The following is a 56,274-nucleotide window of genomic DNA, read 5'->3' as shown; positions in this document are numbered from 1 at the left end:
CGGCAGCCGAACCCGGTGGCGCAGGTGGTGGTAGCCGGCCGGCAGGCGTCCGTCGCGGGTCGCCCCCACCTCGGCGTACGTCAGCTCGGGCACGGCCACCTCCTCGCGCGGGACACCGCCAGGTTACGGCCGCGAGCGGTGGCCCGCCCGACGCCGGCGCGGCGGGTTGTGGTGGGCTTGCCGGGTGACCGATCAGGTGACCATCGCTTCGGCCGGGGTCGCGGACGCCGGCGAGATCCTCACCGTGCAGCGTGCCGCGTACCTGGTGGAGGCGCAGCGCTACGCCGATCCGTTCCTGCCCCCGCTGACCGAGACCCTGGACGAGGTCCGCGCCGCCCTGGCCGGCCCGACCGTGGTGCTGGCCGCCCGGCTCGGGTCCCGCCTCGTCGGCTCGGTACGCGCCCGGATCGACGGCGACACCGCGCACGTCGGCCGGCTCGCCGTGGCCCCCGACCAGCAGGGCCGGGGCGTCGGCGGCCAGCTGCTCACCGCGATCGAGACGGCCTGCGCCGGCCGGGTGACCCGGTTCGCGCTGTTCACCGGTGCGCAGAGCGCGGCGAACCTGGGCCTGTACGCGCGGCGTGGCTACCGGGTGGTGGCGCACCGGCCGGACGAGAACGGCAACGGCCTGGCGGTGCTGGAGAAGACGCTCGACACGCCGGCCCGCCCGCACGCCTGACCGCCCCGACGCCCGGCTCCCGGCTCGAAACGGATCTCGTCGCCCGACCGGCGCTCCGGCGGTCAGCCCTGCTCGCAGCGGCGCTTGAGCCCGTCGGCCTCCTGCCGCAGGTAGCCGCGAATGGTCCGGCCGATGAGCAGCCCGACCAGCCAGGCGAGCGGGCCGGTCTGCGCCATCACCAGCTCGGCGCGGACCCGGCCGTCGGGCAGCGGGACCACCCGGTGCTCGCCCCGGCTGTGCACGCCCGGACTGTCGGACGCCCAGACGAAGACACGCGGCGGGTCGATCTCGGTGACCCGCCAGATCGCGGGTCGCAGCCGGGGCTGCTCCAGCCGGGCGGACGAACCGAGAGTGAACGGCCCGGGTTCCAGCCGGCGCGCGGCGGTCACCGAGGGGGTCCACTCCGGCCAGCTCTCCACATCGGTCTGCACCGCCCAGACCCGGTCGGCGTCGGCGGTGATCTCGACGGACTCGACGAACCGCATCGGAACTCCCTCCCCCGTGCTCCAGGGTCAGGCTACGCCCGGGATCGACGCCCGGTGATCCCGCGGCGGGTCGGGTTGGCGTCGCGTCAGGCGGCCTCGCGGAGGTCGGCCAGGCCGACCGGGGCGTGCCGGCGGAGCAGCTCCTCCAGCTCGGCCACGGAGCCGACCTCGCCGATGACGTTGGCGCCACCGCCGTGCTCCGGGCGGTAGCGGTGCACCAGCCGGTAGCGGTACCGCCCCCGGATCAGCTGCACGCTGACCCGCCAGCGTCCGCAACACCCGCAGATCCACTCCGGCACGCCGCGAACGGTAACGCTGAGCTGGGGTTTCACCATCCGGGCGGCGAGGACGAACGGGCCGGTGCGGGGACACGCCGCCCGGCACCGGCGGTGATCTGCCTCACGACTGTCGGTGGCGTCTGATTGACTGGTCGCCGTGGACCTGCCGATCAATCCGCCGGTCGAGCCGATGCTGGCCAAGAGCGTGCCCCAGCTTCCCACCGCGCCCGGCATGACGTACGAGCCGAAGTGGGACGGCTTCCGCTGCATCGTCTTCCGGAACGGGGACGAGGTCGAGCTGGCCAGCCGGGGCGGCAAGACGATGACCCGCTACTTCCCCGAGGTCGTCGCGCAGGCGCGCCGCCAGCTCCCGCCGCGCTGCGCGGTCGACGGCGAGCTGATCGTGATCCGCCGCGACGGCCCGGGCGGCCAGCCCCGGCTCGACTTCGAGCTGCTCGCCCAGCGCATCCATCCGGCCGCTTCGCGGGTGAAGCTGCTCGCCGAGACCACCCCGGCCGACTTCGTCGCCTTCGACCTGCTCGCCCTCGACGACGAGCTGCTCACCGACCGGCCCTATCCGGAGCGCCGGGCCGCGCTGGAGAAGGCGCTGGCCAACGTCCGTCCGCCGGTGCACGTCACCCAGATCACCACCGACCCGGAGACGGCCCGGCGCTGGTTCGACGTCTTCGAGGGCGCCGGGCTGGACGGCCTCATCGTCAAGCCGGCCGACCTGCCGTACGAGCCGGGCAAGCGACTGATGTTCAAGGTCAAGCACGCCCGCACCGCCGACGTGGTGGTGGCCGGCTTCCGCTGGCACAAGTCCGGTCCGGTGGTCGGCTCGCTGCTGCTCGGCCTCTACGACGACGCCGGGGTGCTGCACCACATCGGGGTCAGCTCCTCGTTCACCGCCGCCCGCCGCAAGGAGCTGCTGGACGAGCTGGCGCCGTACCGCGACGTCGACGGCGACCACCCGTGGGTGCACGGCGACCACGAGCGCGGGCAGCGCATCCCCGGCGGGGTGAGCCGGTGGACCGGCACGAAGAACCTCGAATGGGAGCCGCTGCGCCCCGAGCTGGTGGCCGAGGTCGGCTACGACGCGATGGAGGGCGACCGGCTGCGGCACACCGCCCAGTTCGTCCGCTGGCGTCCCGACCGCGATCCGCGCTCCTGCCGCTACGACCAGCTCGAGCGCCCGATCCGGTACGACGTGGACCAGGTGCTGCGCGGGGACCCGGCGGCGACCGTCGGCGGCGGGGAGGGCCGGGCGTAGCCTGGCCGTCGACACGATCATGGAAGGCGCCCACGTGACCCGCTTCTCCGACCGGATCCGCCGGGCCCGGCCCGCGCTGGCCGGGTTCGCCGCGGCGGTGGTGCTCACCGCCGGCTGCACCCTGCCGGTGATCGCCCCGCGCACCGCGGGCCAGGGCGAGGCCGCTCCGCCGGGCACCGCCCCGAGCTGGCGCGCCTGCCCGGAGGTCCCCGACGAGCTGGTCGGCCGGGGCGCGCAGGGCATGCGCTACGAGTGCGCCCGGATCGCCGTACCCCGGAACTGGGGCAACGGCGCGGCGACCGGCGCGACGGCCGGGCCCGGCAGCGGGGAGACCTTCGAGATCGCGCTGATCCGGATCCGGTCGGAGCGGCAGCACGACCGGATCGGATCGCTGGTGGTCAACCCCGGCGGTCCCGGCGCCTCCGGCGTGGACACCGCCGTCTACCTCTCCTTCGGCTCCGGGTTCGGCGGCCTGCCGGCCGCGGTGACCGACCGGTTCGACATCATCGGCTTCGATCCGCGCGGGGTGGCCCGGTCCAGCCCGGTGAAGTGCATCTCCGACGCCGACCTGGACGCCAGCTTCGGCTACGACCCGGATCCGCAGAGCCAGGCGTCGTTCGACGGCTTCGCCGACCTCAACCAGCGGATCGGCCGGCGGTGCGGCGACAAGTACGGCGACCAGCTCCCGCTCTACGGCACCGAGCAGGCGGCCCGGGACATGGACGCGGTACGCGCGGCGGTGGGCGACGAGAAGCTGACCTACCTCGGCTACTCGTACGGCACCCTGCTCGGCGCCACCTACGCCCAGCTCTACCCGCAGCGGGTCCGGGCGCTGGTGCTGGACGGCGCGGTGGACCCGCAGCAGAAGCTGATCGCCGGGTCCGAGAGCCAGGCGAAGGGCTTCGAGCGGGCGTTCGACAACTTCGCCCGCTGGTGCGGGGCGAACGCCGGCCGGTGCCCGATCGCGCCGGACGCCCGGGGCGCGGTCGTCTCCGCCATCGACAAGGCCAACGTCTCCCCGGTGCGCGGCAAGGACGGCCGGGAGGCCACCGCGGGCTGGGTGTTCTACGCGGTGATCTCCTCCCTCTACACGGAGACGGGCTGGCAGGATCTGGCCCGGTCGATCGACTCGTTGCAGGGCGGCGACCCGACCGGGGTGTTCAAGCTCGCCGACGCGTACGCGGGCCGCGAGGAGAACGGGCACTACTCGAACCTGTTCGACGCCAACATGGCGGTGAACTGCGCGGACGAGACGGAGAAGCCGTCGATGACGCAGATCCGCCAGCTCCAGTCGCAGTGGCGGGCGAAGTACCCGCTCTTCGGTCCGGCCCTGGCCGTCGGGATGCTCGGCTGCGTGCAGTGGCCCGGCGGGCGCGACCCGTACCCGACCGGCAAGGCGGCCGGCGCGCCACCGATCGTGGTGGTCGGCACCACCGGCGACCCGGCGACACCGTACGAGCAGACCGCCGCGCTCGCCTCGATGCTGGGCGTCGGCCGGGTGCTCACCTGGGAGGGCGAGGGGCACACCGCGTACCCCCAGACCGCCTGCGTGACGAACGCGGTCGACGCGTACCTGATCTCGCTCGCCGTCCCCCGGGAGGGGCTGCGCTGCCCCGCCCGGTGACGGTGCGCGGGCCGGTCAGCCGGCCGGCGGTTGCGTTCGAGCCGACCGGCGGCTCACCGTCGCCGTCGGCGGCGACGCCGGTCCCAGAGCGGTTCGCCGCTGCCCGGCCCGCGCAGCGGCTGGCGGCGCTCCGGCTCGGGCACCTCGATGCCCTGCCGGGCCGCCATCTCCTCCACCAGCGCTCGCAGCAGCCGCACGTCGGCCTTCAGCTCCTCCTGCTCGTCGTGCTCGAAGGCGTCGTCGTCGACGATGAGCCGGCTCGCGAAGTGCGCGGTGATCAGCGGGATCACCAGCAGCACCATGGTGGAGATGAGCAGCGCGGCGAGGAACCGGCCGGCGAAGGTGGTCGGCGAGATGTCGCCGTAGCCGACCGTGGAGGCGGTCACCACCGCCCACCAGACGGAGTCGGCGGCGCTCTTGTGCTCGGCGTGGCTGTAGAGGATGCCCGCCACCACGATCATCAGCAGGTACGAGACGATCAGGGTCCGCGGCGAGTTGGCGAACCAGACCAGCCCCCGGTAGATCCAGCGGAACGGCAGCAGCAGACGTCCATGGCGACATGCTGCCGGGTGCGGGCAAGTGCCGCCCGGACATCGCCGGCCGCCACTGTGTCAGGCTGCCGGCATGACCGACGTGTTCTTCCGGGAGGCGGTCCGCGCGGACCTGCCCGCCGTCATCGCCCTGCTCGCCGACGACGTGCTGGGCAAGGCCCGCGACTTCGCCGAGGTGGACGAGGCGTACGAGAAGGCGTTCGCGGACATCACCGCCGACCCGCGCAACCACCTGGTGGTCGCCGACCGGGGCGGTGAGCTGGTCGGGTGCATGCAGATCACCGACATCCCGGGGCTCGGCCGGCACGGCGCCGAGCGGTCCCTGATCGAGTCGGTCCGGGTCCGCTCGGACCTGCGCGGGCAGGGGCTGGGCCGGGAGATGATGACGTGGGCGATCGACCGGGCCCGCGCGCGAGGCTGCGCGCTGGTGCAGCTCACCACCGACAAGAGCCGCGCCGACGCGCATCGCTTCTATCGCAACCTCGGCTTCGTGGCCAGCCACGAGGGGATGAAGCTGGCCCTCTGAGGCGGCGCTCCCCCGCGGCGGGGAGCCGGTTCCCCGCCGGGCGGGAGGGCCGGGACCGGCCACCGGGCCAGGCTGGACGGGCAGCCGAGGAGGATCATCATGCCCGTCACCGCCGTACCCACCGGCCGGCCCGCCCCCGCCTGGGCGGTCCGCGTCGCCCACCTGGTCCCGCTGGTCGTGCTCCCCTCCGGCCTGTGGCGGATCGCCCTCGTCGCCGGCGTGCCGATCGGGGCGTCGGCGCACGGCGCGCCGTTCCGCCCCGGGCTCGGGGAGAGCGCCTACATCGTCTCGCTGAGTCTGGTGTCGGAGGGGCTGGCGCTGCTCTCGCTGGGCCTGGTCCGCCCGTGGGGCGAGGTGTTCCCCCGGTGGCTGCCGCTGCTCGGTGGCCGGCGGGTGCCGCCGCCGTTCGCGGTCACCGTCGCCACCGCCGGCGCCGTCGCGGTCACCCTGATCTGGGGGTACGCGGCCTGGGGCGTCGTCGTGCGCGGCAACGACCTGGGCTTCACCGCGCCCGGCTTCGCCCTCCTGGTGGCCTGCTACCTCCCCCTGCTCCTCTGGGGCCCCCTCCTGCTCACCCTGACGACCGCCTACCACCACCGCCACTCCCGCCCCCGGCGCCGTGACGCCGGGGCGGGGCGGGGGGTCAGTCCGTGAGGAGACGGCCGTCACGGAGGGTGAGGGTGCGGTCGGCCATCTCGATCAGGGCCGGGTCGTGCGTGGCCACCAGGGCGGTCATGCCCTTCGCGTGCACCACGGCCCGGAGCAGATCCATGATGGAGCGGCCGGTCTCCGAGTCGAGCTGGCCGGTCGGCTCGTCGGCGATGAGCAGGTCCGGCTCGTTCGCCAGGGCCCGGGCCACGGCGACCCGCTGCTGCTGCCCGCCGGAGAGCTCGTACGGGCGTTGCAGGGCGTGCCCGCCCAGCCCGACCAGTTCCAGCAGCACGGCGACCCGCTGCTCCCGCTCCCCGGCCGGCACCTTGGCCAGCCGCAGCGGCACCCCGACGTTCTCCGCCGCCGACAGGATCGGCACCAGGCCGAAGGTCTGGAAGACGAAGCCCACGGTCCCCCGGCGCAGCGCCAGCAGCTCCCGCTCGCTCGCCGCGGTCACCTCGTGCCCGGCCACCCGGATCCGGCCGGTGTCCGGCCGGTCCAGCCCGCCGACCAGGTTCAGCAGGGTGGTCTTGCCGGCACCGGAGCGGCCCCGGACGGCGACCAGCTCGCCCCGACCGGCCGAGAAGGAGACGTCCCGGACCGCGTGCACGGCGTGCTCGCCCCTGCCGAAGGTCCGGCTCACCCCCTCCACGCGGACCACCTCGTCGGTGGTGGCGACCCGGACCGGTGCCACGGAAAGCTGCTCGCTCATGACTGGTTCTCCTCGGCGTGCGCCCGGTCGCCGGGCCGCACCTCGACGTGGTCGGGTTCCAGGTTGAGCCGGACCCGGTCGCGCAGCGACAGCGAGTCCACGAAGGACGCCGGCAGCTGCATCCGGCCGGTCCGGTCGAGCACCGCGTACTCCTCCGAGACCAGCTCGGTGCTGCCGTCGGCGGTGATCCGGGCGGTCCGGCGTACCTCCGAGGAGGTCCGGCCGTCGCGGATGGCGACGGTCCGGCGGACCTGGCCGGCGACGGCGTGGTCGTGGGTGACCACCACGATGGTGACGCCCAGCTCGGCGTTGATGGTCCGCAGCGCCGCGAACACCTCGGCCCCGGTCGCCTCGTCCAGTTCGCCGGTCGGCTCGTCGGCGAAGAGCACCTCCGGATCGTTGGCCACCGCCACGGCGACCGCGCAGCGCTGCTGCTCGCCGCCGCTCATCTGGCTCGGCTTCCGGTCCGCGCAGTAGCCGACGCCGATCAGGTCGAGCAGCTCGCGCGCCCGGTCCCGGCGGGCCCGCCGGGACCGCCGGCCGGCGAGCTTCATCGGCAGCTCCACGTTCTCCACCGCGGTCAGGTACGGCAGCAGGTTGCGGCCGGTCTGCTGCCAGACGAAGCCGACCACCTGCCGCCGGTAGCTCAGGCGCCGCGCGGCGGAGAGGTTGAGCAGGTCGTACTCCGCCACCCGGGCGATGCCTGCGGTCGGAGTGTCGAGCCCGGAGAGGATGTTCAGCAGGGTGGACTTCCCGGACCCGGAGGCGCCGACGATCGCCAACAGCTCGCCCCGGTCGATGACCAGGTCGAGCCCTTGCAGGGCGACCACCTCCACCCCCTCGGTCTTGAAGATGCGGACCAGGCCGTCGCACACGATGTGCCCACGCAGCCGGTCCTGGCCTCCGGCCCGCTCAGCGGCGCGCTGGGCAGCCCGGCGCTGCAGGGCGGCGAGATCCGGCACGACGGGGGTCTCTGCGGTTGCGGTCATCAGCTCTCCTCTCCGAGCCGGAGCACCTCGCCGAGGCGCAGCCGGCGGTTGTTCAGGGCCTCGACGGCGACGGCGAAGCCGAGGGCGACCGCCCCGAGCGCGACGACCCCGGCGACCAGGCGGGGCTCGAACGCCACCCGGACGGGGGCGCCGCTGGTGAAGGTCGACAGGCCGAGCACGGGGGTGAGCAGCAGCGGCAGCAGCGCCCCGACCAGCGCGCCGGTGAGCACCGACACGCTGACCACCGGGCCGAGCTCCACGAGCAACAGTCCCCGCCACTGCCGGCGGGACAGGCCGAGGGTGCGCAGCCGGGACAACACCTGACCCCGGGCCCGGGCCCCGGCCAGCACCACGAACGCGATCGCCAGCAGGCCCAGTGCCGTCCCCGCGGCGGCCCCGGCGGCGAAGCCGAAGACCAGAACCGCGTTCGCGCTGCCTTCGCCCAGCTGCCGCCGGGTCTCCGCCCAGGTGAGGACCTCCACCTCGCGAGACCGCTCCTGGCCCGCGACCGTCCCGTCCTTCTGGAATCGGGACTGACCGGCGTTACCCGCTTGGCGCAACTGCTCGACGTCGAGGTCGTCGCCGGCGACCAGGAAACCGGTCGGCACGGCCTCGTATGCGTGCCGGGGCACGGACTGCCAGGGCAGGATGACGAACCGGGTGCTCTCCGCGCGAAGCATCGGGAAGCTCTCCGCCCGCTCGGCCACCCGGAACTCGTACCGCTGACCCTGCACCGTGACGAAGGCCGAGCGCTCCAGGCCGGCGGCGGCCAGGTCGCCGGCCACCGCTGGGGAGACCACCGCGGGCAGCGGGCCTGGCTGCGCGCCGGAGCTGAGCAGCGCCGTGGGCACGCTCATGCCGATCCCGGCCTCGCGGAGCACCCGGGCCATGGCTGGCCCGTCGACCAGCACAACGCTGACCTCGCCGAGTCGGGGATCCGTGCCGATCGCATCCTTGGACAGGCGCTGGCCCGCCTCCGTCAGCACTGGAGCGGCTGCGCGTACCCCGGGCAGCCGTTCCAGCTCGGCGCCGGTGTCCGGCGCGATCCGTTCGCCCTGGATCAGTGCGTCGGCGGGCACCCGCCGGCTGGCTACCTCGTCCCGGCTCGTTTCGATGCCGACGGCGACGACTGCGCAGAATGCCGCGGTCGCGACGGCCAGCACGACGACCACGAGCGGGGTGGTGAACACAGCCCGACCGGCACGCGCGGTGCCCAGGAAGGCGACACTGCCCCGCGTCCGGGCGGCGAGCCGGCTGACCAGCCGCAGCGGCCACGGGTAGAGCCGTACGGCCAGCACCGCTGCGCCGACGGAGAGCAGCACCGGGACCGAGACCAGCAGCGGATCGATCTCACCGGGGACGAGGCCGCGGCGGCGCAGCAACACGACCGCGAGCACGGCGAGCAGCAACAGGGCCGCCTCCCCGGTGATCCGACGCGCGGAGGGGCGCAACCTGATCAGGTCGCGCCGCCCGGCGACACCGATCGGTGCGGCGAGCGTCGCCACCGGCAGCACCAGCGTGACCAGGATGGCCGCGACCACGCCGATCGCCGCGGTATCGCCGGGCGACCCGGGCGCCAGGTTTCCGAGGAGCCAACCGAACGCGCCGGCGGGCACCATCACCAGCAGCGACTCGGCGAGGCTACGGCGGGCTCCGGCGGTGGCCGTGCCGCCCCGGGCACGCAGCAGGGTGAGCTCGGTCCGGCGCCGGCGGACGGTCAGGCCGGCGGCCAGCACGACCAGCCCGGCCAGGGCCGCCAGCACGCCGGCCGCGATCACCGCGAGGACCGTACGGGCGGCGGCTACCGCCCCCATGAACTGCCGCAACGGAATGTCGAGGCCCTGGACAAAAGTGAAGCCCTGCGCACGCTGACTCATCCGCTGAAAGCTGTCGATGAGCCCGGGCACGTCGCGAGCATCGATGCCGTCGGCGACCAACCGGTAGCGCCAACCGAACCGCAGGCCCCAGCCGTTGTCGGAAAGGCGGTCCAGCGCCCCGCGGTCGACGACCCCGAGGGCGATGAACGGCTGAGCGTCCCCCTCCGGCTCGACCACGTGCAGGATCGAGGGCAGGCCCTGCCAGATGCCGTCCGCGCGCTCACGGGGTTCGAAAACGCCCACCACGGAGATCGGTGCGGGATCCGGAACGGCCTCCGCCATCTCCGACGAATAGGCCGCGCCGCCCTCACCCGGTGGTTTCCTGGCGAGCGTCAGCTGGCTGCCGACCCGCAGATTCAGCTTGCGGGCAACCTCGGCGGCCAGTGCCACCTGCACCGGCTGATCGGCCCGCGCCCCCGGGTCGGGCCAGCGCCCCTCGGTCAGGGTGCCGGCCTCCGCGATCCCCGGCATGCTTCGGAGTCCGAGGTCGACCAGGAGGTTCTTCGCCGCCAGATCCCGGCCCTGGACCCGGCCGGGGTCGGTCTCCGCGGTGAACCACCGCTCGTCGACCAGCCGCCGCACGTCCGGCGGCATCTCGTTCTGCTTCCTCGGCAGGTCGGCCTCGAACGCGTGCATCAACGAGGTGCCGTTTCCGGCGCTGAAGACCGGATCGGCGGTCGTGTACGTCAGGTCCCGCTTCTCGGCCGGCTGGCTGGCCAGCAACGTCCGCAGGCCCTGATCGGTGCGCCAGTTCACCAGCCGAGGCACCGCGCTGATCAACAGCATGACGACCATCGCCAGCGCCGCGAGCAGCAGGAACTGTCCGCCGTACGCCCGAACCCGGCGGGCGGCCGCGCCGATGCTCACCTCGCTGCCTCCCCGCTCGTGCCCATCGCTCCGCTCCACCCGGTCACTGGTCTCCCCCGATTCGCAGCTGTGCCGCCGCCACCCGCTGCCGGATGCCGAGGGCGATGAACGCGCTGAAGGCCAACGCCGCCAGCAACAGGCCGACCGCGGTCAGCCCGATCGGCGCCCAGGGCAGCACGAAGGCCGCCTCCGGCACCGGTCGACTGGCCGCGGGGGTGAGGATGACCAGCGGGGCCATCGTCATGCCCACCACCGCGCCCAACAGCAACCCGACCCCGACCCCGATCCCGGCGAGGAAGGTCTGCTCGGCCAGCAGCGCCCGCGCCAACAGCAAGGGGTTGGCGCCGAGTGTGTGCAGCACGGCGAACTCCCCCAACCGGTGCCGGGCCGTCGCCCAGACGTCGACGATCAACCCGACGAGGGCCAGCAGCACCGAACCGAGCGCGGCGGCGAGGAGACCGGTCCGGGCGCCCTGCCAGTACGGGTCGAGCTCGGCGTGCTCGGCCACCTCCCACCGGTTCAGCACGGTGACGCCGGCCAGGTCGGCCGCCGCGCGGGTCGCCGCCGTCCGGCCACCGTCGTCGGCGCTCAGCCACCACTCCTGCACCGGCCGGACCGTGCCCTGGTCCCGGATCAGCCAGTCCGTCGCCGCGGGCAGGTCCAGCAGCACGCCCTCTCCGGTGGTGGACGGCACCGCGGCCACCTCGCCGACCAGCGTGACCGGCAGGGACACGCCGGAGAGTGAGAGGGTGACGGTGTCCCCGGTGTGCAGGCTCAACGCCTCGCGTACATGGGGGGTCATCAACGCGGGCACCGAGGGGTTGTCGCCGGCCGGAACCACGGCGAAGCGGGACGGGGCCTGGTACGCGAACTGGCCGCCCGGCAGGAGATCCACATTGTTCACGGCCGACAAGCCGTCGGCCTCAGCCGTGACGGTCAGTCTGCCGTTCGGCTGGCCGTTGGTCGCCGTCCACGCATCGCCGAGCTGCGCCGGTCGGGCCGTCCCGTCGGCGCCGACCAGTCGCAGGTCCGCCACCTCCAACTGGTACGCCCGCCCGGCCGCGTCACCCCCGTCGGCCTCGAATCCGGCCAGCCGAAGGCTGCCGACGTCGGGCAGCGCCACAGTGAACCGCGCCGGCCGGCCGTCGCTAGCCGTGCTCGCCACCGGCAACCGATAGGCCAGCCCGTCGGCCCGGGTCAGCAGCATCGACACGGCGATCTGATGCCTGGACACGGCCTCGCGCACCGGGGTGCGGACGGTGCCGGTGATCGACCGGGTACCGGCGGGCAGCTCGACCCCGATTGGTGCCTGCCGCGCCCGAACGAGCCGGTCGAACAGGGCCCGCGCCGGCTCGTCGGTCAGCCGCTTGTCGAGTTGCACAACCGTTGCCCCGGCCGCCGCGTCGAGGGTCACCACGGTGGCTGGCAGATCGGCGCGGCCGACCCGGATCTGGTCCCGCCAGGCCGGCAACGCTTGCCGCACGCCGGCCAGGGTCCCGAGCTCCCCCGCTCGGCCGACGGGGGCGATTCCATCGCGCTCGGTGAGCCGCAGGTCGGCACCGACGGTGTGGTTGGCCTGATCGACCAGGGACCGCTCGCCGGTGGCGATCAGCGACCAGGCCAAGGTGCTGCCACCGACGGCGAGGGCGAGCAGTAGCACCGGCCCGGCGTGTGGGCGGCGACCCGCCTGCCACATGCCGAGGATGGTCGCCGACCATAGCCTGCGGTCGATGAAGCGTTCAGCGATCCGGGTCACGGGTGGGAGCAGCCGCAAGGCCACCACCGCGCCGGCGAGCACGCCCAGCGTCGGCGCCGCGACCAGCAGTGGGTCCACTCCGAGCCGCGCGGCGACGCCGGTCACCGGCGACGAGTACTGCCGCAGCTGGGACCAGGCCAGCACCGCGAACCCGACCAGCACCAGGTCCACGCTGGCCCGCTGCACGGTGGCGGACCGGTTGGGCCGCGACCGGGCCGCCATGTCGGCGACGTACGTCCCGGCCCCGCGCAACGTCGGGGCGACCATCGCGACCAGGCAGCCGGCGGCGGTGGCCGCGGCCACCGCCCAGAGCAGGGTGGGGCTGCCGGCGGTGAGCGCCAGGCCGCTCGGACCGCCGCTGCTCACGCGCCGCAGTGCCTCCCCGGCGAGCAGCGGCCCGAGCACGGTAGCTGGCAGGACGACGAGGGTCGCCTCCCGGGCGGTGAGGCCCGCCAACTGCCGCCGTGCGGCCCCCCGAGCCCGCAACAGGGCGGTCTGGTTCCGCCGGTCCTCGTGAAGCAGCGCGGCGACCAGCACCAGCGCGTACCCGCCGAGGACGACGATCAGCAGCACAGGGGTGGTCAGCGAGGACCGCCCCACCAGGTCGGCCCGGGCAATGCGGTTGAGCAACCGGTCCATCGTGGTCACGACCTGCACGGAGGAGCCGAGCCCGGCCGCTTCGGGCACCTTGGTGACGGCATCGGTGAGCGCTTGCCGTACGTCGAGCAGTCGTCCCTTCCGGGCCGCCGCCGCAAGATCCGGCTCAACCACCCACCAGGCGGAGACCGAGCCGGGGAAGGTCGCGGCGAAGTCCGCCGGGTCGAGGACGAAGGGTCCGTAGGAGCTGTCGGAGTCCGCGGCGCTGCCCACCCCGACCCCGGGTGCCAACTGCCAGTACGGCTGCGTCGGGTCACGCGGTCGCCACGTCCCGACGAGCACCACCTCGCTGGCCCGTTCGGTGCTGCGGTCGAGCACGGGCACCCGTTCGCCGATGGTCATCCCCAGCGCGCCGGCGACCTTTTCGGGCAGCGTCACCTGCAACGGGCTCGATCCGGCGGAGGGCCAGGTGCCGGTGGCCAGCTCAGCGTGGGCGGACAGGTCGTCCAGGGTCGCGAGGTTGGCGAAGATGGGGTCGTCGTCGACTCGGACCCGCGGCCCGAGGTCGCCGGTAAGTTCTCGGCCGCCCCCGTACCGGGCGCCGGTGACGGTCACGGGAGTGCCGCCAAGGCCGGCAGCGAATCCCCGGCGGATGGCCCGATCCCGGGCGGCCAACTCGGCGGCGTCCCGACCCCCGGAACCACCGACCAGCAGGCTGCGCTCCTCGAGGGAGGCTCCGGCGAGCAGCGCCCGCTGGCCGGCCTCTACCGCTCGGCGGTTGTAATCGGAGAGCCCGGTGACCAACGCGACCGCGGCCAGGGCCGCGACCGCGGCGGCGAGCAGCAGCCCGCGTGCCTCGACGGCCCGCCTCCACACCAGCTTCATCCGACGTCCTTCCCTGCCCCCGGTGGGGCGATGCCCCAGGGAGACCTCCCGGCGGGCGGGAAAGGTTCGCACGCGTTACGTGATCGTTATCTGACACACGACCGCGGCCACCGGTCAGGCGCGGGGGCGGTCCCGGTCCTTGGAGGGCTGCACCCGCTTCGGCTCGCCCGGCATCTTCGGATATTCCGGCGGGTACGGCAGGTCGCCCTGCCCGGCGGCGGCGTCCCGCTCGGCCCACTCCAGCAGCGGGCTGATGTCCCACGGGGTGTCGTCGATGCCGGCGTGCGGGTCGCCCCGCTCGGCCAGCCGGGCCGGCACGCTGCCCAGGTGGAAGTCGTCCGGGTCGACCCGCGTCAGCTCGTCCCAGTCGACCGGGGTGGAGACGGTGGCCCGGGCGTTGGCCCGCAACGAGTACGCGCAGGCGATGGTCCGGTCCCGGGCCATCTGGTTGAAGTCGACGAAGACCCGGCTGCCCCGCTCCTCCTTCCACCAGGCGGTGGTGACCAGCTCGGGGCGGCGGCGTTCCAGCTCCCGGGCCAGCGCGATGGTGGCCCGGCGCACCTCGACGAACGTCCAGCGGGGGTGGATGCGCAGATAGACGTGGACCCCTCGGCCGCCGGAGGTCTTCGGCCAGCCGGTCGCGCCCAGCTCGTCGAGGAGGGCCCGCAGCTCGCCGGCGGCGGTCACCGCGTGGGTGAAGTCGGTGCCGGGCTGCGGGTCCAGGTCGATCCGCAGCTCGTCGGGGCGGTCGACGTCGGCGGCGCGGACCGGCCACGGGTGGAACACCACCGTGCCCATCTGCGCCGCCCAGGCCACGTGCGCGAGGTCGGCCGGGCAGAGCTCGGCGGCCTTGCGTCCGCTCGGGAAGGCGATCTCCGCGGTCCGGATCCACGGGGGTACGCCCCGGGCCGGCACCCGCTTCTGGAAGAACATCTCCCCCTCGATGCCCTCGGGGAAGCGCTGCAGGGTGGTGGGCCGGTCCCGCAGGGCGCGCGTGATCCCCTCGCCCACGGAGAGGTAGTAGTGGAAGACGTCCGCCTTGGTGAAGCCGCGCTGCGGGAAGATCACCCGGTCCGGGCTGCTGAGCCGTACGGTGTGCCCGGCGACCTCGATCTCCTCGGCCGCGGCCTTGCTGCCAGCCATTGGGCGACCATATGCGATGCCACCGACGCTCGGCGTACCGTTGACCGGTGAGTCTTTCCGAGAGCGAACTGCCCCGTACCGAGGAAGAGTGGCGGGTCCGGCTGAGCCCCGAGGAGTTCCGGGTGCTCCGCGAGGCCGGCACCGAACGGCCGTGGACCGGCGAGTACGTCGACACCAAGACCTCCGGCGTCTACCACTGCCGGGCCTGCGGGGCGGAACTGTTCCGCAGCGAGGACAAGTTCGACTCGCACTGCGGCTGGCCGAGCTTCGACGACGCCATCCCGGGCGCGGTGAAGGAGATTCCCGACAACACCCTGGGCATGCGGCGTACGGAGATCCGGTGCGCCCGCTGCGACAGCCACCTGGGGCACGTCTTCGAGGGTGAGAGCTTCACCCCGAAGGACACCCGGCACTGCGTAAACTCGATCTCCATCCGGCTGGAGCCGAAGCCGGGCTGACCGGCGGTCAGAGGCGCAGGCGGCTGCCCTGCTCGTCGATCGCGTCCGCGGAGTCGTCGTCCAGCCACACCCCGCCGGTCGCCAGGTAGCGGAACCGGTACTCACCCGGGGCCAGCCGGACGGTCACCGTACGGGTGCCGTCCCGGCGGGTCACCAGCTCGTGCCGGCCGGGCTCCCAGTCGTTGAAGCAGCCGACCACGCTCACCGTGCCGGGCGGGGTGTCCCGGGGCAGGCAGAAGGTGACCCGGGTCTGGTTGCCAAAAAGCTTGCTGCGCTTGATCACGGGGGTCCTCCGGGGTTCGAGGGCGGTCACCAGGCCTAACGCGCGACACGCCGGGGGCGACTCGCCGTCGAGCCGGATCAGGTTCGCCGGTTTCGGTTGCCCCGATGTGCCCGGTCCTCGACGCTGGGATCACAGATCCGTTTTCGGGGGGTTTCGTATGGCAACGTGTGAGGTCTGCGGCAACGACTACTGGATGGCGTTCGAGGTGCGCACGGTCAGCGGTGACACGCACACCTTCGACTCCTTCGAGTGCGCCATCAACCGGATGGCGCCGATCTGCGAACACTGCCAGACGAAGATCGTCGGCCACGGGGTCGAGGTCTCCGGCCGCTTCTTCTGCTGCGCGCACTGCGCCCGCGCCGTCGAGGGCGACCAGGGCGCCGAGGTCCGCGACGCCGTCGGCGCCCGCCCGGCCTGAGGCCGCCACGGCTCCGGCCCGGTGCGACCAGGCCACATAGGCCCGCGCCCTGGCGTCACCGCCCGGCCGCACCGCGCTGACCGGCCCAGCGAAGCCGGCGCTCCCGCCACAGCGACGCGCGCGTCCCGCGCCGACCTCCGGCGTGTCCCCGTCCGGACCGCCGGGCGAGCACGGTGGTCCAGCGAGCGAGCGAGCGGTAAGTGATCGGTAAGGGTCGGGACCGCTCAGCCTGGTTAGCATCCGGCCATGCCCGCCACCAGACCGACGCTGCTGCCGCTCACCCTGACCGCCGTCCTGGCCCTCGCCGGCTGCGCCGGGAACGACCGGCCGACCGACGAGGCCGCCCCCGCCACCTCGGCTCCGGCGGCCACCGCCCCCGCCGGGACGGCCGCGGCCACGCCGACCCGGACAGCCCGCTCCGGTGCGACCGTTCCGGACACCTTGGACTTCACCACGCGCACCATCGACGGCGGGTCGTTCCAGGGCGCCAGTCTCGCCGGTCGGCCGACCGTGCTGTGGTTCTGGGCGGCCTGGTGCACCCGCTGCCGCGCGGTGGCCGGCGACGTGGCCGCGCTGCGCCGCGACAACGCGGACCGGGTCAACCTGGTCGGCGTGGCCGGGCTGGGCAGCGGCGCGGACGCCATGCGGCGCTTCGCCACCGACACCGGCATCGCCGCCTTCCCCAACCTGGCCGACGACGAGGGCGCCGTGTGGCGCCGGTTCGGCGTCACCAGCCAGGAGTGGTACGTGCTGCTCGACTCCGCCGGGAAGGTGGTGCACTCCGGGGCGCTGTCCCAGGCGGAACTGCGCCGGCGGGTCGCCGGACTGGCCTGACATGTCCGACGCACCCTACGGCCTCGCCCTCGCCGCCGGCCTGCTCGCCGCGGTGAACCCGTGCGGGTTCGCGCTGCTGCCCGCGTACCTGTCGGTGCTGGTGCTGGGCGAGGGCCCGGCGCCCGCCCGCGGACCGCTCGCGCCGGTGGGCCGGGCGCTGGCCCTGACCGCCGCGATGACCGCCGGCTTCGTCGCGGTCTTCGGCACCTTCGGCCTGCTCGCCGGGCCGGTCGCGGACGCCGTGGCGCAGCGCCTGCCGTGGGTGTCGGTGCTGATCGGGGCGGCGCTGGTGGTGGCCGGCGGGTGGCTGCTCGCCGGCCGGCACCTGCCGACCCTCATCCCGCGCCCGGCGGCCGGCCCGGCGGTCCGGGCCCGGTTCGGCTCGATGACGCTCTTCGGCGCCGGGTACGCGGTCGCCTCGCTCGGCTGCACGATCGGCCCGTTCCTGGCCGTGGTGGTGGCCGGCTTCCGGGCGGGCAGCCCGGCCGCCGGGGTCGGCCTCTTCGTGACGTACGCCCTCGGCATGGGGCTGGCGGTCGGCGCGGCGGCCCTCGCCGTGGCGCTGGCCCGGGAGTCGCTGATCCGGCGCACCCGGCGGACCGCGCCGCTGCTCGGCCGGCTGGCCGGGCTGCTGCTGGTGGTCACCGGCGGCTACGTGGCCTGGTACGGCTGGTACGAGGTGCGGCTGTTCGCCGGCGGCGACGCCGACGACCCGGTGATCGACAGCGCCGGCCGGGTGCAGGCGGCGCTGAGCGACGGGCTGGCCCGGCTCGGCCCGTGGGGCGTCGCCGGCGCCACCGCCGCGCTGGTCGGGATCGCCGCCCTCGGCACGCTGGCCCGCCGGCGGGCGGCCGTCGCCCGGGCCACCCGGGGCGGCGAGCCGGACGCGACCTAACCTTGCGGGATGCCGATCGAGTCGCACGTCGCCGCCTTCGCCGAGCTGGACGCCCGCACCTTCCACGACCTGCTCCGGCTGCGCATCGACGTGTTCGTCGTCGAGCAGGCCTGCCCGTACCCCGAGCTGGACGGCCGGGACACCGAGGCCGGCACCCGGCACCTGTGGCTGACGCGGGACGGTGCGGTGGTCGCGTACCTGCGGATCCTGGCCGACCCGGACGGGGTGGACCGGATCGGCCGGGTGGCGGTCGCGCCGGCGGCCCGTGGCACCGGCCTGGCCGGCCGGCTGATGGCCGAGGCCCTGACCCTGGTCGGTGACGGACCGTGCGTGCTGGAGGCGCAGACCCACCTGGTCGACTTCTACGCCGGCCACGGCTTCTCGGTCAGCGGCCCCGGCTACGTCGAGGACGGTATCCCGCACACCCCGATGCGCCGGCCGGGGCCGCCGGCCTGAGCTCAGACCAGGCAGGTGACGATGTCGGCGATCGACCGGCGGCGGCCGGTGTAGAAGGGGATCTCCTCGCGGACGTGCCGGCGGGCCCCGGCGGCCCGCAGGTCCCGCATCAGGTCGACGATCCGGTGCAGCTCGTCGGCCTCGAAGGCGAGCATCCACTCGTAGTCGCCGAGGGCGAACGAGGCCACCGTGTTGGCCCGCACGTCCGGGTAGCCCCGGGCCATCTTGCCGTGCTCGGCCAGCATCTCGCGCCGCTCGGCGTCCGGCAGCAGGTACCACTCGTACGAGCGGACGAACGGGTAGACGCAGAGGTAGGCCCGCGCCTCCTCGCCGGCCAGGAACGCCGGGATGTGGCTCTTGTTGAACTCGGCCGGCCGGTGCAGCGCCATCTGCGACCAGACCGGGGTGAGCGCCCGGCCCAGCGTGGTCCGGCGGAACCGCAGGTATGCGTCCTGCAGGGCGTCGCTGGAGGAGGAGTGCCACCAGATCATCAGGTCGGCGTCGGCGCGCAGCCCGGCCACGTCGTACGTGCCCCGGATGGTGACGTCCTTGCCGGCCAGCTCGGCGAAAAGGGACTCGACCTCGTCCACGACGTTCTCGCGCAGCGACGGGAGGGGGCTGGTGGCCCGGTACACCGACCACATGGTGTAGCGGATGGTCTCGTTGAGCTCCCGCAGCCGCGCCGCGTTGGTCTGCTCGGTCATGCTGCCGATCCTCCCAGTGCTGTGATGATCTCTTCGGCCGCCGTCTCGCCGGAGCGGACGCAGACCGGGATGCCCACCCCGTCGTAACCGGCCCCGGCCAGGGCCAGCGTGGGGTGGGCGGCGCGCAGGGCCGCCCGTACCGCCGCCACCCGGGCGAGATGCCCGGGGGTGTACTGCGGCAGGGCCCCGCCCCACCGCTGCACGTGCCGGGCCACCGGGTTGGGCAGTGGCGCGCCCAGCACCTTCGACAACTCCCGGTGCACGGTGGCGACCAGGTCGTCGTCGGTGAGCTGGAGGGATGCCTCGTCGCCGTACCGGCCGACCGAGGCGCGGACCAGGGCCAGTCCGTCCGGGCGGCTCAGGTGCCCCCACTTGGTGGTGAAGAAGGTGGACGCCTTGATCAGCAGCCCCTCGGTGGCCGGCACCAGGAAGCCGGACAGTTCCGGCAGCTCCGGCTCGGGCAGGGCCATGGTGATCAGGGCGACGCTGGCGTAGTCCAGCCCGCCGACGGTGTCGGCCACCTCGGGCGCCGGGGCGGCGAGCAGCCGGGCCGCCGGCCGGGCCGGCACCGCGAGCAGCACCGCGTCCACCTCGACGTGCTCCGGGTCGCGGGTCGCGCCGACGGTGAGCCGCCAGCCGGTCGCTGTCCGGTGCAGCTCGCGGACCGCGGCGTCCCGGCGTACCGTCGCGCCGCTCGCTTGCGCCGCCGCGTCGACCAGGGTGCTCAGGCCGCCGGCCAGGGTGCCGAAGACCGGCGCGCCGGGGGCACGGGGGGCGGCGGCCTGCGCGGCGCGGACCGCGCCGACCAGGGTGTGCTCGCTCCGGGCCGCCCGGGCCAGCGCCGGCATGGTGGTGACCAGGGAGAGGTCGTCGGCCCGGCCCGCGTAGACGCCGCCGAGCATCGGGTCGACCAGCCGGTCCGCCACCTGGTCGCCGAGCCGCGTCCGGACCAGCCGGCCGACCGAGGTGTCGTCGTCCGGGCCGAGCAGCGGCCGGCCGGCGTCCCGGTCGGCGTCCGCGGCCGGCTGCGCCACCGCCGCCACCTTCTCCAGATCCCCGGGTACGCCGACCAGGGTGCCGCCCGGGACCGGGCGCAACCCGCCGTCGACCACCAGCGCCGCCTGCCCGACCGTCGGGTGCACGATCCGCTCGGCCAGGCCGAGCCGGCGGACCAGGGACACCGCGGCCGACTCCGCACCGGTCGGGTCCCGCATCAGGAACGACTCGGCGCCGAACTCGACGGGGCCGCCGGCCAGTTCGCCGGTGCGCAGCTTGCCGCCGAGGCGGCCGGACTGCTCGTACACGGTGATCTCGGTGCCGGCGGGGGCGCGGTCGCGCAACCGGACGGCGGCGGCCAGCCCGGTGATCCCGCCACCGACGATCGCCACCCGCCACGGTCGCGCCACGATCAACTCCTCGCGTCGGCCGGCCGCGCGCTGAGCTCGTGCACCAGCGCGACCACCCGGGTCAGCACATCGGGGTCGGTCTCCGGCAGCACGCCGTGACCGAGGTTGAACACGTGTCCGGGGGCGGCCCGCCCCTGGTCGAGGATCCGGCGCACCTCGGCCTCCACCACCGGCCAGGGGGCGAACAGCACGCACGGGTCGAGGTTGCCCTGCACGGCCCGGTCCGGGCCGATCCGGCGGGTCGCCACGTCCAGCGGCGTACGCCAGTCCACGCCGACCACGTCGGCACCGGCCTCGCCCATCGCGCCGAGCAGCTCGGCGGTGCCCACGCCGAAGTGGATCCGGGGCACGCCCGCGTCGGCCAGGCCGGCGAGCACGTGCGCCGAGTGCGGCAGCACGTAGCGGCGGTAGTCGGCCTCGGAGAGCGCGCCGGCCCACGAATCGAACAGCTGCACCGCGGAGACCCCGGCGTCGACCTGCACCCGCAGGAAGGCGAGCGTCACCTCGGCCAGCCGGGCGCAGAGCGCGTGCCACAGCTCCGGCTCGCCGTACATCAACGCCTTGGTCTTCGCGTGGGTACGCGACGGTCCGCCCTCGACCAGGTAGCTGGCCAGGGTGAACGGGGCGCCGGCGAAGCCGATCAGCGGGGTGTCACCCAGCTCGGCGACGAGCTGCCGGACCGCCTCGTCCACGTAGGACACGTCGTCCCGGGTGATCGGGCGGATCCGCTCGACGTCGTCGGCGCTGCGCACCGGCTCGGCCACCACCGGCCCGGTGCCGGCCACGATGTCCAGGTCGACGCCGGCGGCGGCCACCGGGACCACGATGTCGCTGAACAGGATCGCGGCGTCCACCCCGTGCCGGCGGACCGGCTGGAGGGTGATCTCGGTGACCAGCTCGGGACGGCGGCACGACTCCAGCATCGGCACGTTGGCCCGGATCTCCCGGTATTCCGGCAGGGACCGGCCGGCCTGGCGCATGAACCAGACCGGGGTGTACGGGCCCGGCTCGCGCCGGCAGGCGCGGACGAAGGTCGAGTCGGCCGGCCCGCCGCTGCGGGGTTCTCCGTCTCGGGCGGCAGTGCCCGTGGTGTCGGTGGTCATCGCGGCCATCGTGCCACGCGCCCGGGCGGCGCCCGCGCTCACCGTCACCTTTTGTGACCGGCCACCCTCCGGTCCGCGGCCGGGCGGTCCCGAACATGATCGGGACCGCCCGCCCGGCGCGCCGTCACCCGGTGCGGGCGGGCGGCGGCATAGGCTGCCGGCATGGCCCCCCCGATCGCGCTCCCGGAAACCTTCGCTCGCGCGGTCGCGGGTCTGCGCTCGGCGACCTGCCGGCCCGAGATCGTGCTGGAGGAGGTCGGCGCGCCGCAGCGGCTGGCCCCGTACGCGTTCGCGCTCTCCGCCGCGGTCCCGCGGGACGAGGACGAGGTGGCCACCGGGCGGCTGATCCTGCTGCACGACCCGGCCGGCCACGAGGCCTGGCAGGGCACCCTCCGGCTGGTCACCTACGTGACCGCCGAGCTGGAGGTGGACCTGGCCAGCGACCCGCTGCTGCCCGGGGTGGGCTGGACCTGGCTGACCGACGCGCTGGACGCGCAGGACGCCCGGTACCGGGCGATCGGCGGCACGGTCACCCAGACCCTCTCCACCCGGTTCGGTGAGCTGGCCGGGCCGCCCGCCGCCGGGGACATCGAGATCCGCGCCTCGTGGACCCCGCTCGGGGTCGACCTGGCACCGCACCTGCTCGGTTGGTGCACCCTGCTGGCCTCGACGGCCGGCCTGCCGCCACCCGGCGTGACCGCCCTCTCCACCCGCCGCCCCGCCGGCGCCGCCTGACTGCCTCCCCGCCCGCGCGCCGTGCGCCACCCGCGCGCACCTTCCGGGAAACTGCTGTTTCCGGGCGCGCGAAAGCAGCACTTTCCGGGAAAGCGTGCGGATCGTGACGGGGGCCCGCCGGGTGGGTAGAGACGGACGGGCCGCCCCGGGTGAGCGGGACGGCCCGTGCCGGGCGGGTGCTCAGAGGTAGTTGTCGGCCTCGTCGCAGACCTTGTCCATGCCCTTGCTGGCCGCGTCGAAGGCGGCCTTGTCGCCGCGCGACGCCGCCCGCAGGGCGGTGGTCAGCTTGTCCAGGCAGCTGGCGATGACCTTCTTCTGCCGGGCCTGCTCGTCCCGGTCGTTCTTGGTGCCGGTCAGATCCTGCTCGGTGTCGGCCAGCTTGTCCCGGACCGACTGGAGGTCGGCCTTCAGCTTGTCGATCTCCTGCTGGTTGGCCGTGATGGTGCCGCTCTGCTGGCTGACCTGCTTCTCGGCCTTGTCCAACTTGCCGTTGGTGGTGACGTAGAGGCCGGTCATCACGCCGCCGAGGATGAAGAGCAGGCCGGCGACGAGGGCGAGGATCAGGGTGGTGCGCCCCTTGCCGGCGCCCGCCGCGGGCGCCCCGTACGGCGGCACCGGACCAGGCGGGGCCGACATCGGCTGGGGACCGAAGCCGGGGCCGGAGACCGGCGGGGCGGACATCGGCGGGGCCGACAGCGGCTGGGGACCGAAGCCGGGGCCGGAGACCGGCGGGGCGGACATCGGCGGGGCCGACAGCGGCTGCGGGTACCCGGGCGACGAGACCGGGGCGGCGCCGGACCCGGAGACCGGGGCGGCACCTGGCGCGTACCGGCCCGGAGCCGGGGTTCCGGCCGGCGGGTACTGGCCGGGGACCGGCGGCGCGGCCTGCGGCATGGTGGGCTGGGGCAGGGTCGGCTCCGGCTGGGCCGGCCCGTACTGCTGGGGTGCCGGCTGGCCGCCCCCGTACGGGCTGCCGTACACGGTGCCGCCCGGCGGCTGGGGCGGGTAACCGCCCGCGCCGGTCGGTGGCTGGGACATGTCTCTTCCTCCAGGTTTTGCTGGTCCCCACGGGGTGGCCCCGACGGGGCCGAGGTCGACGACTCGGGCGTGGTCGGGGCCACGCGCGGACGGTGGTGCGGTGCGGTCGAGGGCCGGCCGGCGGCGGTGCCGGTCAGCAGAGCGAGAAGGTGTCGCAGGCGGTCTTGATGGGCACCGCGAGGCCGATGCCCTCGGCGTCGCGGGCCTTGGCGGTGGCGATGCCGACGACCTCCTTGGACCCGTTGATCACCGGCCCGCCCGAGTTGCCGGGGTTGATCGGCGCGTCGAACTGGATGACCGGGCCGGAGTCCTCCTTGCGGAACGCGCTCACCACCCCCGTGGTGACGGTGTCCTGCAGGCCGAGCGGGGCGCCGACCACCACGATCTGCTGCCCGGACTTGACCGGCGTGCCGGCCGCGACCAGTGCCTTGAACCGGGCGGTGGTGCTCAACTGGGCGATGTCCTTGTCCTTGTCGACCCGGACGATGGTGGCCGGGAAACGCTGGTCGGACCGCTCCAGGAAGACCTTCCGGCCGCCGCCGTCGTAGACCGACTCCACCACGTGGAAGTTGGTCAGCAGCGTGGTGCCGCCGCCGGCCGGCGGCTTGCCGATCGCGAAGGCCGTGCCGGTGAAGTCGCCGGCCCGGACCCGGAACACGCTGGGCAGCACGGCGCTCGCCACGGCCTCCGGGTTGAAGGCCGCCCCGGCCTGCTTCTCCAGGGCGCCCGTCCGCTGCTCCAGGCCGTCGAACCGGGTGCCGGCCGCGCCCTGGACCTCGGCCAGCCGCCGGTCGGTGGCGGCGAGCCGGTCGCCCATCCGGTGGATCTGGTACGCCTGCACGCCGGCGACCACCACGAGCACCCCGACGAGGACCAGCGCCACCACCGTCAGCCGGCGCCGCGGGGCGGCCGGGGCGACCGGGTACGCGGGCTGCCCCGGCACGACCGGACCGGCGGCCGGCGGCCCGGGGTAGGCCGGCCCGGAGGTCGGCGGCCCGGGGTAGGCCGGCCCGGAGGTCGGCTGCGTGGACGCCGGAGCGAGGCCGGTCGGCGGGCCGTAGGCCGGAGCGGCGCCGGCCGGCTGCCCGAAGGTAGGGGCCGCGTTCGTCGGCTGGCCGGACGTCGGTGCCGCGCCGGCCGGCTGCCCGGGGGCGAAGCCGGTGGCCTGCCCGGGGGCGGTGGCCGTCGGCCAGCCGACCTGGGCGCGGGGTGCGGCGGGCGGGGCGCCGGGGCCGCCCCACTGCCCGCTGTTCGGCGTGGGCGACCAGGTGGTTCGCGGTGCCGGCACGGCCGACTGGCCGGGGGTGCCGGGCAGCTCGGGAGCCGCCGGACCACCGGCTGCCGTCGGGTTCTGCAGGCCGTGCCCGTAGCCGGCCGGAGTCGGGTAGCTGGCGCCCGCGGCGGCCGGCGGTGCGGGGAAACCGTCGGGCGGAAGGGGTGCAACGCCACCGCCGGCCGGGGCGGGGAAAGCGCCGCCGGACGCCGGGAAGCCGGTCTGTCCGGGCACCGGGGCGTGGCCGGCCGGGCGGGCGATACGCGGCGGCAGCGGCCCCGGGCGGCCGCCCGGCGACGGCTCGCCACGCCCCTGGTCGGCCGTCTCGTCCGCGCCCTGCCCGGGCACTCCGTCGCCGGCTCCGTAACCAGCCGTCATGGTCGCTTGTCCTCCCCCGTGCACACCCCGCCGCGACACCGCTGCCGGAGCCCTTCGGGCCCGACGCGGCCCGAAGGACCGTACCGGCGCGAACGGGGTTTGTCTCCCCCGTTGTCCGACCCTGCCACATCGACGCAAGCCGACTCTGCCACGACATCTGCCGGCCATCCCGCCGACACGCGCCCGACCGGCTGCGCACACCGGATCTCCCGGCGCACTAGGGTTGTCAGGTGACCGACGAACCACCCCTGCACCGTCGGGCCGCCGAAAGCCGTACGGGAGAGGTCTCTCCGCACCCGTCGCCGGTCGTTCCGGAGCCGACGGACGCGGGGAGCGAACCGACCGCCGGCGGGGCCGTCCCGCTGACCGCCCCGCGCGAGGGCACACCCGCCCCGGTGGCCGCTCCGGCCGAGCTCGACGAGGTCGTGGCCCGTTTCGCGGCCGGCAGCGGCCCGGTGGCCCTGGACGCCGAGCGCGCCTCGGGATACCGCTACAGCCAGCGGGCGTACCTGGTGCAACTGCGCCGGGACGGCGCCGGCACCGCGCTGATCGACCCGCTGCCGCTGCCCGACCTCTCCGCCCTGGACGCGGCGATCGCCGAGGCCGAGTGGGTGCTGCACGCCGCCAGCCAGGACCTGGCCTGCCTGGCCGAGGTGGGGCTGCGGCCCCGCCGGCTCTTCGACACCGAGCTCGCCGCCCGGCTGGCCGGCTTCGAGCGGGTCGGCCTGGCCGCGCTGACCGAGCAGCTCCTGGGCTACACGCTGGAGAAGCACCACTCGGCGGCGGACTGGTCCAGCCGGCCGTTGCCGGAGTCCTGGCTGACGTACGCGGCGCTGGACGTGGAGATGCTGGTGGACCTGCGCGACGCGCTCGACGAGGAGCTGCGCCGGCAGGGCAAGTCGGAGTGGGCGGCGGAGGAGTTCGCCGCGCTGGTCCGCAACGGCGTCCGGCCGCCGCGGCTGCGCGCCGAGCCGTGGCGGCGCACCTCGGGCATCCACCGGGTACGCGGGGCGCGGGCCCAGGCCCGGGTGCGCTCGCTCTGGTACGCCCGGGACCAGATCGCCGCACGGCGGGACGCCGCACCGGGGCGGGTGCTGCCGGACTCGGCCATCGTGGCCGCCGCCGAACTGGACCCGAAGGACGAGAAGACCCTGCTGACCCTCCCCGGCTTCGGCGGTCGCTCGGTGCGCCGGCTGGCGCGTACCTGGCTGGCGGCCCTGGACGACGCCCGCCAGCTCCCGGACGACGCGCTGCCCGTCACCCCGGTCGTGGAGGGGCCGCCCCCGCCGCACCGGTGGGCGGAGCGGGACCCGGTGGCGGCGGGCCGGCTGGCCCGCTGTCGGGAGGTGGTGGTCGGCACGGCCGGCGCGCACAACCTCCCGCCGGAGAACCTCGTCGCGCCGGACTACATCCGCCGCCTCGCCTGGCAGCCCCCCGAGGAGATCACCGACGCCACGGTGGCGGAGACCCTCCGCACCTTCGGCGCCCGCGAGTGGCAGATCACCCTCCTCCTCCCCGCCCTCACCGAGGCCCTCCACCTCCCCGGGTTCTGACCGCCCCCGCCGACGGGGCGCGTGTGGAGTGTGGGATGGGCCACATGGGGGGTGGTGTCGGGGTTGGTTACTGGCGAGTAGCATCCGGGGAAATGCCAGTGCCGAGGAGGCTCCAAGTGCCCCGTGAAGTTCGGGATGTCGTCTTCGTCGACGGCGTCCGCACCCCGTTCGGCAAGGCGGGTGGCATGTACGCCAACACCCGCGCCGACGACCTGGTGATCCGCTGCATCCGCGAGCTGATGCGGCGCAACCCGCAGCTGCCGCCGGAGCGGGTCGAGGAGGTCGCCATCGCGGCCACCACCCAGATCGGCGACCAGGGCCTGACCATCGGCCGCACCGCCGCCCTGCTGGCCGGCCTGCCCAAGACGGTGCCCGGCTTCGCCATCGACCGGATGTGCGCCGGCGCGATGACCGCGGTCACCACGGTGGCCAGCGGCATCGCCGTGGGCGCGTACGACGTGGCCATCGCCGGCGGCGTCGAGCACATGGGCCGCCACCCGATGGGTGAGGGCGTCGACCCCAACCCGCGAATCATCGCGGAGAAGCTGGTCGACCCGTCCGCCCTGGTCATGGGGGCCACCGCGGAGAACCTGCACGACCGGGTCCCGCACATCACCAAGGAGCGCACCGACGCGTTCGCGCTCGCCTCGCAGCAGAAGACCGCCAAGGCGTACGCCAACGGCAAGCTCCAGGGCGACCTGGTGCCGGTCGCCATCCGCGACGACGAGAACGGCTGGGGCCTGGCCACGGTGGACGAGGCTCCCCGGGACACCTCGATGGAGAAGCTCGCCAGCCTGAAGACCCCGTTCCGCCCGCACGGCAAGGTCACCGCGGGCAACGCGGCCGGCCTGAACGACGGCGCCACCGCGGCCCTGCTGGTCGCCGAGGACACCGCCCGCGAGCTGGGCCTGCCGGTCGGCATGCGGCTGGTGTCGTACGGCTTCGTCGGCGTGGAGCCCGAGGTGATGGGCGTCGGCCCGATCCCGTCGACCGAGAAGGCGCTGCGCATCGCCGGCCTGACCATCGACGACATCGGCCTGTTCGAGCTGAACGAGGCGTTCGCCGTGCAGGTGCTCGCCTTCCTCGACCACTTCGGCATCGCCGACGACGACCCGCGGGTCAACCCGTGGGGCGGCGCGATCGCCATCGGGCACCCGCTCGCCTCCTCGGGTGTCCGGCTGATGACCCAGCTGGCCCGGCAGTTCGCCGAGCACCCCGAGGTCCGCTACGGCCTCACCGCCATGTGCATCGGCATCGGCATGGGCGGCACCGTGATCTGGGAGAACCCGCACTGGGAGGGCAACAAGTGAGCGCGCTCGCCGCACCGAACGAGGTCGTCACCAAGGCGCTGCTGCGGCAGGTGAACGTACCGGGGCTGGACCGTCCCGCCGCCCTGATCACCCTGGACAACGGCTTCGACCACACCAAGCCGAACACCTTCGGCCCCGGCGGGTTGACCAGCCTGGACGAGGCGATCACCGCCGCCCTGGCGGCGAACCCGGCGTTCATCGCGGTCACCGGCAAGCCGTACATCTTCTGCGTGGGCGCGGACATCACCGGCCTGCCGCTGCTCGCGGACCGCGAGCAGGCGCTGGAGATCGGCCGGCTCGGCCACCGGGTCTTCGCCCGGCTCAAGGACAGCGCGGTGCCCACCTTCGCCTTCGTCAACGGCGCGGCGATGGGCGGCGGCCTGGAGCTGGCCCTGCACTGCCACTACCGGACCCTGTCGGCGGGCGCGGCGGCCCTCGCGCTGCCCGAGGTCTCGCTCGGCCTGGTCCCCGGCTGGGGCGGCACCCAGCTGCTGCCGAACCTGATCGGCATCCCGGCCGCGACCCAGGTGATCCTGCAGAACCCGCTGATGCAGAACAAGATGCTCAAGCCGAAGCAGGCGGCCGAGATGGGCATCGCGGACGTGCTGCTGGAGCCGGCCGACTTCCTGGAGCGGTCCCTGGAGTGGGCCGCCGGCGTGGTCCGGGGCGAGGTCACGGTGACCCGGCCCGAGGTCGACAAGGACATGTGGGCGGGCGTGCTCTACTTCGCCCGGCAGACCCTCGACCAGCGGCTGCACGGCGCGGTCCCGGCCGCGTACAAGGCGCTGGACCTGCTGGAGACCGCGAAGGACGGCGACTTCGCCACCGGCACCGCCGCCGAGGACGAGGCCCTGGCCGACCTGGTCTTCTCCGAGGAACTGCGCAGCGGCCTGTACGCCTTCGACCTGGTGCAGCGGCGGGCCAAGCGGCCGGCCGGCGCGCCGGACAAGGGCCTGGCCCGGCCGGTCACCAAGGTCGGCATCGTCGGCGCCGGCCTGATGGCCAGCCAGCTCGCCCTGCTCTTCGCCCGTCGCCTCCAGGTGCCGGTCGTGATGACCGACCTGGACCAGTCCCGGGTGGACAAGGGCGTCGGCTACGTGCACACCCAGATCGAGAAGGCCGTCAGCAAGGGCCGGATGGACAAGGGCACCGCCGCCAAGCTGTACGGCCTGGTCAGCGGCGCGGTCGACAAGGCCGCCTTCGCCGACGCCGACTTCGTCATCGAGGCGGTCTTCGAGGACCTGAACGTCAAGAAGCAGGTCTGGGCCGAGCTGGAGAAGATCGTCAAGCCGGAGGCGGTGCTCGCCACCAACACCAGCTCGCTCTCGGTCACCGAGATGGCGGCGGACCTGGAGCACCCCGAGCGGGTGGTGGGCTTCCACTTCTTCAACCCGGTCGCGATGATGCCGCTGCTGGAGATCGTCCGCGGCGAGCTGACCGACGACGTCACCCTGGCCACCGCGTTCGCCGTCGGCAAGCAGCTGAAGAAGTCGTCGGTGCTGGTCAAGGACGCCCCGGCGTTCGTGGTCAACCGGCTGCTCACCCGCTTCCTCGGCACCGTCTTCGCCGCCGTCGACCAGGGCACCCCGCTGGACGTGGCGAACAGCGCGCTGGACCCGCTGGGCCTGCCGATGCGCCCGCTCGCCCTGCTCCAGCTGGTCGGGCCGGCCGTGGCGTACCACGTGGGCGGCACCCTGCACGCCGCCTTCCCGGACCGGTTCGGGGTCAGCGAGAACCTCAAGCGGATCGCCGACTCCGGCCAGCCGATCGTGGTCGACGACCAGGTCAACGAGGAGGTCGCCAAGCTGCTCGTGGTCGGCGACCAGCCGCTCACCGCCGAGCAGGTGCGCCAGAACGCGCTGGACGCGCTGGCGCAGGAGATCCGGCTCATGCTCGACGAGGGCGTCGTCGCCGAGGCGCAGGACATCGACCTGTGCATGATCCTCGGCGCCGGCTGGCCGTTCCACCTGGGCGGCGTCACGCCGTACCTGGACCGGACCGGCACCGCCGAGCGGGTCGCCGGCCGGCGGTTCCTGCCGCGCGGCGTGGCCAGCCTGCGCTGACGAGGCCGGTCTGACGCCGCCCACCGACGTGGACCCGTCAGCCTGATCGACCGCCGCTCCCCCGCGATCGCGGTGGCCGGCCGTCCCCTCCGGACGGTCCGGCCGCCGCGATCGTCGTTTTCGTCCCGGACGTCCCAGCCCGCCCCGAAGGACCCCGGAAGGTCACCACCCGACCACCCACCGGGCACGGTCGCGCCGCCGAACCGGCTCCCTGGTCACGACCCGGTCCCGGTTTCGTCACTCCCGCCCCACGCGTGCAGCGCGGTGTCGGTCCGGCTGGCTACCATCACGCGTCCGGACTTCCCACAGGAGCTGCCACAGACATGTCCCAGCCGCCGTACAACCCTCAGCCCGGTTCCTACCCCCCGCCCTCCCAGCAGCCCGGCGGATACCCGCCCCAGCAGCCGCAGTACGGCGGCGGGTACCCGCCGCAGCAGCCCGGCCAGCCGTACGGCGCGGAGGCGGGCCAGCCCGGCTACGGCCAGCACGGCTACGGCCAGCCTGGCTACGGCCAGCCCGCCGAGCCGCCGAAGAAGAAGTCCAGCGTCGGCAAGATCCTGCTGATCGTCCTGGCCGTCGTGGTGCTGCTCTGCGTGGGCGGCGGCGTCGCGGCCTACTTCGCCACCAAGGACAAGGTGACCGAGGTCGTCGACGCCACGAAGACCCGGGTGGAGGCCCCGGCCACCCTCGCCGGCAAGCCGAAGGTGACCGACCCGAAGCTGGTGGCCGCCGCCGACCAGATGAAGACGCAGATCCAGGGGGACGTGCCGGGGGCGACCAGCACCGTCGGCGCCTTCTACGGCGACCCGGCGAAGCAGGACCTGGTGATGATCGCCGGCGCGTCCGGCCTGATCGCCGACCCGAAGAAGGAGCTGGACGACGCCACCAAGGGCATCTCCACCGACATGGGCGTGGCCACCTTCAAGACGGTCGAGCCGGGTCCGCTGGGCGGCGACGCCAAGTGCGGCGACGGCGAGACCTCGGGCGTGAAGGTCGGCGTGTGCGTCTGGGCCGACAAGGGCAGCCTCGGGCTGATCCTCGTCTACGACAAGTCCGCCGCCGAGCTGGAGAAGCAGTTCGTCACCATGCGGGGCCAGATCGAGAAGCGGAGCTGACCGCTTCCACGAGCCCGGAGACCGGCCCCCGCCGTACGGCGGGGGCCGGTCCGCGTATCCGGGTCAGGCCGGCGCGGCGGCCCGCTCCGCGGGGCTGCGGCAGACGCAGAACTCGTTCCCCTCGGGATCAGCCAGCACCACCCAGCCGGTGCCGTCGGGCCGCCGCCGGTCGGCGACCAGGGTGGCGCCGAGGCCGCGCAGCCGCTCGACCTCGGCGTCCCGGGACCCCTCGGCGGCGTGCACGTCGAGGTGGAACGCGCCCTTGCCGTGCCGCTCCCCCACCCGCACGAAGAGCAGGTCGGGGCCGTGGCCGTCGGGCGCGACCAGGACCGCCTCCGGGTCGCCGGGGTGGTCGTCGTCGTGCAGCTTCCGGTCGAGCACCGCCGCCCACCAGCTGGCCAGGGCGTACGGGTCGTCGCTCTCGACGGTGACGCAGTGGATCTGTGCACTCACGGTGCTTCCTCCTGATCGGAGTGCGCCCCGCGGAACTGGATGACGTCAGCGGTGACCGGTGCGGGGCGCGGGACTGTTCACGGTGGACATCGACCACACCCCCTTCCGCAGCTCGGGCTGACCGGTTGATCATGTCAGCTGACCGGCCCCGGACGCAAGACCGCGCCTCAGGTGGCGGCCGGGGCGTCCGCCGACGGCAGCGTGACGGTCACCTCCAGGCCACCGCCCGGCTGCGCCACCACCTTCACCGTGCCGCCGTGCGCGTCGCTGACCGCCCGGACGATGGAGAGCCCGAGACCCGAGCCGCGCGCCCCGGTCCGCTCCTGGCCGCCCCGGCGGAACGGCTCGAACAGCCCCGGCACGTCGGCCTGGGCGACCTCGAAGCCGGTGTTCCCGACCACCAGCCAGGAGCGCTTGCCGTCGGTGCCGGTCCGCACCCAGAGCCGACCCTGCAGGTGGTTGTAGCGGACCGCGTTCTCCACCAGGTTGCCGGCGAGCCGGTCGAGCAGGCCCGGGTCGCCGACCACCGGCGCCGGGCGCAGCGAGGTGTGCACCCGCAGGCCGATCCGCTCCACCTCGCGGGCCATCGCCGACAGCGCGTTGGCGGTGCCCACCGCGAGGTCGCACTCGGCCCGGCGGGCCAGCCGGCGGCCGGTCTGAGCCTCGCTGCGGGCCAGCACCAGCAGCGCGTCGACCAGGCCGTTGGCCCGCTCCGAGGCCTCCCGCACCACGGTGGCCATCCGGCGGTACTCGGCGATGTCCGCCTCGTCGTCGCTGAGCGTCACGTCGATCTCGGTCCGCATCACCGCGAGTGGGGTACGCAGCTCGTGCGAGGCGTTGGCGACGAAGCGCTTCTGCGCCTCGAACGCGGCCGCGATCCGGTCCAGCATGGCGTCGAAGGTCTCGGCCAGCTCGGCCACCTCGTCGTCCGCGCCGGACCAGCGAATCCGCTGGTCGAGGGTGGCCTCGCCGAGCCGCCGGGCGGTCGCGGTGACCTGGTGCAGCGGGCGCAGCGCCCGGCCGGCCACCGCGTACGCGCCGGCGACGCCGACCACGCTGATCGCCAGCAGCGCCACCAGGCCCTTGACCAGCAGCTCCCGGGAGGCTGCGTCGACGAGCTGCCGCTGCCACTGCCCGGCGTCCAGGGTGCGGCCGTCGGCGAGCACCACCGTGGTGCCGGGCAGCAGCTCGTCGGTGGGGCGCAGCGCGCCCCGGACCAGCAGCCAGGCCAGCAGCACCAGGATCGCCCCGGCGCCGACCAGCAGCACCCCGTTGAGCAGGGTGAGCCGCAGCCGCAGGGTGGGCCGGGGGCGCAGGCTCGACCGGCCTGGCGCCCGGGAGCCGGCCGCCGCGGTCGACGTCGCCGTCATGCCGACGCCTCCGCCAGCATCCGGTAGCCGGCGCCGACCACCGTCTCGATCAGCGGCGGGTCGCCCAGCTTCTTGCGCAACGTCATGACGGTGACCCGGACGATGGTGGTGAACGGGTCGGTGTTCGCGTCCCAGACCCGTTCCAGCAGCTCCTCGCTGGAGACCACCGCGCCGCGCGCCTTGAGCAGCTCGGCCAGCACGCCGAACTCCTTGTTGGTCAGGTCCACCGGGGTCCCGCCCCGGGTGACCACCCGGCGGGCCGGGTCGAGCACCAGGCCGGCGACCTCGAACACCGGCGGGGCGGCCGGGGTGGCCCGCCGGCCCAGCGCCTGCACCCGGGCCACCAGCTCGTCGAAGGCGAACGGCTTGGGCAGGTAGTCGTCGGCGCCGAGCTGGAGGCCCTCGACCCGGTCGGCGACCGTGCCGCTGGCGGTGAGCATCAGCACCCGGGTCAGCGTCCCGGAGGCGGCCAGGTCGGCGCAGATCCGGTCGCCGTGCACGCCGGGCAGGTCCCGATCGAGGACCACCACGTCGTACCGGGTGACGAAGGCCGCCTCGTGCCCCGCGTCGCCGTCGTAGGCGACGTCCACGGCCATGCCGCGCTTGCGCAGCCCGCGCGCGATCGCGTCGGCGAGGTTCCGCTCGTCCTCGACCACCAGTACCCGCATCCCGGCCTCCCACCTCGTGACCTCCCGACAACCTAGTGCCGGCCACCAAACCAGCGTCCCTCGCCGTCGTTGCAAATATCCTTCGGGTACGCGATGCTTCCCGGCACCTGTTGACATCCGCCCGGCCGCCGTACCGGGCACCGAACGGACGGAGCAGGCCGTGACCGTGGTCGACCCCGGGCGGGACATCGCCTACCGACGCTTCCGGTTGCCGGCGGACCTGGATCTGGGCGCGGCCGACGGGGTGACCGCCGGACCGGACGGGCTGGTCATCGGCGTCCCGGCCGGCCGGACCGCGCACACCGACCCGCATTCCGGGGTCACCGCGACCTACGAGCTGGCGACCTGGACCTCACCGGTGGTCGAGGTCGGCTTCCCGGTCGGCGAGGTGGTGCCGTCCTGGACCGGGGACACCCCGGAGGGTTGCTGGCTGCGGGTGGAGCTGCGCGGCCGGGCCGGGAACGGGCCGACCACCGACTGGTACGACCTGGGGCACTGGGCCGCCGACGAGACGACGATCCACCGCAGCTCGGTCCCGGGGCAGGCGCAGGCGAAGGTGGACACCTTCGGCCCGCTGCGCTCGGCGGCCACCGGCTGGCAGGTCCGGGTCACCTTCCACCGGCGGGCCGGCCTGGCGGTGAGCCCGGTGCTGCGAACCGTCGGCGCGGTCGCCACGGCAGAGGCCCCGGACCCGGCCGGCGACCCGACCGCCGAGCCGACCGGCCCGGGCGGGCGGGCGACGGACCCGGTCACCCCGAGCGGTGACGCGGCCGACGTCCGGGGGCGGGTGCTCGACGTGCCCCGGTACTCGCAGCGCCTGCACGCCGGCGGGGAGACCCGATGGGGCGGCGGCGGGGACTCCTGGTGCAGCCCCACCTGCGTCTCGATGGTGCTGGACTTCTGGGGCGCCGGCCCCACCCCCGACCGCTACGCCTGGGTGGATCCGCCCGGCCATCGGCCGGTGGTGGTGCACGCCGCCCGACACTGCTACGACCACGCGTACGCGGGGGCCGGGAACTGGCCGTTCAACACCGCGTACGCCGCCCGGCACGGGGTGGACGCCTTCGTCACCCGGCTGCGCGGCCTCGCCGAGGCGGAACGGTTCGTCGCGGCTGGCATCCCGCTGATCGTGTCTGCGGCCTTCACGAAGGGCCAGGTGCCGGGGCTGGACTACGACACCCGGGGGCACCTGATGGTGCTGGTCGGCTTCACCGCCGACGGCGACCCGGTGCTCAACGACCCGTACGCGCCGGACGACGAGGCGGTCCGCCGGACCGTGCCCCGGGGGCCGTTCGAGGCGGCCTGGCAGGGCGGCAGCGGGGGCGTCACGTACGTGCTCCGGCCGGAGTCGGTGCCGTTGCCCCCGCCGCCCGCGCAGGCCAACTGGTGACTCACCGGTCCACCGGCCAGACCACCAGCCCGCCGGCCGGCCGCAGGCAGACCAGCGCCGTGGTGGCGTCGGCGCACTCGTCCCAGGTGCCGGGCAGCACCGCCCGGATCCGGGCCTGACCGGCCGGGATGTCCAGGGTCCCGACGAGCGTGCGGTCGTCGGGGAGCCGGCGGAACCCGAGCTGCCGGGGCGCCGACCGGTCGCCGCCGGCCAGCCGCCACCGGCCGAACCGCGCGAGGGTACGGCCGGTTTCCGGATCCAGGGCCGCCAGGTCGACCTCCAGCCCGATCGCCGGGGCGGCGGCGAGCAACCGGTCCCCGAAGGGGCTCACCCCGAGCCAGTGGTCGTCGGTCCAGAGCTGGCGGCCGGTGGCCGGGTCGAACACGCGTACCCCGGGGACCTGGCCCTGCAGGCAGACCACCCCCGCGCAGTCGGCGAACCAGGCGGCGGCCCGCGCCGGCACCGGGACGGTCCAGCGGCGGTCCAACCGGTCCAGCCCGTACGCGGTGACCATGTCCGGGGCCCCGTCGACCAGCAGCAGGTCCGCCACCACCTGGGTGAACCGGTACGACACCCGGTCGGTGGCGGGCGGCACCCGGCCGGCCCGGCGCAGCGCGCCCGAGCCGGCGTCGTGCACCGCCACCCGACCGTCGGCCGAGACCAGCACGATCTCCGTCACACCGCGGTCGCCGGACCGGTACGCCACCCCGTTGCCGGGCAGCGGCAGGGACCAGCGGGCCCGGCCGGTCGCCGGGTCCACCGAGCGGATGGTGCCCGAGCCGTCGGCCCGCGGCGTCTCGAAGAGGAGCCCGCCGGGGTGGGTCGGCACCGGGTAGCCGGACTCCCGCCAGCGCACCACCCCGGACGCCGGGTCCAGCACGGTGGTGACGGTGTCGCCGGCCCCGGCCGGGCTGCTGGTGACCAGCAGCAGCCCGGCCACCGTGCTCAGGCCCAGCACGTGGTCGCCGGTCGGCAGGACGAAGCGCCACCGCTGCTGCCCGTCGGGCAACCGGTGCCCGGTGACCACGCGGCCCCACCCGCCCACCGTGCCCGGCCCGTCGGCCACCACCAGCCGGCCGGCGACGATCAGGAAGCTGGCGCCCTGCGGTGCGGGCACCGGGATGCCCGCCGGCCGGCCGGCGGCCGGCGCCGCGCCGGCCAGGGTCAGCAGCGCGACGAGGCAGAGCGCCACCACCCGGACGGCGGGGGCCGGGGGCCGGCGGGGTTCCCGCGGCGGCTCGGCCTGCTCGCCGTGCGGCATCTCCCCCAGCTCGATCATGCGGCTCATCCGATCCGCCACACCCCGAAGGCACCGTCCCCCCGGCGGCAGACCAGCAGTGCCCCGCCGGCCTGGCAGTCCCCGGTCACCCCGGGAACGGCGTCGCGTACCAGGGCGTGGTCGGCCGCCGGATCCAGCTCCGCGACGAGCAACCGGCCGTCACCGGCCCGCCGTACGCCGAACAGCGGGGTGTCGAGGTCGTCCCGCCGGACCGGCTCCCAGTCGCCCAGGTCGGCGACGACCCGGCCGGTGGCCTCCGCGACCACCGTCTGCGCCAGCCCGTCCGCGCCCATCCCGGTGACCAGCAGCCGACCGCCGGCGGCCGCGAGCACCGCCTGCCAGGTCGGGTTGGTCCAGACGGTCCGCCCGGTGGCCGGGTCGAGGGCCCACATCCCGCCGGTCTGCCGGGTGGCGCAGAGCAGCCGGCCGCAGCGTTCCACGAACCCGACCAGGGGCAGCGACGCGGTCCAGCGCCGGCCCAGGGTGTCCAGGTCGTACGCGGTGACGCTGGCCCCGGCGTCGCCCACCAGCAGCAGCAGGCCGGCGGCCACCAGCGTCCGCCGCCGGGCGGGCAGCTCACCGGAGTGCAGGTCGCGGGCGACCAGCCGGACGCCGGAGGTGGCGTCGTGGACCTCGACCGGCCCGGCGGCGGGCACCAGCACCAGCCGCTCGACGCCGGCCGGCCCGACGCTCCAGTTCACGCCGTCGGCCGGGGTGGTCACCGTCCACAGGGTTCGTCCGGTCGCGACGTCCACCCGGCGGATCTCGTCCGCGCCGTCGCCCGCGACGGTCCGCAGCAGCACCGCGTCGCCCGCCGGGAGGACCACGCCGGGCAGCCGCCAGTCGACCCGCCCGGTCGTCAGGTCGACCGCCATGCTCTCCCACCGGGCGTCGTCGGCGGATCGCCCGTAGACGAGCAGTCGGCCGTCCCGCTCCATCCCGCCGATGAAGACCCCGCCGCCGGGGAGCAGGGTCCGCCAGCGGGCGCGCAGCCCGTCCGCCGTCATCCGGTACGCGGCGAGCTGCCGGCCCACGCCCCGCCCCGGGTCGGGCGGCTCCACCACGTACACCCGGTCGTCGACGACAACCGCGTCGGCGGCCGGGCCCCCGGGCACGGTGGCCGCGACCCGCGCGGGCACGGGCGCCGCGGCGGCGAGGGTGACCAACGCCACCACCAGCACGGCGAGGAAGCGGTACGGGCGGCCGCCGGCCGGTCGCCGCCGGACCGGCGGATCCGGCCTGACGTCGTCGCGGAGTTCACCCAGATCGATGATGGTCAAGGCCACCCCTCTCCGCGCCGCCGCCCCGGCGGGCCCCCACCGGGCCACCGGCCGGCCGGGTCGGGACCGTGCCGTCTGTACGATGGCCCGTCGTGGCTGTGCCGGTGGTAGACCCTTCGCTGAACTCCTCGCCCGTCGCGGCCGAGCCCGTCGTGGCGGACCCGCCGCGCCGGCCCCGACGCCGGCCGGCCCGTGGCGACGTGCTGGCGCTCGCAGCCTATGCGGTGCTCGGTGTCGTCGTCTGCCTCAACTACTGGGGCGATGTCGAGCACCGGGTCTCCTCGCACCTGCCGACCGACCACAGCTGGTTCGAGTGGCTCTTCGCGCACGGCGCCTATTCGGTCCGCCACCTGGAGAACCCGCTCTTCACGGCCCGGCAGAACGCCCCGGACGGGGTGAACATGATGGCGAACACCTCACTGCTCGGCGTGACCCTGCCGCTGGCGCCGCTCACCCTGCTCCTCGGCCCGCAGGTGATGTACGCGCTCTACCTCGGCGCGGCGCTGTCGGCCACGGCGGCCACGTCGTACTGGATGCTTTCCCGGCACCTGGTCCGGTCCCGCGCGGCGGCCTTCGTCGGCGGCGCGTTCCTCGGCTTCGCGCCCGGCGTCGTGCACCACGCCAACGGGCAGCCGAACTTCGTCTCCAACTTCCTGCTCCCGCTGATCGTGGTCCGGGTGCTGCGGCTCGGCGAGCCGGGCCGCCGGCTGCGCAACGGGATCGCGCTGGGCCTGCTGGTGGCCTACCAGATCTTCATCAACGAGGAGATGCTGCTGCTCACCGCGCTGGCCTGCCTGGTCGTGATGCTCGCGTACGTGGTGCAGCGGCCACGCGCGGCGTGGCGGCAGGCGGCCACCTTCCTGGCCGCCGGCGGCATCGGCGCGGGACTGGCCCTGCTGCTGGCCGCGTACCCGATCTGGTACCAGTTCAACGGGCCGCAGTCCTACCGGGGCCTGCAGGGCGGGATCTTCCACAGTTGGGGCGAGGACCTGATGGCCTTCGTCACCTTCGCCCGGGACACCGTCGCCGGCGACGAGGCGGTCGAGAAGACCATCGGGCTGACCGAGCAGAACAGCTGGTTCGGCTGGCCGCTGGTGCTGGTCGCCCTGGTCGCTCTGGTGCTGCTGGTGCGCCGCTCGCTGCCGGCCCGGATCGTCGCCGTGCTGGTGGTGGTCTTCACCGTCGCCGCGATCGGGCCCAAGGTGCGCCTCGACGGGGTGGAGACCACCGTCGACGGCCCCTGGGCGTACGTGCCGGACAACCTGCCGCTGGTCGAGATGATGATGCCGACCCGGCTCACCCTGGTGGTGGCCGGCGCGGTCGGCGTGCTGCTCGCGCTGGCCTGGAACGCCCTCGCCGGGGACGGTCGCCCGCCGGTGCCGGCCCCGCGCGCCGGGGCCACCTCGGCGCCGTCGCCCGCCGCCGGGCCGCGTCGCCGCTGGCTGCGCGGCGTCGGGTACGCCGCGATCGTGGCCGCCCTGCTGCCGCTCCTCCCCCGCCCGCTGCCGGCCCAGCAGATCGACCCGCCGCCGCACTTCATCACCGCGGGCACCTGGCGGCCGTACGTGCCGGACGGCCGGACCCTCGTGCCGGTGCCGATCCCGAGCAACGTGCACGGCCTGCCCACGCTGCGCTGGAGCGCGCTGACCGGGCTGCAGTTCCCCATCCCGGCCGGCTACTTCATCGGCCCGAACGAGAACGGCGAGGGCGTCTTCGGCGCGCCGAACCGGCCGACCAGCACGCTGATCTACTCCACCATGGACGCCGGCAAGGTTCCGGCGATCACCGACGAGAACCGCCGCCAGGCCCTCGATGACCTGCGCTTCTGGAAGGCGTCGGTGGTGGTGCTCGGGGCGAACCCGAGCGAGGGGGTGCTGCGCGAGCTGATGACCGCGCTGCTCGGCCCGCCGCAGCGGGTCGACGACGTCTGGCTCTGGGACGTCCGCGACCGAGTCTGACCCCGGCTAGCGTCGCCGATCACCCATCGCTGCGGTCCTGAATCGTCTACGCCGTCAAGTTCGTAGCGTCCCACCGGTCACCAGCTGCGGAGGACGAGGGCGGCGTGGTTCAGCCGAGCAGCGGGCGGACGTCCCAGATGTGCGCGCCGGACACGTCCCGGCCGGGGCCGACCAGGGCGTCCACGGTGGCCCGGACCGGGTCGCCGGGGAGCGAGCCGGCCTGCACCAGCACCGCCGCCCGCCAGTGCCGCAGGTCCTCGACCGCCTGGCGGCGTTCCGCCTCGCCGACCGGTGGCACCTGGCCGGTCTCGGCGGCCTGGCGCAGCAGCACCGAGGTGGGGCGGTCCGGCGCGCCCCAGCGCGCGGTCGGGTCGTCCGCGCCCCGGGGACCGATGAAGTAGCCGCCCGGCGCGGTGAAGGCCAGCCCGCTGCGGGCCGACCAGAGGGTGCCCGGGCTCACCGCCGCCCCGGTCACCGGGGGCACCGGCACCAGCGTCCGGCCCGGCGGGACGTACGCCCGCCAGTCGCCGTCGACGACGAAGGCCGGCACCGGCACGGCCGGCACGGTCCGGATCGGCGTCGGGACCAGCGGCAGCAGCGCGGCGGCGACCGCGCCGGCCCACGGCGCCCAGGTCCGGGCCGAGCGCAGGCGGACCCGGTCCAGGGCGAGGGCCAGGAGCACCCCGAGCACCGGCACGCAGACCAGCGCGAACCGGGCCGGCACCACCAGGTCCAGCAGCGGCACCCCGGCGACCAGCCGGTACGGCCCGGGCAGCCCGGTGTCGTGCTGGTTCACCACGATCGTGGTGCCGAGCGAGAGCAGGGCGAAGAGCAGCCCGCAGGCGGCCAGCGCGCGGACCAGGGGCCGCCGCCACAGCCGGACCACCACCAGCACGGCCAGCAGCGGCAGGAACGGCCCGAAGTAGGAGTTCTGCTCAGTCGGATTGGGCGACAGCAGCCCGGCCCGGTAACCGTCCCCGGCGACGCTCTGCCGGGCGGCGGCGGTGAACGAGGCCGCGTCGAGCCGGAATCCCCGGGCGTAGAAGGGCATCCCGCTGTAGTGGCCCGGGCCGTGGAACTGGAACCACAGCGGGTACGCCAGCAGCACCCCGGCGACCAGCGCCCCGATGGCGAGCCGGCGGGCCACCACGGGTGCCAGCCGGCGCGCGGCGGCCCGGTCGGCCAGCGCGTACGTCCCGGCGAACACCCCGGCGGCGAGGGCGAGGAAGATCAGGACCTCCTCGCCGAGGAAGACCTGGTAGGCGACGGCCAGCCCGAGCAGCACCCCGTCCCGGCGGATCCGGTCGGCGCGGGGCCGGAACACCAGGGCGAGGATCACCGGCACCAGGAACTGGGCGGCCATGTGCAGGTGCGCCCCGGCCTGCGCGACCATGCCGGGGGCGAAGCCGCAGAACAGCCCGCCGACCGCCGCGGCGGGCCGGGACCGGACCAGGCGGCGGGCCAGCAGCGCGTACCAGGCGGTGGCGGTGCCGGCGAGGCAGGCCACCACGGCGATGAGGAAGGTCACCTGGGGTCCGCCGAGCAGGGTGACCGGGGTGAGCGGCACGCCCAGCCCGAGCACCGAGGTGTTGGCCATCAGGTTCACCCCGTCCGGGGCGTTCAGGGCGGTGCTGTAGAGCGGGTTCTCCCCGCCGCTGACCGCCCGGGCCGCGTGGGCGAGCATCCACTCGAAGAGGATCTGGTCGCCGGCCTGATGGAACAGCCGTCCCGGGCGACCCCACTGGCCGGCGGTGAGCAGCACGGCCAGGCCGAGGTAGCCGGCGACGACCAGCGCGTCGACCGGCCGGGGCCACCGGCGACGGTCCGGCCGGGCCGGGGCGGACCCGGCCGGCGGCACGAGGCCGGGCGGCGGTTCCGGGGCGGCCGGGGTCAGACCGACTGGCTGGTCAGTGTCCGGACGTCCCACAACCACACGTCCAGCTCCTGCCGGGCCGGGCCGAGCAGCTGCTCGACGGTCCGGCGCAGCGGCTCGGCGTTCGGCTCGTTCAGCGGCAGCACGACGATGGCGGCCCGCCAGTGGCGCAGCTCGTCGAGGAAGCGGCGGCGCTGCCGGTCGTCCAGCTTCGGCGTACGCCCGGTGGCCGCCACCTCCTCCAGCAGGTCGCCGATGCCGCTCGGGCGCCCGCCGAACCGGCCCGGGTCGCCGGTGACCCCGTTGCGCGGGGCGAGGAAGTAGCCGCCGGGGATCTTGAAGGCCAGATCGGTGCTGGCCGCCCAGCGCATCGGGTTGGTGTTGCCCATGCTCGGCACCGGCACCGAGACCAGGGTCTGGTCCGGCCCGACGTACTGCCGCCAGCGGTCGGCGGTGATGAACCTCGGCACCCCGGGACGGGTGGTGACCTGCAACGGCATCGGCGCGATCGGGAGCAGGGCGAGCACCAGGCCGGCGACGGTCAGGATCCGCACGGTCCGCCGGTCGGGGACCCGCAGCGCCGCGGCCCGCTCGACGGCGAACGCCAGCAGCACCCCGATGACCACGCCGGTGATCATGCCGAACCGGGTGGGCACCACCGCGTCCAGCAGCGGCAGGCGGACCAGCAGCTCCCACGGCCCGGTGAACAGGTCCCGGTCCCACCAGGACACCCGCTCGCCGAGCGAGAGCACCGCGAAGAACGCCCCGGTCACGGCGAGCGCCCGGACCGCCACCTCGCGGCGCAGCCAGACCACGATGCCGACGGCCAGCAGGGACAGGCTCCAGCCGAAGAAGGCGTTCTCCTCGGAGTAGTTCGGGGCGAGGTTGACGTTGGCCCGCTCGTTGCCGCCCAGCGTCGTCGAGCCGGGGGCGAAGAACGCGGCGATGTCGTTGCCGTAGTCGCGCACGGCGTCGCTGAGCCCGTGGTACGCCATCGGCCCGGCGAACTGCACGTAGAGCGGGTACGCCAGCAGCGCCCCGGCGAGCACCCCGCAGACGGCCAGCCCGACGCCGAGCGGGCGCCACGCGGCGGCCCACAGCCCGCGCCGCTGGGCGACCACGGCGAGCAGGAACACGCCGCAGGCCAGCGCGGTGAAGAGCAGGATCTCCTCGTTGATGAACGCCTGCCCGGTGACCAGCAGGGCGAGCAGCGCGCCGTCGCGGACCGGGTGGGTGGAGCGGGTCAGCACCAGCACCCGCCAGACGATGAACGGCAGCAGGAACTGGGAAATGATGTTGGGGTGCCAGTTGGCGTGCGAGAGCATCGCCGGCGAGAACCCGCAGAACCAGGCGCCCACCGCGGCGGCCAGCCGGAGCCGGACCACGTGCCGGGAGAGCACCCGGTACCAGGCGGCGGCCGTGCCGGCCAGGCCGAGGGTGACCAGCGTGACGAAGGAGACCGCCGGTCCGAACAGGAGGGTGACCGGCACCATCGGGATGCCGAGGGCCAGGATGGCGGTGTTCGCCATCAGGTTGACCCCGTCCGGATAGTTGAACTGGTCGGTGTAGAACGGGAACTCGCCGTGCAGCACCACGCGGACCGAGTGGGCGAGGAAGAACTGCACCTGGGCCGGGTCGCCGCTGTAGAGGGCGGCCACCCGGCCTGCGGGATCGACCCAGATCCGGCTGGTCACCCAGAGCGCGGCGAGCAGGAAGACCGCGTGCACCGCGAGATCGATCCGGCGCAGCGTCCAGCGCCGGCGCCGCCGGGCCGCCGGTACGGCGTCCGACCTGGCCGGCGCGGCGGCGGGCGCCGGGTTGGCGGGCTCCGGGTTGGCGGGCGGCGCGGGGGCGGTCGGGGCGACGGTGGTGACGGAGGCGGAGCCCGTCGGGGCGTCGGCGTCCGGCGGCGAGTCGCCACGGGGCTCGGCAGGCGTCACAGTCGGCGGAGTCTACCGGAGCCGGAAAATGGCCACTGAGCGCGCACCGCCGTCCTCTGTGGTCACTTCCGGATGGGCGAGGCGGTTGCGGGCGGACCGCCGCGCGTCTCGTACCATGTGGCTTCGCGAAATCGACCGGATCGGGGGCGTACAGGTGGTTTCAGTCCGCCGCCGCGGCACGACGGCCACCATACTGCTGACCCTGCTGCTGGCGACGACCGGCTGCGGGCCGGTCGCCGGACGGCAGTCCGGCGACCTTCGGGTCGGTTACGACAGCCTGGACGGGCAGCTCACCGTCTGGCCGGGGCGCGGCAGCCTGGCCGAGGACGCCGCCGCGATCGCGGAGATCAGCCGGGCCGTCCGGGACTGGCGTTCGCCGGTCGACGACCGGGCGCACCCGCCGTCGTCCGGCATCCTCTTCGCCGGCGAGGTGGCCGGCGCGCCGCTGGCCCTCGTCGCCGCCGACGTGCCCGGCGAGAGCGCCTCCTGGCTGCTGCAACTCGCCCGCGACGGCGACCGCTGGCGGATCGACCACGCCACCGAGTACACCGACCCCGGCTACCTGGTCTACTCCGACGTGCTGCCGGTCCAGGTCGGCGACGGGCGCCGCTATCTCACCTCGGCCCGGGTGCAGCGGCTGCTCGGCCCGGACGGCCGCACGCTGGCCACCACCGACGGCGTCACCGAGCCGGTCGCCGTGCCGGCCTGCCAGGCGGTGGAGCTGACCGCGACGCTGCGGGCGACCCGGTCGCTGCCGCGCGGCCGGGCCGCGGACCGCGTCCTCGACCTGGGTACGGACACCGCGGACCCCCGCTATCCCCTGGTCCGCGACGAGACCGGCTCCGGCCGGCGCGCGCTGACCGGATTGGACATCTGCCACCTCACCGACACCCGGGGGCCCTTCGGCAGCGTGCCGCGCCGGATCGGCGACCGGGACGCGCCCCGCTCGGCGCCGGAGTCCTGGCCGATGGCGAAGATCGCCGTCCGGTCGCTCGGCGAGGTGGCGCTGGGCGGCGGTGAGCCGGGTGACCTGGAGCAGCTGACCTGGGAGAGCGCCACCGGCACGATGACCGCGGTGATCTACCGCCCGGGCGACGGCGGGACGCCGGTGGTCTCCCCCGCCGACCGGTCCACCACCCTCCAGGCGTACTACCTGCCGGTGCCCGGGCAGCCCGTCGCCGTGTTGAGCTGGCGGACCAACCGGGACGCCTCGTTCGCCGCGCCGCCCGGCACGCAGCGGCTGGTGGAGCGGCCGGGCCTGGTGGTGGTGCCGCAGCCGGACCGCAAGCAGACGTTCAGCCTGGCCGGTACGGAGAAGACCTGGTACCGGTCGGTCGGCGGCCGCTGACCGACCGGATCGTCACGCCCCGAATCGCCGGCTGCGCGCCGCATAGGACCGCAGCGCGCGCAGAAAGTCGATCTTCCGGAAGCCGGGCCAGTACACGTCGCAGAAGTACAGCTCGGAGTAGGCGGCCTGCCAGAGCAGGAAGCCCGACATCCGGCGCTCCCCACTCGTCCGGATGACCAGATCCGGGTCGGGCCGGCCGCCGGTGTACAGGTGCTCCCCGATGTCCTCGACCGTCAGGCCGCGCGCCGCCTCGTCGGGGGTCGCGCCGGCCCGTGCCGCCTCCGCCAGCAGCGAACGAACGGCGTTCACGATCTCCTCGCGGCCGTCGTAGCCGACCGCCACCGTGAGGTGGAAGTCGCCACCGCGCTCACCGGTGGCTTCCTCGGCCAGCTTCAGGGCGTGGCGGGTCGAGTCGGGCAGCACGTCCAGCCGGCCGGCCAGGTGCAGCCGCCACGGGTTGCGCGGATGCAGGAGTGGCTCCGCGACGACCTCCTCGATCATCCGCATCAGGTGCTCCACCTCGTCGGACGCCCGCTTGCGCACGTTGTCGACGGAGGCGACGTACAGCGTCACGTGGGGGATGCCGAGTCCGGCACACCAGCTCAGCACCTCGTGGATGTGCTCGGCCCCGTACCGGTGGCCCAGCCTGGGGTCGTCGAAGCCCATCTGCCGGGCCCACCGGCGGTTTCCGTCCATCGCCATGGCGACGTGCCGCGGCCGCGGCACGTCGGCGAGCTGGCCGCGCAGGCGGCGGGCGTACAACTGGTAGGCGACGCGGCGCACGGACTCGATCATGGTCAGATGAAACCACGTACGGCGTCCGGAAACGGGGACGGGCGGCCCTGCCGGTGCAGGGCCGCCCGTTCGGCGTGGGACGTCAGTTCTTGGCGGTGGCCTCATCGGCGGTGGGCTCGACGGGCTGGGCGTCGAGGCCGGAGATCCAGCCGGTGACGTCGCGGGCCACGTCCTGCGCGGTGAGGCCCAGGTCGGCCAGGATCTGCGCGCGGGTGCCGTGCGGGTGCCAGTCGGCCGGCACCCCCAGGTCCTTCAGCGGCACCCGGACGTCCGCGTCCCGCATGGCCTGGCCGAGCGCGTCGCCGACGCCGCCGACCCGGACGCCGTCCTCGACGGTGACCACGAGCCGGTGCGCGGCGGCCAGCTCGACCAGCTCGGCCGGGACCGGGCGGACCCAGCGCGGGTCGACCACGGTGACCCCGTAGCCGTGCTCGGCGACCCGGGCGGCGACCTCCATGCCGAGGCCGGCGAACGAGCCGACCGCCACCAGCAGCACGTCGGTACGCGCCGACTCGGCCAGCACGTCGACCGCGCCGACCCGGCGGACGGCCGGCAGGTCGGCGGCGACGGTGCCGGTCGGGAAGCGCAGGATGGTCGGGCCGTCGTCCACGGCCACCGCCTCGCGCAGCTCCTCGCGGAGGCTCGCGGAGTCGCGGGGCGCGGCGATCCGCAGGCCGGGCACCACGCCGAAGACCGACATGTCCCAGATGCCGTAGTGGCTCGGCCCGTCCGGCCCGGTGATGCCGGCCCGGTCCAGCACGAAGGTGACCGGCAGCTTGTGCATCGCCACGTCCAGCAGGACCTGGTCGAAGGCGCGGTTGAGGAAGGTGGCGTAGACGGCGACCACCGGGTGCAGGCCGCCCATCGCCAGGCCGGCCGCCGAGGTGGCCGCGTGCTGCTCGGCGATGCCCACGTCGTACACCCGCTCGGGGTACTTGCGGGCCAGGGTGGCGATGCCGGTGGGCTCGGCCATCGCGGCGGTGATGCCGACCACGTCGGGGCGCTCGTCGGCGATCTTGACCAGCTCGTCGGCGAAGACGTGGGTCCACTTGACCGACGGCGCGGCGACCAGCTGGCCGGTCTCGACGTCGAAGGCACCGCCGGGGCCGTGCAGGCAGTCCGCCTCGTCCTCCTCGGCCGGGCGGTAGCCGTAGCCCTTGCGGGTGACCGCGTGCACGATCACCGGGCCGCCGAAGTTCTTGGCCGCACGCAGCGCCGACTCGACCGCGGCGACGTCGTGGCCGTCGACCGGGCCGACGTACTTGATGCCGAGGTCCTCGAACATGGCCTGCGGGGCGACCGCGTCCTTGATGCCCTTCTTGACCGCGTGCAGCACCTCGTACATCGGCTTGCCGACGAACGGCGTGTTGCCGAGCGCGTCCTTGACGGTGTCGAGCACCTTCTCGTAGCCGGGGTTGAGCCGCAGCGAGGAGAGGTGGTCGGCGAGGCCGCCGATGGTCGGCGAGTAGGACCGGCCGTTGTCGTTGACCACGATCACGAGCGGGTTGCCGGCGGTGGCGATGTTGTTCAGCGCCTCCCAGCACATGCCGCCGGTCAGGGCGCCGTCGCCGACCACGGCCACCACGGCGCGCTTCTCGCCGCGCAGCGCGTACGCCTTGGCCAGCCCGTCGGCGTAGGACAGGGCGGTGGAGGCGTGCGAGTTCTCGATCAGGTCGTGCTCGCTCTCCGCCTGGTTGGGGTAGCCGGAGAGGCCACCGCGCTGGCGGAGCTTGTCGAAGCCCTCCTGCCGGCCGGTGATGATCTTGTGTACGTAGGCCTGGTGGCCGGTGTCGAACAGGAGCCGGTCGCGCGGCGAGTCGAAGACCCGGTGCATCGCCAGCGTGAGCTCGACGACACCCAGGTTGGGCCCGATGTGCCCGCCGGTGCGGGAGACCTTGGCGATCAGGAAGTCACGGATCTCGGCGGCGAGGATGTCCAGCTGCTCGGCGGTCATCCGCTTCACGTCCTGCGGACCCCGGACGGTGCCCAGCAGCCGGCCGTGGTTGGCCGTGCCCTCTTCAACACTCATGACGGAAGAGTCTATCGGCCGTCCCACAGCCCGCAGCCCGGCCGTGGATCTCCCCAGGTGAGGGCCGGATCAGCAGTCGATCACCAGCCGGCGCGGCGGGGCGGGCGGGGCCGCCGCCCGGGCCGGTCCGGCCGGGGTCCAGGAGCCCAGCACGGCCGCCCGGGTGGCGCCGGTCACCGACGGGATCGCGCCCGGCAGCCCGTGCCAGGAGAGCCAGCCCAGCAGGGCGAACGCGTACGCCTCCTTGGCCTGCGCCGGCACCCCCAGCTCGTCGGTGGTGCGCAGCCGCCAGCGTCGCCGCCCCAGCGCCGCCAGCCGGCCGCGGAGTGTGGGATTGCGCACTCCGCCGCCGGCCGCGACCACCTCGGTCACCCCGTGCCGGTCGCAGGCGTCGGCGACGGTCCGGGCGGTCAGCTCGGTGAGGGTGGCGAGCACGTCGTCGGGGGCCACCGGTACGCCCAGGGCGGCCAGCCTGGCCTCCAGGTAGCCGGCGTGGAACAGCTCCTTGCCGGTGGACTTGGGCGGCGGCGCGGCGTAGTACGGCTCGGCGAGCAACAGCGCCAGCAGCTCCGGGTGCACCCGTCCGGCGGCCGCGCGGGCCCCGTCGAGGTCGCAGGGGCGGTCGAGGAAGCGCCGGGCGGCGGCGTCCAGCAGGGCGTTCGCCGGGCCCACGTCGTACCCCAGGACGGGCGCGCCCGGGGCGACCACGGTGAGGTTGGCGATCCCGCCCAGGTTGAGCGCCGCCCGCGGCCCGGTGGTCGGGTCGAGCAGCAGCGCGTCGAACGCCGGCACCAGCGGGGCGCCCTGGCCGTCGGCCGCGACGTCCGCCGACCGCAGGTCGTGCAGCACCGGTACGCCGACCCGCGCCGCCACCCGGGCCGGCGCGCCGAGCTGGAGGGTGCCCCGGGCCCGGCCCGCCTCGACCCAGTGGAAGACCGTCTGCCCGGGTGAGACGACCACGTCGGCCGTGCCGCCGGCCAGCTCCACGCCGGCCGCCGCCGCCTCGGCGAAGACCTCGCCGAGCCGGTTGTCCAGCCGGCAGACCGCCTCGATGGTGGTGGCCGCCGGGGGCAGCAGCGCCCCGATCTCGGCGCGCAGCTCGTCGTCGTAGTCGAGGCTGCGGTGCCCGAGCGGGCGCAGCCGCAGCGTCTCCCCGTCCCGGGTGAACTCGGCCGCCACCACGTCCACCCCGTCGTACGAGGTGCCCGACATCAGCCCGACGATCTTCACCGGGCCAGGCTAGTCAGTCCGACGGCTCCGGGTCGCGGCGCGACGGCAGACCGGCCTTCATTCGGTCCGGAGCGCCGCCTAGCGGCGCGGAGGCCGAATTATGGCCGCCAGCCGAGCTGGAGTTGTCGAAGGGCGGCAGGAACAGGCCGACCAGCTCGACGTGCTGGGTCATCGGGAACAGGTCGAAGCCGCGCAGCGCGGCCAGCCGCCAGCCGAGCCCGGTGAAGGTGCGCACGTCCCGGGCGAAGGCGGCCGGGTCGCAGGCCACGTACGCCACCGCCCGCGGGCCGGCGGCGGCGATGTGCCGGACCACCGACGCACCCGCGCCGGATCGGGGCGGGTCGAGCACCACCAGGTCGACCGGCCCGGTGACCCGGCGGCGGGCCAGCGCCGTCTCCACCCGGGCCGCGACCACCTCCACCCGGGGCAGATCGGCCAGGTTCTCGCGGGCCGCCTCGACGCCCTGCGACGCGGACTCGACCAGGGTGACCCGGGCGTCGCCGACCCGGCCGGCGAGCGCGGCGGCGAACAGGCCCGCGCCGCAGTACAGGTCCCAGGCGGTCTCACCGGGACGCGGGTCGAGCAGGTCGACGACCGCGCCGACCAGAGTGTCCGCCGCGGCGGGGTGGACCTGCCAGAAGCCGGACGCGGGCAGCGTCCAGTCCCGGCCGGCGGCCACCTCGCGGACCCGCTGCGGGCCGCTGACCGGAGTGGGCACCCCGTCGGCGTACGCGGTCACGCTGACGTCCCCGCCCGTGGCGGCGACCGTCTCGACCGCGTCCGCGTCCGGCCAGCGGGCCCCGCTGGGGGTGAGCACCGGCAGCTCCTGGACCGCCGGGTGGGCGATCAGGCAGCGGTCCACCGGCACCACCTCGTGCGAGCGGTGCTTGAGCAGCCCGGCCCGGCCGGCGCCGTCGACCGCGTAGCGGACCCGGGAGCGCCAGCCCAGCGATCCGCCGGGCAGCGCCTCGACCCGGACGCCGAGCGCGTCCACCTGGGCGTCGGTGAGGCCGCCGAGCCGGGTGAGCTGCTCGCGCACCACGGCGGACTTCCAGCGCAGCTGCGCCTCCGGGGCGACGTGCTGCAGGTCGCAGCCGCCGCAGCGGCCCGGCCGCGCGTACGGGCAGGGCGGCTCGACCCGGTCCGGGGAGGCGGTCAGGACCTCCACCGCGTCGGCCCGGGCGAACCCCCGGTGCAGCTCGGTCACCTCGGCGACCACCCGCTCGCCGGGCAGCGCGTGCCGGACGAAGACCACCTGGCCGTCCACCCGGGCCACGCAGTGGCCGCCCGGGGCGACCGCGTCCACGGTCAACTCGACCCGCTCCGCCTCCTCCAGCCCGGCCCGGGCGTCGGTGGGCGCCGTCACGCGCGGTCCCCGGCGGTCGTGCCGCTCTCCCCGGGCGGGGCGGAGACCACCGGCGGAACGGTCGGCGGCAGGGTGCTGCGCGGGGCCACCCGGGGTCCGCGCGCCGGTCCCCGGCTGAGCGTGGCGTCCAGCCGGTCCAGGTTCTTGGTGGCGGTCGAGGCGAGCTGCCACGGGACGCTGGTCACCATCACGCCCGGCTCGAAGAGCAGCCGGCCCTTGAGCCGCAGCGCGCTCTGGTTGTGCAGCAGGTTCTCCCACCAGCGGCCCACCACGTACTCGGGGATGAAGACGGTGACCACGTCGCGGGGCGACTCCCGGCGGACCGACGCGACGAAGTTGAGGATCGGCCGGGTGATCTCCCGGTACGGGGAGTCGACCACGGTGAGCGGCACCGGCAGCTCCCGCCGCTCCCAGTCCGCCTGGAGGTCCCGGGTGTCCTTCTCGTCGACGTTCACGGTCACCGCGGTCAGCGTGTCCGGCCGGGTGGCCCGGGCGTACGCGATGGCCCGCAGGGTCGGCTGGTGCAGCTTGCTGACCAGCACGATGGCGTGGTTGCGGGCGGGCAGCACGGCCCGCTGCTCGGTCGGCTCCAGCTCGGCGGCGACCCGGTCGTAGTGCCGGCGGATGGCCAGCATGAGCAGGTAGATCACCGCCATCGCGGCGATCGCGATCCACGCGCCGAGCAGGAACTTGGTGACCAGGACGATGATCAGCACCACGCCGGTCAGGGCCATGCCGAAGGTGTTGATCGCCCGGGAGCGGATCATCCGGCGCCGCGCCTCCGGGTCCCGCTCGGTACGCAGGTGCCGGTTCCAGTGCCGGATCATGCCGGCCTGGGAGAGCGTGAACGAGACGAACACCCCGACGATGTAGAGCTGGATCAGTCGGGTCACCTCGGCCTGGAAGCCGACGATCAGTACCACGGCGGCGACGGCGAGAAAGACGATGCCGTTGGAGAAGGCCAGCCGGTCGCCCCGGGTGTGCAGCTGGCGGGGCAGGTAGCGGTCCTGGGCCAGGATCGAGCCGAGCACCGGGAAGCCGTTGAAGGCGGTGTTGGCGGCCAGGAACAGGATCAGCGCGGTCATCGCGGCCACCACGTAGAGCAGCACCGAGCCGTTGCCGAAGACGGTCTCGCCGAGCTGGGCGGTGACGGTCTTCTGCACGTACCCGTCCGGCCCGGAGACGATCTGCGACGGGTTCTCCACGAACTGGAGCCCGGTGAGCCGGGACAGCCAGACGATGCCGACCAGCATGCTCACCGCGATGGTGCCGAGCAGCAGCAGGGTGGTCGCCGCGTTCCTCGACTTCGGCGCCTTGAACGCGGGCACGCCGTTGGAGATCGCCTCCACGCCGGTCAGCGCGGCACAACCGGAGGAGAAGGTGCGCAGCAGCAGGAAGATCAGGGCGAAGCCGGTGACGCTGTGCTCGGCGTGGATCTCCAGCCCGGCGCTCGGTGCCCGCAGGTCGTCACCGAGCACGAAGATCCGGAACAGCCCGGTCAGCAGCATGCCGCCGATCACGATCACGAAGCCGTAGGTGGGGATGGCGAACGCGGTGCCGGACTCCCGCAGGCCGCGCAGGTTCATCGCGGTGAGCAGCACCACCGCGCTGACCGCGATGAGCACCTTGTGGGTGGCCACGAAGGGCACCACCGAGCCGAGGTTCGCCACGCCCGAGGAGACCGACACCGCGACCGTGAGCACGTAGTCGACCAGCAGCGCGCTGGCCACAGCGAGGCCGGCACGCGGCCCGAGGTTGACCGTGGCCACCTCGTAGTCGCCGCCGCCGGAGGGGTAGGCGTGCACGTTCTGCCGGTAGCTCGCCACCACGGTGAGCATCACCACGACGACGGCGAGCGCGATCCACGGGGAGAAGAAGAACGCCGACGCGCCCGCGATGGAGAGCGTCAGCAGGATCTCGTCCGGGGCGTACGCGACGCTGGAGAGGGCGTCGGAGGCGAACACCGGCAGCGCGATGCGCTTCGGCAGGAGGGTGTGCTGGAGGCGGTCGGACCGGAACGGTCGACCGAGGAGGAGTCGCTTCAGCAGCGAGGTGGGTCTGGCCACAACCGCCAAGAGTACGACCACCGCGCGCCGGACGGTGGGGGTGCCTGATCACCCTCGCGTGCGCCCGCGCGGTACGGTCGGCTCCCCGCCGGCGGCGGGGACGTGGCAGGCTCGCAGACGACGGGCCAGCGGGCGGCACCGTGGGAGGAGCGGACACCGTGCATGTCGTGATCATGGGCTGCGGCCGGGTCGGGTCGACCCTGGCGCACAGCCTGGAGTCCCGGGGGCACTCGGTGGCGGTGATCGACCAGGACGCGGACGCGTTCCGCCGCCTCGGACCCGACTTCGCCGGCATCACCGTCACCGGCGCCGGCTTCGACGGCGAGGTGCTGCGCCAGGCCGGCATCGAGCGGGCGGACGCCTTCGCGGCGGTCTCCAGCGGCGACAACTCCAACATCATCTCGGCCCGGCTGGCGCGGGAGACCTTCGGCGTCTCCCGGGTGGCCGCCCGCATCTACGACCAGCGCCGCGCGCAGGTCTACGAGCGCCTCGGCATCCCCACCGTGGCCACCGTCCGGTGGACCGCCGACCGGATTCTGCGCCACCTGGTCCCCGAAGGGAACGTGGAGATCTTCCGGGACCCGACCAGCACCGTGTCGATCATCGAGGTGCCGGTGCACAAGGACTGGATCGGCCGGTCGCTGCGGCAGCTCGAGGATGCCACGAGCGCCCGGGTCGCGTACCTCATCCGGTTCGGGATCGGCACGCTGCCCACCACCTCCACCGTGGTGCAGGAGGGCGACCAGGTCTTCATGCTGGTGACCGACGACATCATCGGGTCGGTCACCTCGGTGGCGGCGGCGCCGCCGGAAGGAGGGCACTGAGCGATGCGCATCGCCATCGCGGGCGCCGGCAACGTGGGCCGGTCGATCGCCCAGGAGCTGATCGACAACGGGCACCAGGTGATGCTGATCGAGCGGCAGCCCAAGATGCTGCGGCCCGACCGGGTGCCGGCCGCCGAGTGGGTGCTCGCCGACGCGTGCGAGCTGGCCAGCCTGGAGGAGGCCAACGTCTCCGGCTGCGACGTGGTGGTGGCCGCCACCGGCGACGACAAGGTCAACCTGGTGGTCTCGCTGCTGGCCAAGACCGAGTTCGCGGTGCCCCGGGTGGTCGCCCGGGTCAACCGGGCCGAGAACGAGTGGCTCTTCACCGAGCAGTGGGGCGTCGACGTCGCGGTGAGCAAGCCGCGCGTGATGGCCGCCCTGGTTGAGGAGGCGGTCACGGTCGGCGACCTGGTCCGGCTGATGACCTTCCGGCAGGGCGAGGCGAACCTGGTCGAGATCACCCTGCCGCCGACCGCCCCGTACGTGGGCCAGCCGATCCACGCGGTGCCGATCCCCCGGGACGCCGCCCTGGTGGCGATCCTGCGCGGCAAGCGGGTGCTGGTGCCCACCCCGGACGACCCGATCGAGGCCGGCGACGAGCTGATCTTCGTGTGCACGGCCGCGGTGGAGGACGAGGTCCGCGCGGTGATCCTCGGCCCGGACAGCGTCGGCCGCACCCGGGACCGGGCCTGACCCTCGTCGGGGTCCCGCCGGCCGGCCCTCGCCGGCCACGGCCGGCGGGCCCTCAGGCGCCCGGCAGCGGCGTCGGCGCGGTCTCCCGGGTGACCCGGCGCACCGTCCAGACCGTGATCAGCAGCAGCAGCGCGTACGGCGGGTAGCCCAGGGCGAGCCGGGCCACGCCCAGCGCGGTGTCCTGGTGGGCCAGGTAGAGCCCGGCCTGCACGCCCACCTTGGCCAGCCACACCACGCCCCAGAGCACGGTCAGCTGGGTGAAGGTGCGGACCAGCCGGGGGTCGTCCCGCCACTCCGCGCGGCCCTTGGCCACCAGCACCGACCAGATCCAACCCACCAGGGGCTGCCGGATCACCGCCGAGACCAGCAGGGCCAGGCCGTAGCCGATGCCGTAGAGGATGCCGGGCAGGTAGAAGTCCCGCTCGTCGCCGGTCCGCCAGGCAATGGCCGCGCCGATGGCGATGCCGACCAGGCCGTTGACGGCGTGCCGGACCGGCCGTCGCTGGGCCAGCCGCAGCCCGGCGATGAGCAGCGCCACCGTCACCGAGGCGATCACCGCGGGACGCAGCTCGCCGAGCACGTTGGCGATCACGAAGACCACCACGGGGATGCTCGACTCGACCAGGCCGCGCCAGCCGCCGAGCTGGTCGGCCATCTGCTCGGCGAGGCTGGGCAGCCGCTCGTCGTCCTCCGGCCCGGTCTCCGGCTCGGTGTGCTGTCCGGTCGTCACTTCGGCGACTCCAGCTCGTAGTACGGGTTGTAGATCACCTTGCGGTCGTCCCGGACAGCCATCCGGCCGCGGGCGGTCAGGTGCCGGCCCGGTTCGATCCCGGCGATGTGCCGTCGGCCCAGCCAGACCAGGGTGACCACGTCGTTGCCGTCGTAGAGGTCGGCCTCCAGGGTCGGCAGGTTCGTCCGCGGCGTGTAGACCACCGTGCGGAGCCGCCCGGCGACCGAGACCACCTGCCCCCGGCGGCACTGGTGGGCCGGCATGCCGCCGGACTCGGCGCTCTCCCGGCGCAGCTCCTGCGCCTCGATCTCGGACTCGCTCGCGGTGAGCCGATGCAAAAGCCGCCGGAGCGACACCCGGCTCTCGTCGGTCGTCATGACCTCCGCGTCACCCTTCTCCACCCGGCTCGGCCCGGCAGGCGCCGGAAACCGTCCCGCCAGCGTAGCCCGATTCACCCCGGCCGCGGCACCGGCGTCCGGGGCGTACCGCCGCCGGGGGGACGGACGCACGACGGGCCCGGCGCCGTCGACGGGAGCCGACGGGCAACCGGGCCCGGTGTGGTGTGCCTCAGGCCTCGCGCTGTTCCGGCGCGGGCTGCTGGCCGGCCGCCTGCTGCTCCGCCACCTCGCGGGGCAGCCGCAGCGGCAGCGGCTCCCGGACCGGCTTGGCCTCGTGGCCCCGGTCGACCACGAGGCCGTCGAGGCAGGCCGCCAGCGGGCCGGCGGCGACCGGGTTGGTGGCCGCCTCGCCCTGGTAGACGCCACGGACCATCCAGCGCGGCCCGTCGATGCCGACGAAGCGCAGGTCGGTCACGCCGTCCGGGGTACGCACCCGGGCCCGCAGCTCGGTGCCGTACTCCCCCTCGGCCTCCTGGGCGGCCGCGCCGTCGTTGAACAGCGACTGCCGGATCTCCTCGCGCACCTCGTCCCAGATGCCCTCGGAGCGGGGGGCGGCAAAGACGCCGAGCTGGAGGGCGTTCTGGCCGTGCACCAGCACGACCTGCTGGATCACGCCCTGCGGGTCGGCCTGCACCCGCACCTCGACCTCGGGCACCGCCGGGATCTGGAGGCTGCCCAGATCGAGCCGGGGCGCCTCGGGCGCCTCGGAGACGTCGTACGGGCCCCGGGACGGCGCCTGCGAGGTCTCCTCGGCCTCCTGGGCGTCGAGGACCCCGGTGTTCCGGTCGTCACGCGCGTGCCGCGCGTCCTCGGCCCGCTTACGGGAGAAGATCACTGCGCCCACCCTCCGCTGTTCGCACTCACCCTGCCACCTCTTCCGTCTGCCCGCCCGCCGGGGCCGGAACCAGCCCGGCGTGCCCGCCGGTGGACCCGTGCCCGCCGGCACCGCGCCGGGACGCGGGCAGTTCCGCCACCGGCTGGAAATCGGCCCGCGCGACCCGCTGGACGACGAGCTGCGCGATCCGGTCGCCCCGGCTGATCTTCGCCGGGGTGTCCCGATCATGATTGATCAGGTTGACCAGGATCTCACCCCGGTAGCCGGCGTCGACCGTACCGGGCGCGTTGAGCACCGTCACGCCGAGTCTGGCCGCCAGCCCCGATCGGGGATGCACCAGCCCGACGTACCCCTCGGGCAGCGCGATGGCCACGCCGGTCGGCACCAGGGCCCGCCCGCCGGGCGGCAGCTCCACGTCCGCGGCGGCCACCAGGTCCGCGCCGGCGTCGCCAGGGTGGGCGTACGCCGGCAGCGGCAGCTCGGGGTCGAGCTGGCGTACGGGCACGGGTACGAGGTCTGTCACGGTCTTCCTCTTCCGTCCGGTCCTTGCGGGGGTGACCCTGCCATCCTGCCGGTTGGCGGGCCGGCCGTGCGCCGTACCCTCGGACTGTGCGCCAGTCGTCGTCCTCGCCCGCCCCGGCGTCCCGGGTGACCCCCGCAACGGAGTACGCGGAGCGGCTCACCCTGCCCTGGTGGGCCTGGCCGGCCGGGCTCGCCCTGGCCGGGCTCCTCGCCGCCGAGCTGTGGATGGGCGCGAGCGGCGTCCGCGCCTGGCTGCCCTTCGTGGTGCTGATCCCCGCGGCGGTGGCCGGGCTGGCCTGGCTGGGCCGGATCCGG

Annotated in this window: 51 protein-coding genes and 1 pseudogene (2 of these 52 running past the window's edge); 21 read left to right on the top strand and 31 right to left on the bottom strand. The window is 74.7% G+C overall.

The window, feature by feature from the left end:
* Window positions 1-93, bottom strand: the beginning of a protein-coding gene (locus ACZ6S5_RS02130) for a DUF1990 family protein (protein ID WP_465996816.1). 408 nt of this gene lie to the left of the window's left edge; 93 of the gene's 501 nt are visible here — the first part of the coding sequence; the start codon lies at window positions 91-93; the stop codon falls past the left edge of the window.
* Between the two features lie 91 nt (window positions 94-184).
* Between ACZ6S5_RS02130 and ACZ6S5_RS02125 the strand changes: the two genes are divergently transcribed.
* Window positions 185-679, top strand: a complete 495-nt coding sequence (locus ACZ6S5_RS02125) for a GNAT family N-acetyltransferase (protein WP_465996814.1) — start codon at window positions 185-187, stop codon at window positions 677-679.
* Between the two features lie 62 nt (window positions 680-741).
* Here ACZ6S5_RS02125 and ACZ6S5_RS02120 read toward each other — a convergent pair whose 3' ends face one another.
* Both ACZ6S5_RS02120 and ACZ6S5_RS02115 read right to left on the bottom strand, forming a co-directional pair.
* Window positions 742-1,164, bottom strand: coding sequence for an SRPBCC family protein (locus tag ACZ6S5_RS02120; protein ID WP_465996812.1), 423 nt, complete (start codon window positions 1,162-1,164; stop codon window positions 742-744).
* Between the two features lie 86 nt (window positions 1,165-1,250).
* Entirely contained in the window at window positions 1,251-1,463 is a 213-nt protein-coding gene (locus ACZ6S5_RS02115) for a hypothetical protein (protein ID WP_465996810.1), read from the bottom strand.
* 136 nt (window positions 1,464-1,599) lie between these two features.
* Here ACZ6S5_RS02115 and ACZ6S5_RS02110 point away from each other — a divergent pair, with 136 nt between their 5' ends.
* Window positions 1,600-2,712 carry an ATP-dependent DNA ligase gene (locus ACZ6S5_RS02110; protein ID WP_465996808.1) on the top strand — a complete coding sequence of 371 codons (1,113 nt, stop codon included), beginning with the start codon at window positions 1,600-1,602 and terminating at the stop codon, window positions 2,710-2,712.
* A gap of 34 nt (window positions 2,713-2,746) precedes the next feature.
* Window positions 2,747-4,336, top strand: coding sequence for an alpha/beta hydrolase (locus ACZ6S5_RS02105; RefSeq protein WP_465996807.1), 1,590 nt, complete (start codon window positions 2,747-2,749; stop codon window positions 4,334-4,336).
* Between the two features lie 53 nt (window positions 4,337-4,389).
* On the opposite strand, the gene ACZ6S5_RS02100 is transcribed toward ACZ6S5_RS02105, so the two are convergent.
* The gene (locus ACZ6S5_RS02100) at window positions 4,390-4,797 is read right to left on the bottom strand and encodes a potassium channel family protein (RefSeq protein WP_465996805.1); all 408 of its coding nucleotides are present in this window, start codon (window positions 4,795-4,797) and stop codon (window positions 4,390-4,392) included.
* A gap of 163 nt (window positions 4,798-4,960) precedes the next feature.
* Between ACZ6S5_RS02100 and ACZ6S5_RS02095 the strand changes: the two genes are divergently transcribed.
* The gene (locus tag ACZ6S5_RS02095) at window positions 4,961-5,413 is read left to right on the top strand and encodes a GNAT family N-acetyltransferase (protein WP_465996803.1); all 453 of its coding nucleotides are present in this window, start codon (window positions 4,961-4,963) and stop codon (window positions 5,411-5,413) included.
* A gap of 99 nt (window positions 5,414-5,512) precedes the next feature.
* Window positions 5,513-6,067, top strand: coding sequence for a hypothetical protein (locus ACZ6S5_RS02090; protein ID WP_465996801.1), 555 nt, complete (start codon window positions 5,513-5,515; stop codon window positions 6,065-6,067).
* Here the strand turns inward: ACZ6S5_RS02090 and ACZ6S5_RS02085 are convergent.
* The 5 genes from ACZ6S5_RS02085 to ligD form a co-directional block, all read right to left on the bottom strand.
* The gene (locus ACZ6S5_RS02085; protein WP_465996799.1) at window positions 6,057-6,776 is read right to left on the bottom strand and encodes an ABC transporter ATP-binding protein; all 720 of its coding nucleotides are present in this window, start codon (window positions 6,774-6,776) and stop codon (window positions 6,057-6,059) included. The two genes, ACZ6S5_RS02090 and ACZ6S5_RS02085, sit on opposite strands and share 11 nt — an antisense overlap.
* The gene (locus ACZ6S5_RS02080) at window positions 6,773-7,765 is read right to left on the bottom strand and encodes an ABC transporter ATP-binding protein (protein ID WP_465996797.1); all 993 of its coding nucleotides are present in this window, start codon (window positions 7,763-7,765) and stop codon (window positions 6,773-6,775) included. Before ACZ6S5_RS02080 ends, ACZ6S5_RS02085 begins: the two co-directional genes overlap by 4 nt.
* Window positions 7,765-10,509: an FtsX-like permease family protein gene (locus ACZ6S5_RS02075; protein WP_465996795.1), complete on the bottom strand. Its 2,745-nt coding sequence runs from the start codon at window positions 10,507-10,509 to the stop codon at window positions 7,765-7,767. The genes ACZ6S5_RS02080 and ACZ6S5_RS02075 overlap by 1 nt, the downstream gene beginning before the upstream one ends.
* A 43-nt stretch (window positions 10,510-10,552) precedes the next feature.
* Window positions 10,553-13,747 (bottom strand): FtsX-like permease family protein, encoded by a 3,195-nt coding sequence (locus ACZ6S5_RS02070; protein ID WP_465996793.1) that lies wholly within the window; start codon window positions 13,745-13,747, stop codon window positions 10,553-10,555.
* Between the two features lie 114 nt (window positions 13,748-13,861).
* Window positions 13,862-14,890, bottom strand: a complete 1,029-nt coding sequence (gene ligD, locus ACZ6S5_RS02065; RefSeq protein ID WP_465996792.1) for a non-homologous end-joining DNA ligase — start codon at window positions 14,888-14,890, stop codon at window positions 13,862-13,864.
* A 47-nt stretch (window positions 14,891-14,937) separates the two neighbouring features.
* Here ligD and msrB point away from each other — a divergent pair, with 47 nt between their 5' ends.
* Window positions 14,938-15,348 carry a peptide-methionine (R)-S-oxide reductase MsrB gene (gene msrB, locus ACZ6S5_RS02060; RefSeq protein ID WP_465996791.1) on the top strand — a complete coding sequence of 137 codons (411 nt, stop codon included), beginning with the start codon at window positions 14,938-14,940 and terminating at the stop codon, window positions 15,346-15,348.
* Window positions 15,349-15,355: 7 nt separating this feature from the next.
* On the opposite strand, the gene ACZ6S5_RS02055 is transcribed toward msrB, so the two are convergent.
* Entirely contained in the window at window positions 15,356-15,631 is a 276-nt protein-coding gene (locus ACZ6S5_RS02055) for an isoamylase early set domain-containing protein (RefSeq protein ID WP_465996789.1), read from the bottom strand.
* Window positions 15,632-15,788: 157 nt separating this feature from the next.
* Between ACZ6S5_RS02055 and ACZ6S5_RS02050 the strand changes: the two genes are divergently transcribed.
* The 4 genes from ACZ6S5_RS02050 to ACZ6S5_RS02035 all read left to right on the top strand — a co-directional run bounded on the left by ACZ6S5_RS02050 (window position 15,789) and on the right by ACZ6S5_RS02035 (window position 18,234).
* Window positions 15,789-16,049 carry a Prokaryotic metallothionein gene (locus tag ACZ6S5_RS02050; RefSeq protein WP_465996787.1) on the top strand — a complete coding sequence of 87 codons (261 nt, stop codon included), beginning with the start codon at window positions 15,789-15,791 and terminating at the stop codon, window positions 16,047-16,049.
* A 246-nt stretch (window positions 16,050-16,295) separates the two neighbouring features.
* A complete protein-coding gene (locus tag ACZ6S5_RS02045; protein ID WP_465996785.1) occupies window positions 16,296-16,883 on the top strand; it encodes a redoxin domain-containing protein in 588 nt (195 codons plus the stop codon).
* Window position 16,884: 1 nt separating this feature from the next.
* Window positions 16,885-17,778, top strand: coding sequence for a cytochrome c biogenesis CcdA family protein (locus ACZ6S5_RS02040; protein ID WP_465996783.1), 894 nt, complete (start codon window positions 16,885-16,887; stop codon window positions 17,776-17,778).
* 9 nt (window positions 17,779-17,787) lie between these two features.
* Window positions 17,788-18,234: a GNAT family N-acetyltransferase gene (locus ACZ6S5_RS02035; RefSeq protein ID WP_465996781.1), complete on the top strand. Its 447-nt coding sequence runs from the start codon at window positions 17,788-17,790 to the stop codon at window positions 18,232-18,234.
* A gap of 2 nt (window positions 18,235-18,236) precedes the next feature.
* Here the strand turns inward: ACZ6S5_RS02035 and hemQ are convergent, their stop codons facing one another.
* From hemQ to hemE, 3 genes are read right to left on the bottom strand one after another with little or no spacing between them, the layout of a single operon-like run.
* Window positions 18,237-18,938, bottom strand: coding sequence for a hydrogen peroxide-dependent heme synthase (gene hemQ, locus ACZ6S5_RS02030; RefSeq protein ID WP_465996779.1), 702 nt, complete (start codon window positions 18,936-18,938; stop codon window positions 18,237-18,239).
* Window positions 18,935-20,344, bottom strand: coding sequence for a protoporphyrinogen oxidase (gene hemG / locus ACZ6S5_RS02025; RefSeq protein ID WP_465996777.1), 1,410 nt, complete (start codon window positions 20,342-20,344; stop codon window positions 18,935-18,937). Before hemG ends, hemQ begins: the two co-directional genes overlap by 4 nt.
* A 2-nt stretch (window positions 20,345-20,346) precedes the next feature.
* Window positions 20,347-21,447: a uroporphyrinogen decarboxylase gene (hemE, locus tag ACZ6S5_RS02020; RefSeq protein ID WP_465996775.1), complete on the bottom strand. Its 1,101-nt coding sequence runs from the start codon at window positions 21,445-21,447 to the stop codon at window positions 20,347-20,349.
* 162 nt (window positions 21,448-21,609) lie between these two features.
* Between hemE and ACZ6S5_RS02015 the strand changes: the two genes are divergently transcribed.
* Window positions 21,610-22,182 carry a DUF3000 domain-containing protein gene (locus ACZ6S5_RS02015; protein WP_465996773.1) on the top strand — a complete coding sequence of 191 codons (573 nt, stop codon included), beginning with the start codon at window positions 21,610-21,612 and terminating at the stop codon, window positions 22,180-22,182.
* A 180-nt stretch (window positions 22,183-22,362) separates the two neighbouring features.
* On the opposite strand, the gene ACZ6S5_RS02010 is transcribed toward ACZ6S5_RS02015, so the two are convergent.
* The gene (locus ACZ6S5_RS02010) at window positions 22,363-23,220 is read right to left on the bottom strand and encodes a hypothetical protein (protein WP_465996771.1); all 858 of its coding nucleotides are present in this window, start codon (window positions 23,218-23,220) and stop codon (window positions 22,363-22,365) included.
* Between the two features lie 133 nt (window positions 23,221-23,353).
* Entirely contained in the window at window positions 23,354-24,535 is a 1,182-nt protein-coding gene (locus ACZ6S5_RS02005; protein WP_465996978.1) for a S1C family serine protease, read from the bottom strand.
* Window positions 24,536-25,101: 566 nt separating this feature from the next.
* Between ACZ6S5_RS02005 and ACZ6S5_RS02000 the strand changes: the two genes are divergently transcribed.
* The 4 genes from ACZ6S5_RS02000 (at window position 25,102) to ACZ6S5_RS01985 (ending at window position 30,912) form a co-directional block, all read left to right on the top strand.
* Complete coding sequence (locus ACZ6S5_RS02000) at window positions 25,102-26,424, top strand: ribonuclease D (RefSeq protein ID WP_465996769.1); 1,323 nt, start codon at window positions 25,102-25,104, stop codon at window positions 26,422-26,424.
* Window positions 26,425-26,540: 116 nt separating this feature from the next.
* Entirely contained in the window at window positions 26,541-27,734 is a 1,194-nt protein-coding gene (locus ACZ6S5_RS01995) for a thiolase family protein (RefSeq protein WP_465996767.1), read from the top strand.
* Window positions 27,731-29,797, top strand: coding sequence for a 3-hydroxyacyl-CoA dehydrogenase NAD-binding domain-containing protein (locus ACZ6S5_RS01990; protein ID WP_465996765.1), 2,067 nt, complete (start codon window positions 27,731-27,733; stop codon window positions 29,795-29,797). The genes ACZ6S5_RS01995 and ACZ6S5_RS01990 overlap by 4 nt, the downstream gene beginning before the upstream one ends.
* Before the next feature lie 323 nt (window positions 29,798-30,120).
* Window positions 30,121-30,912: a hypothetical protein gene (locus ACZ6S5_RS01985; protein ID WP_465996763.1), complete on the top strand. Its 792-nt coding sequence runs from the start codon at window positions 30,121-30,123 to the stop codon at window positions 30,910-30,912.
* Between the two features lie 63 nt (window positions 30,913-30,975).
* Here ACZ6S5_RS01985 and ACZ6S5_RS01980 read toward each other — a convergent pair whose 3' ends face one another.
* From ACZ6S5_RS01980 to ACZ6S5_RS01970, 3 genes are all read right to left on the bottom strand, one after another.
* The gene (locus ACZ6S5_RS01980; protein WP_465996761.1) at window positions 30,976-31,365 is read right to left on the bottom strand and encodes a VOC family protein; all 390 of its coding nucleotides are present in this window, start codon (window positions 31,363-31,365) and stop codon (window positions 30,976-30,978) included.
* Between the two features lie 167 nt (window positions 31,366-31,532).
* Entirely contained in the window at window positions 31,533-32,735 is a 1,203-nt protein-coding gene (locus ACZ6S5_RS01975) for a sensor histidine kinase (RefSeq protein WP_465996760.1), read from the bottom strand.
* Window positions 32,732-33,403: a response regulator transcription factor gene (locus ACZ6S5_RS01970; protein ID WP_465996758.1), complete on the bottom strand. Its 672-nt coding sequence runs from the start codon at window positions 33,401-33,403 to the stop codon at window positions 32,732-32,734. Before ACZ6S5_RS01970 ends, ACZ6S5_RS01975 begins: the two co-directional genes overlap by 4 nt.
* 160 nt (window positions 33,404-33,563) lie before the next feature.
* On the opposite strand from ACZ6S5_RS01970, the gene ACZ6S5_RS01965 reads away from it, so the two are divergent.
* On the top strand, window positions 33,564-34,793 hold the full coding sequence (locus ACZ6S5_RS01965; RefSeq protein WP_465996756.1) for a peptidase C39 family protein: 1,230 nt from the start codon (window positions 33,564-33,566) through the stop codon (window positions 34,791-34,793).
* A 1-nt stretch (window position 34,794) separates the two neighbouring features.
* Here ACZ6S5_RS01965 and ACZ6S5_RS01960 read toward each other — a convergent pair whose 3' ends face one another.
* Together ACZ6S5_RS01960 and ACZ6S5_RS01955 are read right to left on the bottom strand one after the other, a co-directional pair.
* Complete coding sequence (locus tag ACZ6S5_RS01960; RefSeq protein ID WP_465996754.1) at window positions 34,795-36,081, bottom strand: outer membrane protein assembly factor BamB family protein; 1,287 nt, start codon at window positions 36,079-36,081, stop codon at window positions 34,795-34,797.
* On the bottom strand, window positions 36,078-37,352 hold the full coding sequence (locus ACZ6S5_RS01955; protein ID WP_465996752.1) for an outer membrane protein assembly factor BamB family protein: 1,275 nt from the start codon (window positions 37,350-37,352) through the stop codon (window positions 36,078-36,080). Before ACZ6S5_RS01955 ends, ACZ6S5_RS01960 begins: the two co-directional genes overlap by 4 nt.
* A 98-nt stretch (window positions 37,353-37,450) precedes the next feature.
* Here ACZ6S5_RS01955 and ACZ6S5_RS01950 point away from each other — a divergent pair, with 98 nt between their 5' ends.
* Complete coding sequence (locus ACZ6S5_RS01950; RefSeq protein ID WP_465996976.1) at window positions 37,451-39,310, top strand: DUF6311 domain-containing protein; 1,860 nt, start codon at window positions 37,451-37,453, stop codon at window positions 39,308-39,310.
* A gap of 109 nt (window positions 39,311-39,419) precedes the next feature.
* Here the strand turns inward: ACZ6S5_RS01950 and ACZ6S5_RS01945 are convergent, their stop codons facing one another.
* Window positions 39,420-41,237, bottom strand: coding sequence for a DUF6311 domain-containing protein (locus tag ACZ6S5_RS01945; RefSeq protein ID WP_465996974.1), 1,818 nt, complete (start codon window positions 41,235-41,237; stop codon window positions 39,420-39,422).
* Entirely contained in the window at window positions 41,201-43,123 is a 1,923-nt protein-coding gene (locus ACZ6S5_RS01940) for a DUF6311 domain-containing protein (RefSeq protein ID WP_465996750.1), read from the bottom strand. Before ACZ6S5_RS01940 ends, ACZ6S5_RS01945 begins: the two co-directional genes overlap by 37 nt.
* Window positions 43,124-43,277: 154 nt before the next feature.
* Here ACZ6S5_RS01940 and ACZ6S5_RS01935 point away from each other — a divergent pair, with 154 nt between their 5' ends.
* A complete protein-coding gene (locus ACZ6S5_RS01935) occupies window positions 43,278-44,471 on the top strand; it encodes a hypothetical protein (protein ID WP_465996748.1) in 1,194 nt (397 codons plus the stop codon).
* A 12-nt stretch (window positions 44,472-44,483) separates the two neighbouring features.
* Here the strand turns inward: ACZ6S5_RS01935 and uppS are convergent, their stop codons facing one another.
* The 5 genes and pseudogenes from uppS to ACZ6S5_RS01910 all read right to left on the bottom strand — a co-directional run bounded on the left by uppS (window position 44,484) and on the right by ACZ6S5_RS01910 (window position 51,957).
* Window positions 44,484-45,266, bottom strand: coding sequence for a polyprenyl diphosphate synthase (gene uppS / locus ACZ6S5_RS01930; RefSeq protein ID WP_465996746.1), 783 nt, complete (start codon window positions 45,264-45,266; stop codon window positions 44,484-44,486).
* A gap of 82 nt (window positions 45,267-45,348) precedes the next feature.
* Window positions 45,349-47,295, bottom strand: coding sequence for a 1-deoxy-D-xylulose-5-phosphate synthase (dxs, locus tag ACZ6S5_RS01925; protein WP_465996744.1), 1,947 nt, complete (start codon window positions 47,293-47,295; stop codon window positions 45,349-45,351).
* A 69-nt stretch (window positions 47,296-47,364) separates the two neighbouring features.
* Window positions 47,365-48,525 carry an anhydro-N-acetylmuramic acid kinase gene (locus ACZ6S5_RS01920; protein WP_465996743.1) on the bottom strand — a complete coding sequence of 387 codons (1,161 nt, stop codon included), beginning with the start codon at window positions 48,523-48,525 and terminating at the stop codon, window positions 47,365-47,367.
* Between the two features lie 130 nt (window positions 48,526-48,655).
* Window positions 48,656-49,891, bottom strand: a pseudogene (locus ACZ6S5_RS01915) (class I SAM-dependent RNA methyltransferase); the annotation flags it as partial.
* Window positions 49,888-51,957 carry an APC family permease gene (locus ACZ6S5_RS01910; protein ID WP_465996741.1) on the bottom strand — a complete coding sequence of 690 codons (2,070 nt, stop codon included), beginning with the start codon at window positions 51,955-51,957 and terminating at the stop codon, window positions 49,888-49,890. The pseudogene ACZ6S5_RS01915 and the gene ACZ6S5_RS01910, both read right to left, overlap by 4 nt.
* Before the next feature lie 158 nt (window positions 51,958-52,115).
* On the opposite strand from ACZ6S5_RS01910, the gene ACZ6S5_RS01905 reads away from it, so the two are divergent.
* Window positions 52,116-52,781 carry a potassium channel family protein gene (locus ACZ6S5_RS01905; protein ID WP_465996739.1) on the top strand — a complete coding sequence of 222 codons (666 nt, stop codon included), beginning with the start codon at window positions 52,116-52,118 and terminating at the stop codon, window positions 52,779-52,781.
* Between the two features lie 3 nt (window positions 52,782-52,784).
* Complete coding sequence (locus tag ACZ6S5_RS01900) at window positions 52,785-53,474, top strand: potassium channel family protein (RefSeq protein WP_465996737.1); 690 nt, start codon at window positions 52,785-52,787, stop codon at window positions 53,472-53,474.
* 52 nt (window positions 53,475-53,526) lie between these two features.
* Here ACZ6S5_RS01900 and ACZ6S5_RS01895 read toward each other — a convergent pair whose 3' ends face one another.
* The 4 genes from ACZ6S5_RS01895 to dut form a co-directional block, all read right to left on the bottom strand.
* Window positions 53,527-54,204: a DUF3159 domain-containing protein gene (locus ACZ6S5_RS01895; protein WP_465996735.1), complete on the bottom strand. Its 678-nt coding sequence runs from the start codon at window positions 54,202-54,204 to the stop codon at window positions 53,527-53,529.
* Window positions 54,201-54,581: an OB-fold nucleic acid binding domain-containing protein gene (locus tag ACZ6S5_RS01890; protein ID WP_465996733.1), complete on the bottom strand. Its 381-nt coding sequence runs from the start codon at window positions 54,579-54,581 to the stop codon at window positions 54,201-54,203. The genes ACZ6S5_RS01895 and ACZ6S5_RS01890 overlap by 4 nt, the downstream gene beginning before the upstream one ends.
* A gap of 190 nt (window positions 54,582-54,771) precedes the next feature.
* Window positions 54,772-55,437: a DUF3710 domain-containing protein gene (locus tag ACZ6S5_RS01885; RefSeq protein WP_465996732.1), complete on the bottom strand. Its 666-nt coding sequence runs from the start codon at window positions 55,435-55,437 to the stop codon at window positions 54,772-54,774.
* 25 nt (window positions 55,438-55,462) lie between these two features.
* Window positions 55,463-55,960, bottom strand: a complete 498-nt coding sequence (dut, locus tag ACZ6S5_RS01880; protein ID WP_465996730.1) for a dUTP diphosphatase — start codon at window positions 55,958-55,960, stop codon at window positions 55,463-55,465.
* 86 nt (window positions 55,961-56,046) lie between these two features.
* Between dut and ACZ6S5_RS01875 the strand changes: the two genes are divergently transcribed.
* Window positions 56,047-56,274: the beginning of a DUF3093 domain-containing protein gene (locus ACZ6S5_RS01875; protein WP_465996728.1), read on the top strand. It continues 273 nt past the right edge of the window; the window shows 228 of its 501 coding nt (coding positions 1-228); the start codon lies at window positions 56,047-56,049; the stop codon falls past the right edge of the window.

It is taken from the genome of Micromonospora sp. NPDC051924, assembly GCF_055586005.1.
The sequence above is the reverse complement of the archived record's forward strand: the minus strand, read 5'-3'. Positions and strand labels throughout refer to the sequence as shown.

What these genes read in the sequence shown, in the direction of transcription:
- ACZ6S5_RS02035 (WP_465996781.1), top strand. Translation starts at nt 17,788, where the DNA reads ATGCCGATCGAGTCGCACGTCGCCGCCTTCGCCGAGCTGGACGCCCGC.
- ACZ6S5_RS01985 (WP_465996763.1), top strand. Translation starts at nt 30,121, where the DNA reads ATGTCCCAGCCGCCGTACAACCCTCAGCCCGGTTCCTACCCCCCGCCC.
- ACZ6S5_RS01900 (WP_465996737.1), top strand. Translation starts at nt 52,785, where the DNA reads ATGCGCATCGCCATCGCGGGCGCCGGCAACGTGGGCCGGTCGATCGCC.
- ACZ6S5_RS02080 (WP_465996797.1), bottom strand. Translation starts at nt 7,765, where the DNA reads ATGACCGCAACCGCAGAGACCCCCGTCGTGCCGGATCTCGCCGCCCTG.
- ACZ6S5_RS02045 (WP_465996785.1), top strand. Translation starts at nt 16,296, where the DNA reads ATGCCCGCCACCAGACCGACGCTGCTGCCGCTCACCCTGACCGCCGTC.
- ACZ6S5_RS02085 (WP_465996799.1), bottom strand. Translation starts at nt 6,776, where the DNA reads ATGAGCGAGCAGCTTTCCGTGGCACCGGTCCGGGTCGCCACCACCGAC.
- hemQ (WP_465996779.1), bottom strand. Translation starts at nt 18,938, where the DNA reads ATGACCGAGCAGACCAACGCGGCGCGGCTGCGGGAGCTCAACGAGACC.
- ligD (WP_465996792.1), bottom strand. Translation starts at nt 14,890, where the DNA reads ATGGCTGGCAGCAAGGCCGCGGCCGAGGAGATCGAGGTCGCCGGGCAC.
- hemE (WP_465996775.1), bottom strand. Translation starts at nt 21,447, where the DNA reads ATGACCACCGACACCACGGGCACTGCCGCCCGAGACGGAGAACCCCGC.
- ACZ6S5_RS02010 (WP_465996771.1), bottom strand. Translation starts at nt 23,220, where the DNA reads ATGTCCCAGCCACCGACCGGCGCGGGCGGTTACCCGCCCCAGCCGCCG.
- ACZ6S5_RS02095 (WP_465996803.1), top strand. Translation starts at nt 4,961, where the DNA reads ATGACCGACGTGTTCTTCCGGGAGGCGGTCCGCGCGGACCTGCCCGCC.
- ACZ6S5_RS02090 (WP_465996801.1), top strand. Translation starts at nt 5,513, where the DNA reads ATGCCCGTCACCGCCGTACCCACCGGCCGGCCCGCCCCCGCCTGGGCG.
- ACZ6S5_RS02100 (WP_465996805.1), bottom strand. Translation starts at nt 4,797, where the DNA reads ATGATCGTGGTGGCGGGCATCCTCTACAGCCACGCCGAGCACAAGAGC.
- ACZ6S5_RS01890 (WP_465996733.1), bottom strand. Translation starts at nt 54,581, where the DNA reads ATGACGACCGACGAGAGCCGGGTGTCGCTCCGGCGGCTTTTGCATCGG.
- ACZ6S5_RS02040 (WP_465996783.1), top strand. Translation starts at nt 16,885, where the DNA reads ATGTCCGACGCACCCTACGGCCTCGCCCTCGCCGCCGGCCTGCTCGCC.
- ACZ6S5_RS02120 (WP_465996812.1), bottom strand. Translation starts at nt 1,164, where the DNA reads ATGCGGTTCGTCGAGTCCGTCGAGATCACCGCCGACGCCGACCGGGTC.
- ACZ6S5_RS02070 (WP_465996793.1), bottom strand. Translation starts at nt 13,747, where the DNA reads ATGAAGCTGGTGTGGAGGCGGGCCGTCGAGGCACGCGGGCTGCTGCTC.
- ACZ6S5_RS02050 (WP_465996787.1), top strand. Translation starts at nt 15,789, where the DNA reads ATGGCAACGTGTGAGGTCTGCGGCAACGACTACTGGATGGCGTTCGAG.
- ACZ6S5_RS01960 (WP_465996754.1), bottom strand. Translation starts at nt 36,081, where the DNA reads ATGAGCCGCATGATCGAGCTGGGGGAGATGCCGCACGGCGAGCAGGCC.
- dxs (WP_465996744.1), bottom strand. Translation starts at nt 47,295, where the DNA reads ATGAGTGTTGAAGAGGGCACGGCCAACCACGGCCGGCTGCTGGGCACC.
- ACZ6S5_RS02015 (WP_465996773.1), top strand. Translation starts at nt 21,610, where the DNA reads ATGGCCCCCCCGATCGCGCTCCCGGAAACCTTCGCTCGCGCGGTCGCG.
- ACZ6S5_RS01970 (WP_465996758.1), bottom strand. Translation starts at nt 33,403, where the DNA reads ATGCGGGTACTGGTGGTCGAGGACGAGCGGAACCTCGCCGACGCGATC.
- uppS (WP_465996746.1), bottom strand. Translation starts at nt 45,266, where the DNA reads ATGATCGAGTCCGTGCGCCGCGTCGCCTACCAGTTGTACGCCCGCCGC.
- ACZ6S5_RS01975 (WP_465996760.1), bottom strand. Translation starts at nt 32,735, where the DNA reads ATGACGGCGACGTCGACCGCGGCGGCCGGCTCCCGGGCGCCAGGCCGG.